Raw genomic sequence first — 57,671 nt, 5'->3', positions numbered from 1 at the left:
CAACCTGGCCCCGGAAGGCTCCATCATCAAAGTTGGTGCCGTAGATGCTTCCGTTGGCGGCTACCACAAAGGACCTGCCATCTGCTTCGACTCCCAGGAGCAGGCGCTGGAAGGGATCGCGAACGGCAAGGTCAAAGAAGGCCATGTCGTTGTTATCCGGTATGAAGGTCCGAAGGGCGGACCGGGTATGCCGGAAATGCTGGCACCGACTTCGCAGATCGTCGGTATGGGTCTTGGCGCCAAGGTCGGCCTGATCACCGACGGCCGGTTCTCCGGAGCGTCCCGCGGCATCAGTATCGGCCACATCTCGCCGGAAGCGGCTGAGGGCGGACCGATTGCTTTTGTCGAGGATGGAGACATCATCGAGCTGGACCTGATCAACCGCAAGATCGAGCTGCTGGTTGAAGAAGAAGTGCTGGCTGTCCGCCGCAGCGGCTGGAAAGGCTTCGAACCGAAGGTGAAGACCGGTTACCTGGCCCGTTACTCCAAGCTGGTTACCAATGCAAGCAAAGGCGGCGTGCTGAAGATCTAATCGGCTGCAGCCTGAGATAGAGAGAATGAACTGAAAGAGCAGTCCCGTCCGTTAATGCGGCGGGGCTGCTCTTTTTTGGCGTGCTGAAGATCTAATCGGCTGCAGCCTGAGATAGAGAGAATGAACTGAAAGAGCAGTCCCGTCCGTTAATGCGGCGGGACTGCTCTTTTTTGACATGTAAGGACCGGTTTGCGACTAGAATTGTACAGTTCCAGCAGATGTAGGGACCACCCAAATTGTCTCTATCGCTGTTCGCTAGGGAAATGTTGTACGCTCTGCAACTTTGATTCATCGATAACGGGTTGTTCAGGAGGATTGTTGTATGAAATACAATAATCTTCCCGCTGAGCCGCCCGGAGGAGGCGAAATGCTGCCTTTTGTACAACAATTCTGGATTACGGCGGCTTTGAGGAGCAAAATGTTGTATTTAGTGCAGGATTTCGACTTAGGATGGAGGTCTCAGGATCTCCGTCCGACGCAGGCAGCAAACATATCGGCAATAGCTCCAGATATATAAAAAACCCCGCCAGCCCATTCAGGCCAGCGGAGCATAAGAAGCAGCTTCAGTTGCGATATAGATAAATATCAAAATATATAAGTGCTGTCTGCCTGCTGCAATTCAATGAACAACCGTTGCTCCGGGCAGTTCAAGCTCAGCTTCAAGGGAGTGCTCCTCTTCCCGTACCCGCTCCCGCTGCTTCACCGGCTTCTGCGGCCGCTGCTGGTTCATCTGGTCGAGGAGCTGCGACACGGGCATCAGCATCATTTTGGGTACCAGCAGCTCACTGCGGACTTTAAGTCTCGCTCCGCCTGACGGGTGAATGACGCTGAGCAGAATACTGAGATAGAATTTGGTGGAACTTGCGAACAAGCCGCTTGGCAGATCCAGAACCATGAATCCGAATTTCTCCGGCCCGCGGTTCAGCATGCTCACACCGTAGAGCGCCTTGGCATCCGCCAGATCCACATCACCGGCAATCCGCTCCGCAAGCACCGGGAGATCCTTCTCCATGCGGCGGATCATGCGGATGGCAAGCTGTGCCGAGGAACGCGAATGAACCCCCAGCTCGAACAGCTGCCTGTTGTCGATATGCAGCTCTATCACCTTGTCGCCTTTGCTTAAGGTCTCGCCGTTATCCATCTGCACGGGATTCCCCTGATACTTACGCAGCCGGTAATGCAGGAACGGATCTGCCGGAGAGATCGTCTTAATCTGGAACAACAGCTGGAATACCTGTTCCCAGGCCAGCCATAAGCCGACAACCAGCCGTTTGCCGAAAGACAGCCTTGTGATAGGTGAGTCCTGCACCGCCTTGATCATCTTGTCAATCCGGATACTTCGCAGCCCCCGTCTATCCGCTTCTTGAAGCATCCGCTCCAGGGCAATAAGCATATGCTCCGGTGCATGCGGATCGGCACCGAGCGTAGTACCGCAGTCATGAAGCAGCATGACCTCACCGGGACCCAGCTTGGAGATCAGCTTGTCGGTCAGCCGTTCCGCCCCCAGCTTCTCCTTCCAGTCGCCGAACATGGCCGACCAGAGCACAATCTGCACCTGCCGCCGCTTCGAGAAGTCAAACAGGTTCACAATTCCCCACGGCGGACGGTAATATGTGCTGCGCTCGCCGGTTATTTTGAAGATAATATCATCGGTCCGCTGAATTTGCTTCCTCACCGTTGCCGGACGCATCAGCCAGTTCGTCTTGTGCACATAATTGTGAATCCCGATGAGATGCCCTTCGTCATGCATACGCTTAATAATCTCCGGATGCGCTTCAGCATGAGCACCTACCACGAAGAAAGTCGCCTTAGCTCCATAGCGCTTAAGCAAATCCAGCAATAACGGTGTATAATGCGGGTCAGGTCCGTCATCAAAGGTCAGGCCATAATCCGTGCGCCCGATTCCCTTGCGAAAGACACGATAACCAAATATACGGCTGATCATTCCAGGAATGAAAGCATAAAAGGTAGAAATGTAAAATAGCCAGAGCAGCAAAGTCTGCATGTAAATTCCCCGCTTTTCCAGAGTTGACTTTGGCTCGTCTTACGTGTGATACGGCCAAGTAGAGTAAGTAGAAGCGTCTGCTGTCCTGCAAGAGGACAATACCGTTGTGGCGACAAGTAGTACACTCAAAAAAACGTTACCCCCTATTTTAACACAGCTGCCAAAGAAATAGACGCTTTTTTATTAAAATCGTGTACAATGAATTGAAGTGATTATTGTAAATTTATCTAGAAAAGGAGTCGTTTATCTCTATGCTGCCGCTGTACAAAAAATATTGGCGCACTTTTTTCGACATCGGATTGGTTATTCTGACGCTATATCTCGTGATGCTGGGATTCAGTAAGCTGTATCAGCTGGCCGCTCCTGTGTTCCTGTCCTTTTTTGTCTTCCTGCTGATTGAGCCGCTGGCCCGGTTCCTGAACCGCAAGGGAATGGCTAAGCCTTTCGCCTCCGCTATCTCCGTGGTGCTCTTCTTAGTGATCCTGCTTGGCGCATTATTTGCTGCCGGACTGCTGATTACGACTCAGGTCATTCAATTCCAGGACAATCTGCCCAGATATACATACATAGTCCAGCAGCATTTTACTGAGGCTACCACCTATCTCCAGCAAAAAATTGATGCGCTCCCGCCCGATCTCACAGATAAGCTGAACGGTTATTTCACCGATGCGACCAATGTCCTCTCGACGTGGATGGTCACCTTCTTTAAATATATGATCGGTGTGCTTGGCTCCTTCTCTTCTTTTATGGCTAATTTCGGCATTGCGATTATTCTGGCCTTTTTCCTCAGTATGGAGATTAAGGACTGGCGCCGGATCGCCCATGACAAGCTGCCCAAGACCTTTAAGACGGCTTACGCTTTCCTGCAGGGGAATGTGTTCAAGGCTATCGGCTCTTATCTAAAAGCCCAGCTGATTCTGATCAGCATTACCTTCGTGATCGTTCTCGCCGGACTGCTGATCCTGCAGACTGGAAATGTTCTTACTCTGGCTCTGATCTGCGCCTTGTTCGACCTGCTGCCACTACTTGGAGTACCGGCGATTCTGATCCCCTGGATTATTTATTTGTTCATTGTCGGCAATACCTCACTTGCCATCGGTCTGATCATTCTGCTGGCAGTGGTGATGGTTATCAGACAGCTGCTGGAGCCCAAAATCACCGGAAATTCGATCGGCGTCTCCTCGGCGTTCCTGATGTTATCCTTCGTAATTCTGTCTTCCTCTGTATTTGGCATCGCTGGCCTTATTCTGTCGCCGATCCTGCTGATCCTGCTCAAGGAGCTGATTCAGCAGGGGTATCTGCAGCGCTGGATCTATCTGCCGCAGGAGGAGTTCATCGTGTCTCCGTTCGCCGCTTCTGAACCCTCCACAGCCGGCGGCCCCGTATCGGGTAATACGGCAGGTACAGCTTCGGCAGGTACAGCAGGTACCGGCGGTACTCAGGCACCCGTTGATCCGGACAGCAGCTCAAATACTTGACCGAATAATTTGGCAGCTGCCTGCGGACTGCTGGGAGCCACGTTCTCGACAGCAACGGATACAGCATATCTCGGATGGTCTACCGGCCCATAGCCGATGAACCATTGATTATTGCGTGCCACGCCTTTGACCAGAGTCTGCGCTGTGCCTGATTTGCCGGCGACCGGCCATTCAAGGCCCTGCAGCGTCCTGCCTGTTCCTTCTGTCACCACTTTACGCATCATGGACAGCAGCACGCGGGCGGTTGCCTTGGATATTCTGTCCTGCGGCGCAGGGGCCAGATGTCCCGGAAGCTCCTTCAGCGTCTGCCCGTTGGCAAACGCAACCCGCTGCAGAATACGCGGCGCTCTAACCTCCCCGCCATGCAGCAGCGTGACTACGAGGTTCGCCGCCTGCAGCGGTGTAATCCGCACATCGCGCTGGCCAATTGCGGTCTGCACCCTGGCCCCGCCGTCATCCGGCAGCAGCGTAGTGAAGATCGTCCCCGTCTGCTCCCCGGAGAGCGGCCGGAGCAGCGGCAGGCCCAGCGTATTCTCAGCCTGCCAGCCGATGTCCCGGCCAAGGCCCAGTGCCAGAGCAGCAGCATTAAGCTGTGCTCCACTAAGCCGCTCGGCAAGCGTGGCGAACACGGTATTACAGGACACGGCGAACCCTTGCGCCATCGTAAGGGCGCCGTGTCCTTTGCCGTTCAGGCAGGTTAATCCGTATTTCCCGTATTCCCCTTTACAATAGAACGGTTCCTCCGGTGAAGTTAATCCGGCCTCCAGGGCAGCAGCGGCAGTGACTATCTTGAAGATGGACCCGGGTACCGCTGCCTGCAGCGCCCGGTTGTTCCATTCGCCCCCTTGCGGCGAGATCTGCTCCGGGTTGTAGAACGGCAAGGAGACCATCGCGGCAATGTCGCCGCTTTGGCTATCCAGGACTACAACGGCTCCCTCCTTCACGCCCGCTTCTGCGGCCAGCTGCTCAATGCTCTCCTGTAGTTTCTTATCAATCGTGGTATATAAAGACAGCGGGTAATAAGGATTCCCCGGTGCTTTGACTACAATCGGACTGCCTGGAACACGGTTGCCCCGGGCATCCACCTGGGCAACCGCCTCTGTATGCCCCACTCCCTGCAGCAGCGGCTCCAGTGTTTTTTCCAGCCCGTCCGTACCTGTACGCGGAATCCGCAGACCAGTCGGTGATTGCCGGAGGGCTTCACCCGAAGCTTCAGACAAATAACCAAGCCATTGCCGCCCTGAAGCGGCTCCATCATATCTGCGGGCAAAGGGCAGCGCCTTAACCCCCTCAATTCCCAGCTCTTCCACTTCGCGGGCCTCTGACAACGACAATGCCAGCGGAGTGTCCCCCTTGCCGGAGGGCCAGAGCAGCGGCTCCTTAAGTCCTGTGCGTCTGGATTGCAGCTGGCTGTAGCTGACCCCAAGAATTTCTGCCAGGCGGTGCAATTGGTTATCCCCGGCAGGCTCCCCGGTAACCGTATGCAGCGGAAGTGACTCTTCCTGCGGAAACAGTGCCGCTGTCCACACAGTCTCTCCGGCCAGCGGTTCTCCGTTCCTGTCATAGAGCCGGCCCCGCCCGCTGTCCAATACTGTCTCCCGCTCGCTCTGAATTTCAGCCATCTGTGCCATCGTGTACCCGCTGCTGCTTACCTGCTGATTCTTCAGAAGCAGCTGGACCCAGGCCAGTCTGATGATCAAGCCTGCAACGAGCACAGACAGGATCAGCAGACTCCAAAATATACGTTTGTGAACCAGCTTCTGCAAGTGTTATTCCTCCATCAAGTGGGCTGCGGAACTATGGGTTCTATTATGCCCACCCCAAACCGCAAAAAAACCGCTTCCCCAGAAGGAAAAGCGGTTAATACTCGCAGATTACACGCTAAATTTAGACAATCGTTCTTTAAGCTTGGACGAGGCATTCTCCAGTTTGGCGGAGAGATTGACCAGATATTCGCTTACGCTCTCCTGCTCGCCGGTGAGGGATGCAACCTCCTCGGAGGCGGCCGACGATTCTTCCGCAAACGAGCTGACATTGCCAATCGTCTCGGACAGCACTCTCTGCGAGTGGTTCAGTCCGTCAATGGATGTTGACACGGAATCCAGCCGGGTGATCAGATGATTCATTTGCCCCTGTACGCTGATGAAGATCTCGCTGGTGCTCTGAACATAGGTCATCTGTTCTCCAAACAACGGTGCCACCTCGGATAATGCGGCTACAGTCTCATGCATGTCATTCATGATTCTGTCGGTAATCTCAGCCACTACTGCAATGGAACGCTTGGACTGTTCAGCCAGCTGACGGATTTCATCAGCGACCACGGTGAAGCCTTTGCCTGCTTCGCCCGCCCGGGCTGCTTCAATAGTAGCATTAAGCGATAAAATATTGGTCTGCTGGGTAATGTTCTGCATGACCTCAAGCACCCGGATGACTGACGAGGTGGTATCCTTGAGTTCATTGACCTTAATGACGAGCTTCCCCGTCCTATCGCCGGTCTCATGCGTTCTGCCCAGCAGCTCCTGCAGCTTGACGACACCTTCCCTGCTGGACGCCTGTACGTTATGTGCGGTCCCGCCAATCTCCTGGGCCGCAGCAATCACCGCATCCATCCGCTCGGAGATCTGGGCGGTCATCTCATTTCCGCGGTCTGCTTCCAGCGCCAGATTTCCTGCACCGCCGGCAATCTGTTCAGTTGCTGCGGCAATATCCTGTGCGGCCACAGCGGTCTCACGGGATGCATTGCCCAAGGCATCTGCTGTCTCCAGTACTTCACGTGCAGTCTCATTGGTGTGCACGACCAGCTCTGTGATCCGTTCCATCATCATATTGAAGGAACCTGACAGCTGGCCGATTTCATCATGCGAGACTACCTTTGTACGCACGCGCAGGTCACCTTCTGCCCCTTTGAACATGAGGTCCCGCAGGCGCGACAGCGGCCGTGAGACCATCCTTACCATCCAGAGGCCAATGAGAATGGCGATGACGGCAGCGGCAGCCACTGCTATGTAAGTGGTGTTAAGGATACGTCCCGCATCTTTAATCAGATTCTCGGAAGGGACAACGCCGAGCAGTCTCCAGCCCGAGCTCTGCAGCGTACCATACACGGCAAGAATGGATTTGCCCTTCTCATCCTTGGTCGGCAGAGAGCCTGAGCTCTCGCTGAGTCCCTTGAACAGGGTGCCTCCCAGACGCAAGTAAGTGTCTGTCTCCTGATGCTGGGAAGAGGCAATCATCTCATCTTTGGTAGTCAGCAGCTGGATATAAGAGTCCATCCCCAGATCGACTTTGCTGAGCTGGCTGGCCAGCTCCGTAGTCTTGATGTCACAGACCGCTATGTATCCTAAGCTTCCGGCTTCCCCCGCTACGGACTTGGCGAAATGGACCACGCCTTCTGCTTCCCCTTGCTTCAGTACCTCGGTAATCCACAAGCCCTGCGGCTTATCCTGCAGCTGCTTGTACCACGAAGCTTCGCGGACACCCGCCAGGAATTCATTGTCCACAGCCCCCGCTGACGCGGCAGGCAGTGCTTCATTAAGAGGAATCAGATAAACCGCTTGCACATTAGTAACTGCAGAGAGCCAATGGTTCAACTCGCCGCTGATCACAGCGGCCTGTTCCGTCCCCCCGCCTGTAGCAGCAGTACTTTCTTCTGAGACTGCCTGCCGGATATCCTTATTGTAGAACAGCTGGCCCAGATTATCTTCAAAGCGCAGCAGAGTTACATCAAGCTTCTCTGCCGTTTGCTCGACTGTCTGCTGATTAGCGGACAGTGCATTGTTCTCGATAGTTTGTTTGGCAACAGAGTAGGATGTATAGCCCAAAGACAGGACGATTCCCATCGTCGCAACGAAAAACACGAGAAAGAGCCGCACCCCCAGCGACTTGGAGGGATGCAGCCGAGTAAGAATACTTTTACCGCGAACTGTTGACTTGCTCAAAAAATCACCGCCGGATCTGCTGTATTCTTGTAGGGAATGATTCCGCACAAGGCCAGTATTAATAATATACCATCAGATCTTTTATCGCTGTGATTTTGTTGTATGAGATGAGTAGCATAGAATGCGGACTAACGGTGTCAGGTGAAAAGGCCTCTGCTGCCTTATTCGACCTAGATTTTGCCTAAATCCGCATCATCGCCAACCTCTTCATGAGTGTCGATCACGTAGTTGACGATTTCCTGCACCGTCGTATACGCAACACCTACATAAGTGTCAGCCGCCCCGTAGTAGATGGCAATGCGGCCCGTTTCGGCATCATTCAAGGTCGCGCACGGGAAGAGCACATTGTTCACGAAACCTCTCTCCTCATACCATTCTTCCGGTGTAAGCACGAAATTCCTGGAGCGGTATTTGACTCTCGACGGCTCGTCTTTATCCAGAATAACCGCACCCATGCTATACACCAGCCCGTTGCAGGTTCCAGTTACACCATGGTAGAACATGAGCCAGCCTTCGGAGGTTTCAATCGGGGCGGGACCGCCGCCAATCTTGGTGCTCTGCCACCAGCCCTGTCCGCCTCTGCTCATCACATGACGGTGTTTGCCCCAGTAGACGAAGTCAGGACTCTCACTCAGGAAGACATCGCCAAACGGGGTATGACCGCTGTCGCTTGGACGGGAGAGCATCACGAAGTTGCCGTTAATTTTCTTAGGGAACAGCACACCGTTGCGGTTGAACGGCAGGAATGGATTTTCCAGGCTGATGAAGGTCTTGAAGTCCTGCGTTCTGGCTACACCGATGGCGGCGCCGTAGAAATCCGTACACCAGATGATATAGTATGTATCTTCAACCTTAACCAGACGCGGATCGTAGGCATATCTCGGCATGTAGGGGTTGCCTTGTTCATCAATGAACGGAATGGGAGCGTCTTCAATTTTCCAGTCCAGTCCGTCATGGCTATGGCCCATACGCAGATGAGGGCGGGTTGTATGATCCTCTACCCGGAATACGCCGAGGAAGCTTCCTTCATAGGCAATTACCGCACTATTGAAAATACGTGCAACCCCTTTGGCCGGATTGCGTTTGATGACCGGGTTGTCACTGTGTCTCCATACCGGATTCTCATTTCCCTCCGGTCTGTCCTGCCAAGGCATATTCGGAATGTTACTTCCAATCAGTTGAACTTCTCTCATAGCAATAGTCTCCCTTCAGATTGGCGCAGCCAAGGCTGCAGTTGACTGATGATTCCATCCATTCCGCAGAATGGACATACATAGAGGCCGGTTTCAGGCTTCCTGCACAATTCCCCCTTGAAAACATTCATAAAAAGCGTTATAACTTAATTGTATTCTTGTTATCTTTAAATAACAATAACATAATAACAAAACACAAATAAATTATTTTTTTTGTTTCATACACTATATTTTTTGTTCATTCTACAGCAAAGCGAGGTTACCACATGTCACTGCTTAGCGAGTATATCGGAGGCGTAACCTGGGGGTTCATGGGCAGACGGGGAACCTGGGCCAATGATGCAGCGGAGTCTTCCATGGAGCTGATGAAAAGCTCTACCGGTGCGAATTGGACCGCCATCGCATTCAGCGCACTTCAAGCTACCCCGCAATCTACAGAAATCCCCTATTGGTCGGAACCCACGGTGAGTGATGAAGAGGTACGCTGGGCCATCCGCCAGGCAAAGTCACTTGAACTGAAGGTCTGCCTGAAGCCCATTGTGAATTGTGCAGACGGCACATGGCGGGCTCATATCAACTTCTTCGACAAGGATGTTCCCTGCGAGCCGAAATGGTCAGAGTGGTTCCGTTCCTATACAGCCTTTATCCTTCATTATGCTGTGCTTGCCGAAGAGAGCGGCTGCGAGATGTTCTGTGTCGGCTGTGAGCTGGTCCAGGCGGACCGGCGGGCCGCAGAATGGCGCGCCCTGATTGCCGAAGTCCGCAAAGTGTACAGCGGTGTAATCACCTACAACTGCGATAAGTATCAGGAGGATAACGTGAGCTGGTGGGATGCGCTTGATGTAATCTCTTCCAGCGGCTATTATCCCGAGCAGGACTGGGAAGTACAGCTTGACCGGATTGAGGCGGTGGTCATGAAATACGGCAAGCCCTTCTTCTTCATGGAAGCGGGATGCCCCAGCCGGACCGGCAGTGCCGCCATCCCGAATGACTGGAGTCTCAAGGGCGGACCGGATCTTGAAGAGCAGAGCCGTTTCTACCTGGCCATGTTCGGCGCCTGCGGGAAGCGGGACTGGGTACAGGGCTTCATGCTGTGGGATTGGCCGGCACAGCTCTATCCGCTGGATGAAGCAGCAGGCAACGATGATTACTGCATGTACGGCAAGCCGGCGGCAGGCATTATTGAAGAGTATTACAGTTCCAAGACGAAATCCCCGCCTACCTTATAGCCGGATTTCAATATCTTCTACCATTACTGTTTAGGAGTGAACAACCAAATGACGAAATCGCCCCTGATTTGGCGGAACGAAATGGAAGCAGAGCTGAAAGACAATATCCTCAGCTTCTGGATGAAGCATACACTGGATGACAAGCATGGCGGATTCGTAGGTGAAATTGATAACCAGATGAATATCGATCCGGAGGCCGGAAAAAGTCTCGTGCTGAACGCACGGATTCTGTGGACCTTTGCGAGCGCTTACCGCATGTATGGCAACGCTGAATACCTGACTATGGCTGAACGGGCCCACGCCTATTTGCTTCAATATTTCACCGACACCGAATACGGCGGCTATTACTGGATGGTAGATGCGCTGGGCGCTCCTTCCGAACGCAAAAAACAGATCTACGGCCAGGCTTTCGCCATTTACGCCCTGGCAGAGTTCCACCATGCTACCGGACGCCAGGATGCACTCGATCAGGCTGTGGCACTGTTCCGTCTCGTCGAGCAATACGGTTATGATCCGATTAATAAAGGTTATATTGAAGCCCTCTCTGAGCAGTGGCAGATGACAGAGAATTTAAGTCTCAGCAGCAAGGACATGAATGAGAAGAAATCGATGAACACCCATCTGCATGTGCTGGAAGGCTACACCGGCCTGTACCGCGTGTGGAAATCCGAAGAGCTGCGGACCCGGCTGGCTGAGCTGATTGAGGTCATGCTCCTCCACATCATTGATAAGGAAGGCAAGCATTTCCATCTGTTCCTGGATGAAGAGTGGAATATCAAGTCCGACCATATCTCCTACGGTCATGATATCGAAGGCAGCTGGCTCCTGGTCGAAGCGGCTGAAGTGCTTGGGGATGAGGAGCTGCTGCACCGGGTGCGCAGTGTGGCTTTGTCCATGGCCGAAGCAACATTGGCTGAAGGCATTGACGCTGACGGCGGAATCTGGAATGAGGCGGATTCGAACGGGCTGCTGGATAAGAATAAAGACTGGTGGCCGCAGGCCGAAGCGATCGTCGGCTTCTATAATGCCTACCAGCTATCCGGAGATCCGAGGTTCCGCGATGCTGCTGAGGCAGCCTGGACGTTCACTAACAGCTACATGGTCGATCATACATTAGGCGAGTGGTTCTGGGCCGTTGATGAATCCCTGCAGCCACTGGCGCATGCATCCAAAGTCAGTGCCTGGAAATGCCCTTATCATAACAGCAGAGCCTGCTTTGAAATGATCGGAAGACTGACAACAACCTCAAAGGAGACTAAATAATGAGCACATTATTCACAGAACGCAAGGCGCAGTTAACAGAACGATATGAATCACTGATTGGCCGCAAAAATGAGAAGGTTCCCTTTGGCAACGGTACCTATGACCGTTATCAATACCCGCTGCTGACAGCGGAACATGCGCCGCTGATCTGGCGTTATGACTTTAACCCGGCAACCAATCCTTATTTCGCTGAACGGATCGGCGTGAACGGCATCTTCAACCCGGGGGCCATTGAGCTGGACGGCAAGTTCTACATTGTGGCCCGTGTCGAGGGGAATGACCGCAAATCCTTCTTCGCTGTAGCCGAGAGCGACAGCGGTGTAGACGGCTTCCGCTTCTGGGATCATCCGGTTGTCCTGCCGGAAACTGAAGAACCGGATATCAACGTCTACGATATGCGTCTGGTGAAACATGCCGACGGCTGGATCTACGGCCTGTTCTGCACTGAGCGCAAAGATCCCGCTGCCCCGCATGGCGATCTGTCCAGCGCAGTTGCCCAGTGCGGAATCACCCGCACTAAGGACCTGAAGACCTGGGAACGTCTGGCTGACCTCAAGACCGGCTCAGCCCAGCAGCGTAATGTGGTGCTGCATCCTGAATTCGTAGACGGCAAATATGCCTTCTACACCCGCCCGCAGGATGGGTTCATTGATGCAGGCTCCGGCGGCGGCATCGGCTGGGGACTGTCCGATACTATTGAGAATGCTGTAATTACCAGCGAATCCATTATGGATCAGCGTTATTATCATACCATCAAGGAAGTGAAAAACGGCCAGGGCCCGGCGCCGGTCAAAACCCCTCAAGGCTGGCTGCACATCGCCCACGGTGTCCGCAACACTGCTGCCGGACTGCGTTATGTACTGTACGCATTCCTGTCCGATCTGGATGAGCCGAACAAGGTTACCCATGCTCCTGGCGGACATTTCATCGCTCCGGACGGTGAAGAACGCGTCGGCGATGTATCCAACGTTGTATTCTGCAACGGCGTAATCGCCCGGGACAACGGGGATATCTACATCTACTACGCATCCTCCGACACCCGGATTCATGTGGCTACCACTACGGTAGATCAAATGCTTGATTATGTGCTGAATACTCCTGAAGATCCGCTCCGCTCTTATGCCTGTGTCCAGCAGCGCATTGCCCTGATTGACCGGAATCTCCAGCTGTAATTGCAGCTGTAATATCCGTCTGAGGGCAGATTGCACGAAGCATCTCTACCAGTAAAAAGGCAGTACCTGCAGAATGATCTGCCGGTACTGCCTTTTATTCGTTTGATCCGCTGTGCTATAAGATATTCAATAATTCGGTGACGTATTTAACGACAGTCTCCGGTCTGTGTATGGGGATGGAATGCCGGGGATCTTCTTCGGTAATATGCTGTACATTTGGGGTCAGCCTGGCTAAGCGCTGCTGGCCTTGCTTCCATTCTTCATCCGGACTGCCTGCGCTAAGCACCGTAATGGGAAGCTTGCTGCTTAGCGGCTCTGCCGACTTCAGCTGCAGGGCACTCTCTTCCGCACAGAGCAGTTCTGCATATGCGGCCCGGTAAGCACTCTTGCGGTATCCCAGACTTGAGGCGTTTTTTTGGATAGCTGCCGGGAGTCTCCGCCCTCCTACAGGCCTTCTAAGCAAGCGGGGAATCCCCGCAGGCGCCAACAGATAACCCAGCTTATATTGCCGTCTGTTCGCCTCCCGCTGCTGTTTCCGGCGGTTGCTCATTTCATCCGTAAGATAACGGCTCTCATGTACAGCATCAACCAGCAGCAGCCCCTCCACTTCATCCGGATATTCCCCCGCAAAACATCTCACAATCATGCCTCCATAGGAATGGCCCACCAGAATATAGGGAGGCTTGCAGTCCATTGCCTTCAGCAGTTCCCTGAGCTCCCGGACGTATTTCCTGCAGGTTGCACTTTCCGGCTGGCTGCCGCTCCCGCTCCAGCCCAGGCCTGCCCGGTCATACGAGACCACCTTGGCATACAGCGACAGCTCCGGCTGCACCATTGACCAGTCCAGGGATGATCCGCCCATACCCGCTTCCAGAATTACGGTGTGGTCTCCCTTCCCCATAACATGGGCATGAAGGCAGGCATCCTGCACAGGAATCATTTCTCCAGGAGGCTTGTAGGTTAGAGCATCACGCTTCGTAAGGACATATTGAACGATGGACAGCGGTGAACAGATTATTGAAATGAACCGGTGCAGAGCCTGCTCGTTCTGCGGAATCGCGGCCATGTGTAACGTCACACCCTTCTCTTAACTGATGTCCAAATTATATAGGCGTGTGCTCAGTCCAAAAAGAGAAACTATAACCGGGACATTTCCTATTTTAGTACAACTATTATACCTTCGCTGCTTACTTATGAGTCTTCATTCTGCCGGTAGCGAATCGAGTGTAAGGAATCGGCGTGTTCATAGCAGCAGTTAGCGCGCGGATAGCGGACACCGGCTCAGACGCATTGATAATTCCAACTATGCTCTTGGTCCAGCCACCGAATCCCGGTGGACAATGTCGGCAGCAATCAGGATCTTCTCCAGCGGTGCGGCAGGATTATGGATACGGTTTAGCAGCTTCTCTACAGCCGCCCGGCCCATTGCCTCTTTCGGAACATGTACAGTAGTGAGCGGGGGAACCCCCCGTGTGGCGTCCTCAATATTGTCAAAGCCGGTTACCGAAACTTCACCCGGGATCGCAAAGCCTTCCGCTTTGAGTACATCACTAATCGTGAGCGCAATGAAATCATTGGCACAGACTAGTGCAGTTGGCAGACTTTTGGTTTTCTTGCGTCTCTGCATCCATTGCTTAAAGCTCTCATCAAAAGTTCCATCATCCATTCCCTCCAGCTGCAGCATTTCATCATCCCCGGCAGGCGTCTTCATTCCATTCTCTTCCAGGGCGCTGCGGAAGCCGATCCAGCGGTCACGGAAGCTGCGGGAATAGCGGATATTTCCGATAAAATGCAGCTCTGTATGTCCCGTGCCCATTAGGTGATTGCTGAGCCGGGTCATGGAATCCGTATTATTGGCGAATACCGTATCACTTGGAATAAGCGTATCTTCATGGTCAATCAGTACCATCGGCAGGCCGATACGGTGCACCTCCAGCAGCAGTGAGGTCGAGATCTGGCCCACACCAATCAGCCCGAGCAGTCCGTTAGGGTTGAGAATATTAACGAAGTTATCCGTCCGGTGCTCAGAGACTATGACCATGCCCAGACCTTCCTGGTCCAGCGCCAGTGCAATGCCGTCAACAATCTTCCCCCAGTATAGGGAATCCTGGGTTTGCGAACGGATATTAGGCATAAGCACCAGGACCGACTGTTTGTTCCGGTCACTGTCCACAGGCTGCGGAGGGCGTTTAATACTTTGAACATAGGCATTCTTCTGAGTGAAGTAGCCTAATTGCGAAGCCGCCTGAATGACCCGCTCCCGGGTAGTTTCGTTGACACCGCCTTTGCCGGACAGGGATTTGGACACGACAAACTTGGAAACGCCGAGATGGTCGGCGATTTTTTGCATAGTGACTTTCTTAGCCATATATAAGACCTCCAGATACTATTCACTGTTTAACATAACGAGTCTTTATTCAGTGTTGCTAACTTTTTCGGAAATCATAACATTTAGCTAACAAAATTATTATACGGGGTCGCGAACCGATGTACAAGCATAAAGAAACCGCTCCTTCCCGGATGGAAAGAAGCGGCGGAATGCAACATTTATATGCCCGGAACGATTCAATTTGTTATTGTACGTTGCCGCCTGCTTATATCTTAAACAGTGACAGCTTGCTCTCCAGCTGTGTCGATGCACTCTGCAGCTTACCGGACAGCGATACGAGCTGATCACTAACATTCTGCTGCTCATTGCTGAGGGAAGCAACTTCTTCAGAAGTGGCCGAAGACTGCTGCGCAACCGCACTTACATTGCTCATGGCATCGGACAACACGCCTTGGGAATGATTCAGGCTGTCGATGGCACCGGTGACCGATTCGAGGCTGGTAATGAAGTCTTCCATTTGTCCCTTCACCGATACGAAGATATCACTGGTACTCTTGACTGAACTCATCTGTTCCTTAAACAGCGGGGCCACTTCTGACAGCACTGCTACTGTCTCATCCATTTCAGCCATAATCTTGTCTGTAATGCCGGCAACCAAGGCGATAGACTGCTTGGATTGGTCAGCGAGCTGCCGGACTTCACCAGCTACGACCATGAAGCCTCTGCCTGCTTCACCCGCTCTTGCCGCTTCAATCGTTGCATTTAGAGACAGGATATTCGTCTGCTGGGTAATATTCTTCATTACATCCAGCACCTTAATCACGGAATATACCGTGTCCTTCAGGTTGTTGACCCGGTCCACCAGTGCGCTTGTCATCTCACCGGTGCGGCCCGTCTGTTCCAGCAGCTCTTCGAGCTGGCTGGCACCGTGTCCGCTGGCTTCCCCTACTCCGCGGGCGGCCTGGTCCATCTCGGCATTAGCAGCAATCACACTTTGCATCTGCGTAGCAATCAGATCCGTCAGCTCATTGCCGCGTTCCGCCTCCTGCGCCAGACTTCCGGCACCGCCGGCAATCTCTTCCGTAGCAGCAGCAATCTCCTTGGCAGAAATCGCCGTCTTGCGGGAAGCGTCGCCCAGATCATTGGCTGTTTCAAGCACCTCACGCGCAGTTTCCGTTGTCTGGGCAACCAGCTCGGTGATCCGCCCCATCATCAGATTGAAGGAGGCGGACAGATCTCCAATCTCATCCTTCGAGACATACTCTGTACGGACGCTAAGGTCACCCTTGGCCCCCTGAACCATAAGATCCTTCAGACGTGCCAGCGGCTTGGCAATCATCTGTACCATCCAGAAGCCGACCAGTATGGCAAGCAGCGCTGCAGCTCCAGCCGCTATAAATGTTGTGAACAGAATCGGAGTGGCAGCTTCAACCAGCTGGCCGGTAGGAACAACTCCGGCGAGCTTCCAGTCCGCCTTCTCCATCGGGTTGTACACCGCCAGGACATCTTTGCCATTCGCATCCTTTGCTTCCTGACTCTCGCTGTTCTTCTTGCTCTCCATAATAAAGTTAAGCTCTGAGACCTTGCCGTCCTCTGCCGGTACTGAAGAAGCAACTACCATTCCTTCCGGTGATACCAGCTGAATCCGCGAACCGTCCCCAAGCTTCACGCTCTCGAAGGCTTCTTCAAGCAGAGTGCTCTTAAGCTCAAGCAAAACAACATAACCTGCATTCGAGCCCAGGTTCTTGAGCGATCTGACCATAGCGATATTCTTGCCGCCATCGCCTTCAACGGAAGTCGGGAACCAGTAGTTCTGTGCGGACTTCGCTTCCGAGGTATAGTATGGCTCATACGAGGTTGAATTTTTGACAGCAGTCTTGTACCATTCCTGATCTCTTAAGCCGTCCACGGTAAGACCGGAGCTCCCGCTCGATATTATCGTCATCGCAGGATCCTCTGGAATCAGTGAGATCGCTACGATATTGGAATCTGTTGTAGTCTGGCTGGAGAGCTTCTTGCTGACGGCATCAGTAGCCACAAATTTATCATAACTGCTCGCAGCAGCGGCAAGCTCAGTCAGATTCGATTGCATTTGCGTATCGAAATACAGCTGAAGTGCCAAATTTTCATACTGCTTCAAGGTAATATCAAGCTTCTCAGAAGTCTGGATAATCGTCTGCCGGTTGGCTTCGGAAACATTATCCTTAATGGTATTCTTGGCTTTGTTGTAAGACAGAATCCCCAGGAACAGCACAACAATCACAATTGAAGATAAGAATATCAGGAAAAGCTTAACACCAACGGACTTCAGCGGGTTAACTCTCTTTACCTGGCGTACTGAACCATTCAGGACGTTCTTTAAAGTTAGTTTTTGAACTGCCGCTTTACTTGTTGTCTGGGTATCACCTGTTTGGCCTGTCTCAGCCTTTTGTACAACCTTAGGCTTTTTACTGTTCTTTCCCACTTTAATCCTTCTCTCTTTCGGTTTGTCTCTGTCGCTCTCCGGATTTGGAGCCCCCATTACAATCACCTGCCAATTAGATTAGAAGACGTATGTAAGCGTTACCTGTGATATATATCGGCACAAAGGCTCATTTTTCTTAGTATTTTATAGAAATTGCTTCAGAATTTTTATGTTTTTGTCGAACTGCATAAGTATTTTGGTCTAGAACTAAAATCCCCCTACGGGGGAATCAAACCGGAGCGTATGAAGCTCCCCGGCTGCATTATTTTCCAGCCGGAGCTTGGCAGACGCTCCATGGCCACGTCCGCTTGTTAGGAGGAATGAGATTCCGCTATTCGGCCAAATCAGGCGAAATCTCGCGACAACCGGACTGAGATTCCGTTAATTGTTCTGAATCAGCTCATTTGAAGCTTAGAAGAACAAGATAAAGGATTCTCAGTCCGCTTCATCCAGATTAGGCAGGCTTTTGGCAAAAAAGCGGCTTCTCAGTCCGATTCAGTAAGAGGTCCCCTGCTCCGGGGAGAGCAGCCGGAAAGTTCATTCCACATTCATCTTTCTTCAGATCCAGCCCGCCTTCCGGCGGATTCCAAGGAATATACGCAAAAAGGACGCCCTTCTAGAAGAAGGACATCCCTTTAAATCTTTCTTATGACTTTATTTTCTTTTACGCATCATGTCAAAGTAAGCTACAGGCTGATCAACCTTCATGCGCACCCGCTGCAGCGGATGACGGGCAACATCCAGCGGTTTCCCCGCCTCGTCCCACAGCTCGCCTACGGTCTGCTTGAAGAAGGTGTCATCCGGTCCGAAGAATTCCACTTCCTGGCCCGGCTTGAAGTTATTGCGCTGCTGGACAAGTGCCATGCCGCTCTCCGCATCATATTCCAGCACCAGGCCGGCGAAATCATAAGGTGCCGCTTTTTCCTCCGGCTCATAAATATGATCCTCATGATCCGGCGTATCGTAGAAGAAACCTGTATTGAGCGGACGGTTTGCCGCCTTTTGCAGCTCCTCCAGCCATTCCGGCTTCAGCACATAACCTTCCGGGTCAGCCATATAGGCATCGATCGCTTTGCGGTACGCATTGACCACCGTTGCCACGTAATGGATCGACTTCATCCGGCCTTCGATCTTAAAGCTGTCAATCCCGGCTTCGATCAGCTCAGGAATACTCTCCAGCATGCACAAATCCTTCGAACCCATCGAGAACGGATTATCCTCCGGCTGATGCAGCGGCAGCTGGGTTACGCCAGGCTGCAATGCCTGAGGCGCCACTGCCTGATCCTCTTCCGATACCCAGGTTCCTTCCGGACGGCCATCTTCGAACAGGTCGTATTTCCAGCGGCAGGACTGGCAGCAGCCCCCGCGGTTGGAATCGCGGTCTGTAAAGTGATTGGACAATACACAACGTCCGGAGTACGAGGAGCACATCGCACCGTGGATGAAGCTCTCAATCTCAATGTCCACATGCTGCTTGATCTCGGCAATCTCCTCCAGGCTGGTCTCCCGGCCAAGCACGACCCGCGGCAGTCCTTCCTGCTTCCAGAAAGATACCGCCTGCCAGTTGAGCGTGGACTGCTGGGTGCTGAGATGCACCTCAAGACCTGGTACCAGGCGAAGCGCGGTATCCACAATCACCGGATCGGCTACAATAATGGCAGCAATGCCGGCTTCATATAAGTTACGCAGGTATTCTTCAATCCCGGCGATGTCTTCATTGTGAGCGTAGATATTCGTCGCTACGAATACTTTGGCGCCATATTTCTTGGCAAATTCAACGCCCTCGCGCATTTCCTCAAAAGTGAAATTATCCGCTCCCGAGCGCAGGCCGTATTTCTGTCCTCCAATATATACTGCATCCGCGCCATAATGCACGGCGAATTTCAATTTCTCTAAGTTTCCTGCCGGAGCCAGGAGCTCCGGTTTGTCCAGACGGTAACGTTTGCCCTTGAATTGGGGCTTGGTCATGGTTCCCATTCCTGTTCTCCCTCCTATCTTTGCTGTCAAAACCGACCTTATAACTTCCCCTTTAGATGGAGCGTAACTGCGGGAATTGTTTGAACTTCCGGCCGCTGTTGTCTCCAGATGTTTTTGATTATACCGCTTTGCGGATAACATCCGGAGACAAAGGCGGACGCTGCCGCTCCTCCAGTTTCAAAAATCCCCTCCGTTACTTCATCTTTAAGGTTAAGCTTTAAGTCCAATTTTAAAACAGTAAATTAAATATTTTTATATATTTTAATATACCTGTTCTTTGTAGAAGAAGCCGAACGACAGTTCACGTTCAGGGTCCTGCAGCGCCCGGATATCATCCATCCAGGCCTCATCGTAAGCATATTCAGCCGGATCAGCGGAATACGAGTCAATAGCATGGCGGTAAGCCTTTACCACAGCTACATTATATGCCACCGGCTTCAGCAGCCCTTCAATCTTCAGGCTGTGCACGCCAGCCTTCAGCAGGAAATGCAGATCCTCAAGGATACAAATATCGTCCGAGCTCATAATATGTGTTCCGTTCTCATCCTCATATATCGGGAACTTCTCATTCGGCCGTTCCGCTTCGATCAGGAAAAGCCCGCGCTCCTTGCCAAGGCTGCCGCCATCACCCGGACGCCCTTGATGAGACATATAGCTGGCTACCAGCTTACGCTTGGAATGATAAATATTCGTCATGCCATGTACCTGCACCTGGGCTTCGACTTCCAGATGAGGTACCATTTCGGTCATTTCATCCATATTCAGCTCACGTGCCAAGACGACCCGCGAAGCTCCCTTGCTGCCCCAATAGTTGGCTGTGGCGTAATTGGTGGAGGTCATTTCTGCATTCCAGTGCAGCTTCAGCCCTGGCGCTTCCGCCTTTACGGCTGCCAGGACAGCAGGGTCTCCGAATTCGACCCCGTCTACACCCAATTCGCTGATTGCTTTGACGTAAGCCGGCAGCTCTTCCAGCATTTTATTGGAGATCAGCCCGTTTATGCTTACGTACACCTTACCGCCTGTATCATGTGCAAGCTTTACAGCTGCTGCAGTATCTTCCAGCGAGAAATGCCCGGCGAGCCGCATGCCGAAACGGTCATCTCCGATCAGCAGCGCAGTTGCGCCTGCCGCAAGCAAAGCCGCCGCTTCTTCCAGCGAGGCTGCTGTCGCCAGCAGCTCCGGTTTGTTATTCATTGTGTTACCTCCTGTGCCTATCGCATCAATACTATTGTAGCTTTTTTCCTACTGATTTTGTTTGCTTTTTTCGATATTGGCTAAATGTTCCTTGTAGGTCTTGGCGAATAAATGCCCCTGGGAACCATCCTTCTTGGTGACATAGAAGAAATATTCCGATACCTCCGGAGTCATTGAGGCTTCTATAGAAGCAAGCCCCGGGCTGCTGATCGGTCCAGGCGGCAGTCCTTCCTGCTTGTACGTATTATAAGGGCTGTCCACCTTCAGGTCCTTCTCGTAGAGCCGTTCCTTCTGCTTGTCCAGTAAATACTGGACCGTAGCATCAATCTCCAGCTTCTGACCCTTGTCCAGTCTGTTATAAATGATACCGGCGACCAGCGGACGTTCCTCGTTCACTACCACCTCACGCTCTACGAGCGAAGCAACCGTCATCAGCTCATGCAAGGTAAGTCCACGGTTCGCCAGCTTTGCCTTCCACTCAGGGATCGTGTCCAGCTTCTTCACCAGCTGCTCCAGCATGGCTCCAATGACCTCCTGCGGAGTACTGTCCTTGGCCAGCTCATAGGTTTCCGGGAACAGATACCCTTCAAGACGGTGCCGCAGCTCCTTATTCTCCGGGATTCCTAAAGTTCCTACTGCCTCAAGGCCCGCACCTGAATCAATCAACTGCAGAAAAACCTCTGCCTTCTGGTTCCACGCTTCAGCCAGCTTATCTGCAACCTGAGTCGCCGTATACCCTTCGGGTATCGTGAATACAACGGTATCTTCCTTCACGACATCCCCTGCATTCATCCGGCTGATCAAGGTATCATAAGAGTCGCCCGGACTCACGTTATAGGTTCCTGCCTTGAAGCTGGAGCCTTCCTGGACCCATTTTAAATACCCTTTAAAAAACAATCCGTTCTTGATGATTCCCTTCTCTTCGAGCAGGTCGGCAATTTGCGAGCTTCCCATACCCTTCTCTATCGTAACCGTCACGGCCGGCCCTGCGGGCTCTACCGGCTGCATTCCATTCCAGATATACCATGCTCCTCCCCCTGCAGCAGCTGCCAGGACAAGAATTATAATAAGCACAGTGCGGATCACGGCTTTCAAATGTTACGCCTCACTTTCCGACTATAAAGTATAAAATTGTATTGTCTTAAATTCAACACTTTTTTATTTTTCTGCATTCCAAGCAAAAAGAGCGCGGAAAAAAATCCGCCCTCTTCCGTGCTACTGCTATGACTTTATTCGGTGTCTTCAGCCGGGAAGGTAAGCTCATCGTACAGCTCGGAAACATCCTCCCACTCTTCATCGTCCATAATACTCTCCAGCTCAGGAAGCCCGTCAGGAGAAACCACGATCCGCAGAATTTCCTGCTCCGCAGCTCTTCCTGAACCGGCCAAAACAGCATAAGCACGGTCACCGACAGCAAATTCAGCAATAATATCGTAAACGGAAGACTTGCCCTGCTCATCTTCCAGTTCTACTGTTTCTCCGTATACTTCTTTAAGCTTCGAAGTCCATACCGCTTGATCAGCGGAAAAATCAGTCATTCTCCGCTCCTCCATCCAGCTCGTCTACCAAAGTATTGAAGGTTTCTTCTACAATAGCCCATTCCTCGTCATTCTCAATCATGAACAGCTGCAAGTCGTCGCCGTCTTCTTCGTAACGGAACGCATAGACTTCATCAGTCTCTTCATCCTCAGAATCCAGTGGAACCACCATCATATACTTCGCGTCCGATCCGTCGACTTCAAACTTCATGATGACCTCAAATTCCTCTTCATTACCTTCCTCATCAGGAATATAGATAATTTCCGGTTCTTCTTCTTGGCCGATCTGCTCGTTTGTCATATCCGCACACCCCTCACCTTTTACTGTTAGCATCCAAAAAATTTTGCAATATCAGGGCTGCGGCCATTTTGTCCACAATCCCCTTGCGTTTCTTCCGACTGACGTCCCCTTCAATCAGCACCCGCTCAGCAGATACCGTCGTCAGACGCTCATCCCAAAGGTGTACGGGTAAATCAAGTTGCTCCCGCAGCTTGCCTGCGAATTCGATGCAAATTTCACCACGGGGTCCTACTGAGCCGTTCATATTCTTTGGCAGCCCAACGACAATCTCACCGATTTCGTACTCCTTGACCAGTTCACGGATACGGTCATATTCGTTGCCGTTTCCGCGCCGTTCAATAGTCTCCAAAGCCTGCGCTGTCCACCCGAAAATATCGCTTGTGGCGACACCAATTCTGCGGTCGCCGTAATCCAGTCCCAGCTTCTTCATCATTTCGGCTGGTCCACCCGATGATTGGCCAGATAGAACCGGACCAGTTCCTCAATCAGCTCATCACGTTCTTTTCTCCGGACCAAACTTCTCGCATTGTTGTGGCGCGGAATGTAAGCCGGATCTCCGGAAAGTAGATACCCTACGATCTGGTTGATCGGATGATATTCCTTCTCCACCAGCGCGTCGTACACGGCGAGTAAAATTTCCTGGGGAGAAGCTTCCTTTTCGTCGCCCTTCACATTGAATTTGACCGTTTTGTCCATGGAGTCCATTTGTGACACCTTCCTTCTGCAAAATCACCCCTATTCGGGCGGCTTCGCAAAGTTGCTGCTGTACAGCTTACTTGCTGCCTTCATCATAACATATTCATGGCCCAACGAGGAAATCCTGCCACTGTAAAAGCGCTTTTTTTGGTATTTTATCTACAAAAATAGATGTTTTTTTGGGTTTTAAGCTATTGCAAGCCCCGGGTCAATAATGAATAACCCCAAAAATTATACATTTTGTGAATAAAGCAGCGGTACTGATATGTTGCCCTCAGTACCGCTGTATCTTTATCCGGGGAATTTCTCAGCTATTTCAGGCAATCCGTTAAGCCAATGCAGCTACAAGCTCTTCGGCCTTCTTCAGGGCTTCGCCCAGCTTGGAGGCATCCTTGCCGCCAGCCTGTGCCATGTCCGGACGTCCGCCACCGCCGCCGCCGCAGACCGCAGCGATTTCTTTGACCAGCTTGCCGGCATGGAAGCCTTTCTTCACCAGGCCCTGCGGCACAGCAACCACAAAGTTCACCTTGTCATCCATTACTGCGCCGAGCACCAGTACGGCATCCGGAAGCTTGGATTTCAGTTCATCGGCAGTCGAGCGCAGAGCATCAATATTGCCGGCTTGCACGGATACTGCCAACAGCTGTGTGCCGCCGCCAACTGTAATTACACTGCTGGTCAGCTCAGCTGCAAAGGTTGCGCTCAGCTTGGACTGCAGCGATTCGTTCTCGCGGCCCAGCTCACGAACCTGGGCATGCAGAGCTTCGATCCGCTTAGGCACATCCGTCAGCGAGGACTTCAGCAGTGCTGCCGATTGCTTCAGCAGATCCAGCTGGCTCTCCGTGAACTGGTAGGCGTAGCGGCCGGTCACCGCTTCGATCCGGCGCACACCGGAACCAATGCCGCTCTCACTGAGCAGCTTGAAGATTCCGATCTGCGATGTATTGGCTACGTGGCATCCGCCGCACAGCTCCAGGCTGTAGTCGCCGACCTGCACGACACGGACGATATTGCCGTATTTCTCTCCGAAGAGGGCCATCGCTCCCATAGCTTTGGCTTCATCAATCGGCTTATTCTCAATGACAACATCGAGGCCGCGCCAGATCTGGGCGTTCACGCGTTGTTCGATATCGCTGAGCTCCTCCGGAGTGATGGCTCCGAAATGCGAGAAGTCAAAGCGCAGGCGTGAGCCTTCTACTAAAGAACCTGCCTGATTAACATGGCCGCCAAGCACTTCCTTCAGCGCTTTGTGCAGCAGGTGGGTTGCCGTATGGTTCTTCACGATATCCTCACGCTCGGCACGGTTCACTTCCGCACGGACCGTATCTCCAACCTTCAGGTCTCCGGCTTCCACAGTAACCAGATGCACATGCTGGCCGTGCGGAGCTTTGAAGAGTCCGGTAACCTTGGCAGTCACAGAGCCGCCGGTCAAAAGTCCGGTGTCGCTGACCTGGCCGCCGCTTTCCGCATAGAACGGAGTCGTTTCAAGGATAACCTGGCACTGGGCGCCTTCACTGACGACATCAACAAGTGCACCGTCAACTACAATCGCCAGCACTTTTGACTCCGTTACCGTGTCATTATATCCAACAAATTCACTTTTAACCGTCAGCTCGGCAAGTGCTCCGCCCTGAATCTTCATACTGGCGCTGTCCTGGCGGGCTGCTCTTGCGCGGTCACGCTGCTCCTGCATCGCAGCATCGAAGCCTTCACGGTCTACCGTAAGCCCCTGCTCGGAAGCGAAGTCCTCTGTCAGGTCAAACGGGAATCCGTAAGTGTCATAGAGCTTGAACGCATCAGCGCCGGCAATGGTACTCAGGCCGTCAGCTTTGGCTTTGGCGCTGATCTCGCCCAGGATAGCCAGACCGTCGGACAGTGTTTCGTGGAAGCGTTCCTCTTCCAGACGGATGATTTTGGCAATATATTCACGGTTCTCCACTACGGAAGGATAATACACTCCCATGATGTCGCCCACTGTCTCTGTCAGCTCATGCAGGAACGGGCGATCCAGTCCCAGGGTCTTGCCGTAACGCACGGCACGGCGGAGCAGACGGCGGATAATGTAGCCGCGTCCTTCATTAGAAGGAAGTACTCCGTCACCTACTGCAAAAGTAACGGTACGTACATGGTCAGCAATGACTTTTAGCGCGATATCCTGTTCAACATTATCCTTGTAGGTTACACCGGCAAGTCCGGCAGTCTTCTGGATAATCGGCTGGAACAGGTCGGTGTCGAAGTTGGAGTCCACATCCTGCAGAATGGAAGCGAAGCGTTCCAGACCCGCTCCGGTGTCTATATTCTTGTTAGGAAGCGGTGTGTAGCTACCGTCCTTGTTATGGTTGAACTGCGAGAACACGAGGTTCCACACTTCCAGCCAGCGTTCATTCTCGCCGCCCGGATACATCTCAGGATCACTCATGTCACTGCCGTAAGCTTCGCCGCGGTCATAGAAAATCTCTGAGCAAGGGCCGCAAGGACCTTCGCCGATATCCCAGAAGTTCTCGTCACCCAGCTTGATGATGCGTTCTGCAGGCAGACCGACTTTTTCATTCCACAGCTTGAACGCTTCTTCGTCCTCGGCATATACCGTAACGGAAATCCGGTCGCCGTCGAAGCCGATCCATTCCTTGCCGGTCAGGAATTCCCAAGCCCAGGTAATCGCTTCTTCCTTGAAGTAATCGCCGATGGAGAAGTTCCCCAGCATCTCAAAGAACGTGTGGTGACGGCGCGTCTTGCCCACGTTCTCAATATCATTGGTACGGATACATTTCTGCGAGTTGGTCAGGCGGGGATTCTCAGGAATCTCCCGGCCGTCGAAGTAGGCCTTCAGCGGTGCCATGCCTGCGTTAATCCACAGCAGCGATGGATCGTTGTGGGGCACGAGCGAGGCGCTCGGCTCAATTCGGTGACCTTTACTCTCAAAAAACTGCAGCCATTTGGATCGGATTTCACTTGCTTTCATCATGTACAGCTCCCGTCTCATCATTTAATGCGGCACTTTGGCCGGAAAACTCATTGTTGCCCCAAAAAGTTACCCGAAAAATCAAAAACAAAAAACGCCCCTGAATTAAATTCAGGGACGATGATTATCGCGGTACCACCCTGGTTATCGCCTTGTTCCGCAGAATCACGGACAGCTGCAGACGATCGCCTTGTGCGGCTGTTAACGGGTGCCCCCCGGCGGGATTGTCCCCGCACTCCGAAACTAGCTTTCTGCCGGCCTGTCTTCAAGGTTCTCACAGCCAATTGCGGGGAATCCGCAAAGGAACCTGTTCTCTGATGGAGCCATTCTCCGGCGTACTTGTTTTCATCAACGTTTTGTCCGATTTGCATTTTAACATTTCAAGTATAGCCAGCGGCCTGATATCTGTCAATCTCGGGCAGGAAAATTGCCTGATCGGGGCCGGTAAGCTGTGCTAAAAAGAATATTTACAGCGCTTACATACAGGCGTATAATTCAATTTGTTCAGAACGTCGAGACGTAGCTCAGCTTGGTAGAGCGCTTGCTTCGGGAGTAAGAGGCCGCAGGTTCGAATCCTGTCGTCTCGACCATACTGTTAGTGCCGGAACCCTTGATTTATAAGGGTTTTTTTGTTTGAGTTTTTTAGACTAAGCTTCCACCATTCCAAGCAAGGGCTGTTTCCAAAAATGGAAGTTTGCGTTTGACGCTGAGCGAGATGTGTACGTCTGCCCGGCCGGCCAAGAACTGAACTACCGGACAACGGGCCGCACAGGCTTCCAGCAGTATGCCTCAGATCCAGAGCAGTGTAAAAGTTGTCCGTTTTTTAACGAGTGTAAGCAATCCAAGAACCACAGAAAAGTGGTGACAAGGCATGTCTGGGAGGACAGCAAGGATGGGGTCCGGAACAACCGGCTCAGCAAGTCGGGCAAGCAGTTGTACCGCAAACGAACAGGGATAACCCCTCATTTTCCCTGTTTGCAGCTCGTCATTAAAATACAAAAGAAGCCCAAGGTCTTTGGATGACCTGGGTTTCTCGGCAATCTGAGCCGCCACCCTTGGCTGCAATTAGCTGGCCGTCCACAGCACACCTGCCGCATTCTGGTAGAACAGGGCGTGATCCCTTGTCGCATAGTTAAGGCTAAGACCGCCTGCTTCGAGTTCCTGAACAGACGCATCCTTGGTCAGCTTGTTAGATCATGGTGGCGATCCTCTCTAAATGAACAAATTCCGTACCGGATACTGCAGCTTCTTTTCGTATATCCACATGCCGGACTTCTCCATTCCCACGGACATTAGGAATAAGCACGCCCAAAGTTCTGCAGCGGACCATACAGCTCCTGGAACTGGTTAGCCAGCCGGGTAATTCCGGCAGAACCGTGCACCCCCTTTATTCAGTATAATCTTATCCGGCTCAAGCCGGTTCATCCGGATCCGATACGTGAAATTGTTCGATATACCGGTGCGCCTGTTCAACTGCCTCCAGCAAATCTGCCGCATAAACTTTACCTGGGTAATGTAATTTTATTTCTTTGTTATATGAATTATAATAAAACGAAAGGAGTGGAAAGAAAATGAGCAACCGGGGTGCAACCAAAGAAGCTATTTTATCGACAAGCATGCATCTATTCAACCAACATGGCTTTGATCAGGTCACTATCAATCAGATCTGCAATGAAATCAATGTGACCAAGACCGCGTTTTACTACCATTTCAAATCCAAGGATGCGTTAGTTTCCGAATTCTTCTCGTTTGACAATATGGTATCCAGTGATGATTTACTGGACATTCTTTCCGTTACTGATTTTGCCGCCCAGGCGTTGAAAGCTATGGAGATTTTTGTGAAGCACATTGTTCGGCTTGGCGTCGAGATGACCAAGGAGAATTATAGAATCCACCTTCAAAACCAGCTGCTTCCGCTTGATAAGAGCAAATCCGCCTTGCTCAGCAATATTATTCCAGCCTTGCTTCAGAGAGCCAAGGATGCAGGCCAATTCAAGAACCCGGCGAGCGCTGAAGACCTGCTTGATTCAATGTGCTATACAGCCAACGGAGTCATATTGAATTGGGCTGTCACGGGCGGCAGCTTCGATGTTCTGAACGAAACCAGGAAAAGGTTTGAAATTTTGCTGATTCTTAATGAAGCATAGTTGTTATCAGAGGTAACGCCCCGCTTTTGAGGGGCGTTTTTGTTTTGTCCGGTGTTCCGGTTTCTAGCTGGAATACGATTTATGTTTACCTGGGTATTGACTTAACTTTACCCAAGTAATATAATTCGATTATTCCTTAATTGAGATTGGAGTGATTCACTATGGAAGCTCATCATACAACAACGATATTGGTTGTAGGCGGTACAGGTACGCAAGGCGGTAACGTGGCCCGCGAGTTGTTGAACCACGGTCACAGTGTGCGGATTCTGACCCGAAACCCGGAATCTGCGGCAGCCCGGGCGATGGCCGCCAAAGGCGCGGAACTGATTCAAGGAGACTTGGCCGATCCGGTCTCGCTTGAGCCTGCCATGGCGAACGTATCGGCGATTTTTTCGGTACAGTATGCCGATCCCTATGATCAAACGATTGAGCCGCGAAATGCCGCAAATATGGTCCAGGCTGCAAAGAATGCGGGAGTCGGACAAATCGTACACACCTCGGTCGCCGGCAGCAATTTGTTCCCACGGTGGGATAAATACAAGTATTTGGTTCAGACCTGGGAGAATAAATACGATATTGAAGAGCTTATCCGCAATGGCGGATTCCAATATTGGACGATTCTCCACCCTTGCTGGTTTATGGAGAACTTTGTAGAACCGAATTCAGTAATGATGGCGCCGGAGCTGACAAATGGAGTTTTGTTTGGCACGATGCAAGCCGATACCCCCTTAAAATTGAATTCCGGGGAGGATACAGCCAAATTTGCGCGTGCTGCCTTTGAGCATCCGCAAAAGTTTCACGAAAAGGATATTAATGTCGCAAGCGATGAGTTGTCCATGACAGAGATCGCCCAGACTCTGAGCCGCGTTCTTGACACGAATGTGATCTTCGAAACAGTCGGCAGCGTAGCAGCCCGGAAGCGCGGCATGTTGGAGGGGACGGTTAATTTCATGGAGTGGATGGAGGAAATACCCGGCTACGGATTCGATATTCAAGAAACAAGGCAGTATGGTGTAGAGCTTAAGCCTTTTGCGGAGTGGGTCGAAGAGAACAAGCATCGATTTAATATTGTACATTGAAAACCCTTGTATAAATCTCCAATTATCGGCAGAGCAAACTTTTCAGTCCCTTCGCTTTCCCTCAGGAAGTGGAAAGGGCTTACCTCAGGGCTTACAAATAGGCAAGTGTCAATACACTTGCCCTGCTGACATTTAGTGTTTTGTTGCTTCCTGCTTTCTGACAACTGTTGCAGCCGGAAAGTGCTTAACGAAGAATTCGTCGTTTGCCTGCTTGCAGCCATCCTGGGGTCCATCCCTTTTCCATCGCGTCCAGAGTTACTCCAGCCGGGACAATAGAATCAATCGCATCCAGAACATCTTTACTTAACCGGATGCCGCTCCCCTTTAAGGTATCACGAAGCTGCCCGATGGTCCTAGCCCCAACAATTGCTGATGGAAGAATGAGCCTGGGTAAACGCCATGGCCAGATGCGGCAGAGTCAGTCCCGCCCTCATCTGCCAGTGTTTGGAGCTTAGCTATGGCTTCAAATTTGCTGCGGTTCTCCTCCCGGTTAGGGTCTACAATGGATTGCAGGCTCCCCGCAAAGGTGGCTGCTCTGGAATCGGCGGAAACCGCCTCTCCAAAACGGTTTTTCCTCGTTAATAGCCCTCCCGAAAGCGGACTCCATACCAGAACACCCATACCGTATTTAGCTGTGGCAGCAAGCAAATCAAATTCAATGCTGCGGTTTAAAATGGAATAAGGGGACTGTTCCGAGACAAAGCGTGCTGTATTCTTACGCTCACTGGTCCACTGGGCCTCTGTAACTTGCCAGGCCTGAAAATTGGATGTGCCAATATAACGTATCTTCCCTTCACTCACCAGATCCGTAAGTATGCCCAGCGTTTCTTCTATATCGGTATTTAGGTCAGGCTGATGTAATTGATACAGATCGATATAGTCGGTTTGCAGTCTTTTCAAGCTATCCTCTACTGCCCGTTTAATCCAATATTTCGAATTTCCTGATTGATTCTGTCCACTACCCATAGGCATACCGCCTTTGGTGGCCAGAATGACATTTTGTCTGCGTCCTTTTAATAATTCACCTAGTATCTCTTCGGCTTGACCGCTTGAATACACATCCGCAGTGACGGCGCAACGGGCTGACGATGATGGGGTGTATTGTCAGGATGCGACATGCGGCCGGCTGTACACCTTCTGTAATCAAAAGTCCCATCGATGCTCTTTGGGCATAATACAGGGAGCTTAATTCTCCCGGTGTGCCATCCTCTTCTGCCCTGTTGCGTGTCATGGGTGCCATGGCTAAACGATGCGGCAATTTATAAAGATTACTTTAATGGAAAAGCAATTCGAGAACGATCATACTAGAAAATACAAAGGGAATGATACAATAATACTTGCCAGTTGGATCTCCATGATTGTTCAGATAAGAGCTTACTCTGTCCATCGGCTATATATTGCAATCTTTCTTTGCGTATGGATATTATTTCCATTACCCTTATTCCTGCATCCCAATGCTCAATATAACATATTGAGAACGATCGGTAAAACTTTACCGTTTAACATCAAAACCACCCGTCACACGGGTGGTTTGAAGTCGTGACATGCTATGAAAGCAAGGAATTCCCCGCCAGTTCAGCATCCCGTTCCCGGGGGAGCCAGCTGGCTTGAACAGCTATATCAAAATATATCCGAACTCAAATAGCGCTCTCCATTATCAGGAGCGATGCATAAGACCCGTTTCCCTTTACCGAGCCGTTTCGCCTCTTGGAGCGCCGTCCAGACAGAAGCCCCAGAGGAGGGACCTACCAGTATACCTTGCCGCTGGGCCAGTAGTCTAACCGTTTGCAAGGCATCCTCGTCACTTACCTGAACAATCTTGTCATAGATGGATTGATTCAGAATCGGTGGAATAAAACCAGGGCTCGTGCCTACAAGCTTATGCGGGCCGGGAGCACCACCCGATAGGACCGGTGATCCCTTCGGCTCCACCACCAGTATGCGAAGATCGGGCAGTGACTTGCGCAGTTCCTCGCCTGTACCGGTAATGGTTCCTCCCGTCCCGGACGTGGCAATGAATGTGTCCAGACGCCCTTCTAGCTGCTCCAGAATTTCCCGGGCCGTTGTTGTTCGGTGAATGTCCGGATTGGCCGGATTTTCGAATTGCTGGGGGAGGTAGCTGCCCGGCATCCCGGCATGCAATTCAAGCGCCTTGCGGATCGCACCGGGTATGCGCTCCTCGGCGGGAGTCAGAACGACCTCGGCGCCATACGCCTTCAAAATTTGGATGCGTTCCTTATTCATGTTCGAAGGCATCGTTATAATTAAACGATATCCTTTGGCTGCAGCATTCATCGCCAGGCCAATGCCGGTGTTCCCGCTTGTCGGCTCAATAATGGTCGCGCCTGGCTTCAGCCGCCCGTCGAGCTCCGCCTGTAGAATCAGATTGTATGCCGCCCGATCCTTAACGCTGCCGCTCGGATTGAAGTATTCCAGCTTGACGAACACGTCGGCGTCCTCAGGAGCTGTCATTTTCGTAATCCGGACGGCGGGAGTACAGCCTATGAGATCGGTAATACTGTCTACAACAATAGATGCCATTGATATACACTCCTTTTTTGTTCATGCTTGACATCGAAGAGAATCAAAATTTAAAAAAGTCTGAACTTAAATAACGTTCCCCGCTATCAGGTGCGACGCAAACAATTCGTTTGCCGGCTCCCAGCTCTTTGGCTACCCGCAGCGCGGTCCATACTGCGGCTCCTGAGGAAGGACCTACAAGAATACCTTCCTGGGCAGCCATTTTACCTGCGGTAGCAATGGCTGCTTTATCCGATACTCTTACGATTTCGTCGTATACGCTTTGATTCAATACGGACGGCACAAAGCCGGGGCCTGCTCCTATCAGCTTGTGCATACCCGGCTTGCCGCCTGATAACATTGGCGAGCCTTCCGGCTCGATCACCACAATCCGGATGCCGGGCAACGCCTGTCGCAGAAACTCGCCTGCACCGGTTATGGTGCCTCCCGTTCCCGCCGTCGATATAAATGCGTCGAGCCTACCCTCCATTTGCTGCAATATTTCCGGACCCGTTGTCGCCCTGTGAATGTCGGGATTGGCTTGATTCTCAAACTGCTGTGGGACAAAGCTGTTGGGGATTTGCCGTTGCAGCTCTAGTGCCTTGCGAATGGCCCCGGACATCCGTTCGGAGGCTGGCGTCAGCACCACCTCTACACCATAGGCCTTCAGTACATTGATGCGCTCCTTGGACATATTAGATGGCATCGTAATAATCAGCTTGTAGCCTCTTGAGGCGGCAGTCATCGCAAGACCTATACCCGTATTTCCGCTGGTCGGCTCAATGATCGTCGATCCCGGCTTAAGCCGGCCGCTCAGCTCGGCCTGAACGATCATATTATACGCCGCCCGATCCTTGAGGCTCCCCCCGGGGTTGAAGTATTCCAGCTTGACGTAAACCTCGGCGTCGCCTTCACCGGTGAGCCGGTTCAAGCGTACAACGGGAGTTTCTCCTATCAGATCGGTTATGTGGTTTACTTTTCTGGCTGTCATCGCAATTCCTCCCTTCACTACCAGACGGCCAGACTGCCGTCAGCACGCGAATCCGTCCCGCCCAGCAGAACTCCGCTCCCGTTGTCCCGCCAAATGATTTGGCCTCTGCCGAAGGATCCCGACTCCAGTGCGATCCGGATGTCGTGGCCGCGGCGGCTAAGCGCCTGCGCACAGGCAGCCGGGAACTGCGGCTCGACCAGCACGGTTTTGCCTCCTGTCCACTGCCAGCGCGGCGCATCGAGTGCTGCCTGCGGATGAAAGCCGAAGTCGATGGCGTTCATCAGAGTCTGCACATGTCCCTGAGGCTGCATGACACCGCCCATAACGCCGAACGGGCCCACCGGCTGGCCGCCCTTCGTCAGAAAGCCTGGAATAATCGTATGATACGTTTTCTTTCCGGGCTCCAGCGCATTGGGATGCGTCTCATCCAGCGAAAAATCCTTGCCACGGTTTTGCAGCGCAATACCCGTGCCGGGAACGACCATTCCCGAACCAAACTGCATGTAATTGCTCTGGATGAAGGACACCATATTGCCTTCGCCGTCGGCTGCGGCCAGATAAACTGTGCCACCACTGCGGGGGTCTCCCGGTGCTGGCTGAAGCGCCTGATTTCCGATCAGTTTCCTGCGCACCGCCGCATAAGCCGGATCGAGCAGATCAGCCGGGGTCGCTGTCAGCCTTGACGCATCCGAAATATAACGATAGCCATCGGCGAAAGCGAGCTTAATCGCTTCGATCTGCCTGTGATAGGTCTCTACATCTCCTGCCGCATGACGTTCGTAGCCATCCAGAATACTTAATGCAATAAGCGCTACTAGTCCCTGTCCGTTCGGCGGCAGCTCCCACACTTCATAATCCCGGTAGGCGGTACTGATCGGCTGAACCCATTCGGGCTTGTATCTTCGTAAGTCGTCTTCCGTCAAGTAGCCGCCGGCATCCCCGACAAAGCGGCTAATCCGCTTGGCCAATTCTCCTTCATAAAAGTCACGGGCACCACTGTTGCCGATGCTGCGAAGCGTCAGCGCATGATCCGGCGATCGCCATAGCTCTCCAGCCTGCGGAGCTCGTCCGGCTGGTGCGAAGGTATCGAACCAGTGAGAGAAATACGGATTTCTTAGCTCTTGCTTGTATACATGAAAGGCTTTGTTCCAGTGATGGGCAGTCACGGGAGATACCGGGTATCCGTACTCTGCATATTGAATAGCGGGCTCCAATGTTTCCTCCAACGACAGTTTACCGAATTTCTCCGATAATTCCGCCCAGGCCGCCGGAATGCCTGGTACCGTAACCGGAATCGGTCCGTATTGCGGCATCACAGTATAACCAGCCTCACACAATGCCCCGATCGAGATGGCGGCGGGCGCCGGACCGCTACTGTTCAAGCCGTGCAACTGGCCGCCATGCCATATAATTGCAAACGCATCGCCTCCAATCCCGTTCGAGCAAGGCTCTACGACGGTCAGAGCCGCTGCTGCGGCAATGGCGGCATCGACTGCATTGCCGCCCCGCTTCAGCATATCCAGTCCCGCTTGGGCGGCAAGCGGCTGGGATGTCGCCACCATCCCCCGGCCGGCGTATACCGGCGGCCGATAAGCCGGGTACGGATGGTACAACGGATCGTTTGCTATCATAATTGACTCCCCCTTCTTTGCTGTCCGCCTCAGATGCCAGCTCCTGCTTCTCCAAACGAAAGCTCCTCAATTTTTTCAAATTCGCTTAGCACCTGGTAACGAAGCTCCTGAAACGAAGTGCTCGCTTTCTTCCGCGGGAACGGCAGGTCGATCTTGACGATCCGACGAACCTCGCCGGGGCGCGGTCTCAGAATCACAATCCTGTTAGCCAGTACGACCGCTTCGTCTAGATCATGAGTTACAAAAATCATCGTTGTTTTGTTTGTCTCCCATATATCAAGCAGTGCCTCCTGCATATGAGACCTGGTAAAGGCGTCCAACGCGCCAAACGGCTCGTCAAGCAACAGGATCTTGGGGTTGCGCAGCAGCGCTCTTGCGATCGATACCCGCTGCGCCATCCCTCCGGACAATTGCTTCGGATACGATTTTTCGAAGCCTTGCAGCTTCACCAGTTCAATTAATTCGTCAACCTTCTCGCGGATTTCCGGCTTGCGCAGCGATAAATCGGCTGCGATATTCTGCTCAACCGTAAGCCAGGGGAACAGCCTCGGCTCCTGAAAAACAAATCCTTTCTCAATTCCCGGACCTGCAATGTTCTCCCCGGAAAGTTTTACGGTTCCTTCAAAATCTGTATCCAGCCCCGCAACGATGCGAAGCAGCGTGCTTTTACCGCAGCCGCTTGGGCCGATAACCGTAACTAACTCACCAGCATTGACTTTCAAGTTGATATTATGAAGTGCTTGAACCACTTTGTTGCCGGAGATGAATTTCTTGTCCAGCTGTTGTATATCTAGAAGCGGTACACTCATTGTTGAACACAGCTCCCTTCATCTCAAATATGACTTATTCCGGTTGCCTTCCGATACGGTGAGCGATCCTCCATGCGACCAGTAAGGTCATAGCCGCGACACCAGCACATAGTAGCGCCATGACATGAAGTCCTTGCGTGGACACATTGCTGCCGAACACCAAACCCAGCACGCAGGAGGACGTAATCGTTCCGATAAATCTGAAGGCCTGCAGCAACCCGGAGTATACGCCGATCCCGCGGCTGTCAACCATCCGGTACAAGGCGTTCTGTACGCTGAAACTCTGAGCCGAATTCGACAGGCCGAACAGCGTCAGCAGCAAACAGATGATGACGATTCCCGTATCGGCTTTCACACCGGTAAACAGGATTAGGGTAATCACCGAGCCGATCGCTCCGGCTAACATCGCATAAGCGGGCCCGCTCCGTTCCACCCACCTCGCCATAACGGGCAGCGATACCAGATTGGGAGCCGACATAGCCAGCATGACAAGCCCGGCTTCTCCTGTTCCAAGACCCGCGCTCGTTATCAGAAAGGCTGGCAACCCGAACAAAATGCAATACAGTATGATGTTGACCAGCATATATTGAACGTAAATCAAGCCTAATGCACGGTTGGACCGGAGAATCCGGATATCGATAAACGGCATTGTCGAAGTGCTCTCATGCCGGTAAAACCAAACGCTTGACAGCACGTTAAGCGGCAGCAGCCAGTAAAGCGGATCCGCCAGGTTTTGAAAAAAAGCAAACCACCCCACCATGCTTGCCGCAAACAGCAGAATGCCGGTGTAGTCCAGTTCCGCCGCCATCTTTCTTTCAAATAGAACGGAGTCCTTCGGGATGGCCCAAAAAACGAGAGCTATGGTAAGCGCGACGATCGGAAAATTGACCAGAAAAATGGCTTTCCAGTCACTGTAATGAATAAGGATACCGCCGACGGATGGTCCAACGGCCGCAGAGAATGTCGAGAACACGCCAACGATTCCAAGTGCTTTCGCCTGCTTGTCCGATACGTAATATTTCAGCAGGCTCATGCCTGCCGGATGTAAGGCCGATGTCCCGAAGGCCTGAATGGTCCGGTAAGCCATTAACTCACCCATACTGGCAGACAGCGGAGCGAGCATAGATGAGAGGCATACCAGGAGCAGCCCCCAAATATATATGCGCTTGGCCCCGACCATGTCGCTCACCTTGCCCATTAGCGGCTGCGCGATGGCGCTCACTATATAATAGGAAGCAATCAGCCAGGATACATCTCTGAAATTCGCTCCGAAGCTTTCCTGTATGCGGGAAAAGGCTACGGTTATCATCGTTGTGTTGATCGGGTTCATCATAACGCCCAGCGCGACCGTGATCGTTATCCAGTATTGTCGTCTGGCACTCATGCGGGCCCTACCGCTATCCTGCTGCCAGTCGCCGTGCGCCCATAGTCAGATAGCATCGCGCCGCCGCTTACCGAAACAACTCGGGGTGCTCGCGGACAATACTTTCATAATAGGGCTGAAAGTTAAGCCAGCCCATATCCGGCGTAAAACGCTGGGAGACCTGCGCGGCCCGTTCCGGAGGAATCAGCTCTGGCTTGCTTACCGCTTCGGCCATCAGCTGGGCCTGGCAGGACCGTTCCATTGAAATGAACCAATAAGCGGCTTCATCAACCGTCTTGCCAAAGGTGACCAGGCCGTGATTTTTGAGCAGCAGCCCTTTGTTGCTGCCCACTGCATTCGCAAGCGCCTCTCCTTCTCCATGCCTGAAGCTGTCGAATACATCATGCGCCTGATAGAAGACTGCGGATTCTGTGGTAATGGGGTCCAGCTTCCGCCCGAGTGCGCACCATGTTTTTCCATAGATAGAATGCGTATGGGCAATCGCATTAATGTCCGGTCTCAATTTCTGAACCGGCAGATGGAGCTGGAGCGCTCCTCCATGCACATGACCATGTCCATGCACGATTTCACCGTTATGATTTTGCAAGACCAGATCATCTGCCGTAATCAGATTGAAGCTGAGGGCGAGCGGATTTGTCCAATACTGATCCGTCTTGATCGGATCGCGAACAGAGATATGCCCCATGACCCCCTCATCGTATCCGAATTTTGCAAAAATCCGAAAAGCCGCTACCAGCCGTTGCTTGCGGTGCTCCCGCTCGTCCTCTAAATTATCGAATTGAGGCGGTTGCAATCTTGTCGCTTTAGGATTGGTTGTCATCTTTTGTTCCTCCATTTATAATTTATGCTGTTAACCCTGATAGCTGTCTCTCCAACTGAGCCATCGCTTGTCCAGATACTTGACCAATGAATCGATAAGCTTGCCTGCAAGCGCAAATATAATAATGCCAACGAACACCAGATCCGTTCTGCCGTTCTGAGCCGATGTCAGGATCAAACTTCCAACGCCCTCACTCGCTCCGATCAGTTCCGCAACCACAAGACTCAGCCACGATATCGCTAGAGACAGCCGGATGCCCAGCAGCAAATGTGGCAACGAGGAGGGCACAACCAGACGGACGATTTGCTGGAACCGGTTGAATTGCAATACGCGAGACACCTCGTACAGCTTGCCTTCCACGCTTCTGATGCCTATAAACGTATTAATATATATAGGGAAGAAAGAGCCCTCCGCAATAATAACGATTTTGGACATTTCACTAAAACCAAACCAGAGCGTAATTAGCGGCGCTAACGCCAACCCGGGAATCATCCGCACCAGCTGGATCGAAGGATCGATAAAGTCCTCCGACCGTCTGGAGAATCCTGTCCATATGCCAAGTAAAAAGCCGACAGTCCCACCTGCCAGAAAGCCCAGCAATGCCCTCCGGGCGCTTACGCCGAGATGATGGAACAACTCTCCGCTACCAATCATGGCTTCAAACCCCTTCAATATCTCCAAAGGTGTCGGGAGGAAGAAGGTATCGATAATGTTCAGGGTACCTAGCGTTTGCCAGCCCGCCACAAGCAATAACGGAAAGGCTGCCGCTATGGCGATATTCTTCCAGACCACTTTTCGGCGATTCACTTTTTTGTTGTGAACGCGCGGCGAAGTCGACAATTGCGTGCTCATTCCATCCCTCCTTAATTTCCTTGAAAATGATCCCGCCATTTCAGACATCTTCGTTCTATACCCACAACGAACATATCGGATATTTTTCCGCACACTGCAAACAGCAATATGCCTACAAATACAACGGACGTCATACCCATCGATCTTGCGTCCATCATCAGGTAGCCAATTCCGGAGGTGGAGCCCATTATTTCCGCCACGACCAGTCCGAGCCAGGTAACGGCAACCGACAAACGGATACCCAGGAATATGTTGGGCAAGCTTGCCGGGATGACCAGCCGGACAATCTGCTTCAATCTGCTAAAGCTAAGCACTTTCGCCACCTCAAAATATTTACGGTCCACATTTCGAATACCTAAATACGTATTAATATACAACGGAAAAAAAGCCCCTTTTGCAATCAGCAGTATTTTTGACGTCTCTCCGATTCCAAACCATAATACAAACAAAGTCGTAACTGCAAGATGGGGAATCATGCGAATCATTTGAATGGTCGGGTCCAGAGACCGCTCGGCGAAACGAAAGAATCCAACCAGCAATCCGAACATAAAGCCGAGCCCTCCCCCGAGTGCGAAACCATACAACGCGCGCTGCAGGCTGATAGACAGATTGTCCCCAAGCTCCCCGGTCTGGTACAGCCTCGTCAAAGCATTGAAGATCGTTGAAGGGGTCGGGAACAGGAGCGTAGAGATGCGCCCCTGATCGCCAAGCACTTGCCACAACACCAGCAAAAGAACGGGTAATGTGCTTCCTGCCACTGCCTTATACAAATACCGATTGTACGGTCGCAAGCTACCCATACGTATTCCTCCCTCAGCCTTGATCGACTTGTGCCGCCTCTCTCTCTTTCGTATACCGATTGACCGGGTACGGCAAATTCAGATGCCCGCGCAATGTGTTGCCGGTATATTCTTTCCTGAACAGGCCGCGCTCCTGCAGAATAGGCACGACCTGCTCAGCAAAATCGTTCAGTCCCTCCGGTTGTACATACCCGTAAATAATGAAGCCATCCACCGCTTCCGCTTCAAACAGCCGTTGCATCCGGTCTGCGACTTGCTCAGCCGTTCCCACGAAATCCCCTTTGGGCGTAGCCGCCCGCAGCGCCAGCTGCCGCAACGTCAGCCCTTCTTCCTTGGCCATTCTTTTCAGGCTCTCAGCCGTAGATCTGAAGCTGTTACTGCCGATATCGCCGAGATCCGGGAGTGGTTCATCCAGCGGAAACTGCGAAAAGTCGAAAAAGCTGAAAAACCGGCTTAAATATTTGACGGCGAGTTGAATATCCACATACGCGCTCGTCTGTTCATATTTGCGAAGCGCCTCTTCCTCCGTCGCCCCGATAATTGGCGTAATCGCCGGGAAGATGAGAATTTCCTCCGGCTTGCGTCCGAACGCAGCCGCGCGCTGCTTCACATCCTTGTAAAATTCACGCGCCTCTTCCAATTGGCTCGACGGAGCAAAAATGCCGTCTGCTTGGCGCGCGGCGAGTTCTCTGCCCACCTCGGATGCCCCCGCCTGAAATACGAGAGGACGGCCCTGCGGAGAGGGTTCCATGTTCAAGGGACCCTTCACCGAAAAATATTTGCCCTTGTGATCGAGCGTGTGCAGCTTGTCCAGATCCACATATTGGCCGGTCTCCTTATCCCTCACAAATGCATCGTCTTCCCATGAATCCCATAGCCCCTTGGCAATCGTAATGTATTCGTCCGCGATAGCGTAACGTTCCGCGTGATCGTATAGCTTGTCCTTGCTATGGTTTTTCGCGACGTCTTCAAGTGCGGAAGTAACGGCGTTCCATCCCGCTCTGCCGCCGCTCAGCTTGTCCAGCGAGGCAAGCTGGCGGGCCGTAGTAAACGGTTCGCTGAACGAGGTCGTGAACGTGCCGATCAGTCCAAGTTTGCTCGTTACCGCCGCTAATGCCGACAAGATCGTCAGCGGCTCGAAGCGGCTCAAAAAGTACGGCGTTGAATCCTTCGTAATATAGGCCGAATCTGCAATAAACGCGAAATCGAATTTCGCCTTTTCAGCAATTTGCGCCAGTCTGATATTGTGCTGCAAATTAACCGGACCATCGGATGGGCTATTTCCATGTCTCCATGCAGCTACATTGTTTCCCGATCCGGTGAAAAACGCTCCCAGATGCATTTGTTTTTTACTCATTTTCTATTCCTCCTATCAGATTATTAGTTGTAGATCCATTGCTCCAGATCGAAGTCACCAGCAGCTAATTTCTCCTCCTGCAGAAAATCCTTGGCCAACCGCAGCCGCTCGATGCCTTGCTCGCTATTCTCCGTGTCGGCAATCAGCTCGATAGGATATAAGATAGGCGCTACATCAATCGGTGTTCCGGTAATTTCTGAAATATAGGCGTAGTATTCGTCCGGCTTGGACTTCAAGTCCTCCAGGGCGGCTGTTCTAGCTGCGTTCCACGCTTCCACAAAATCGGGATACTGGTTCAGGAACTCTTCACGGGCAACCGTAACCGACGTCCCCAGCAACGGAGGATGGTCGATGCCGCGATCCAGCACCGGGTATCCTTCTTCTTCCGCCATACGGTACGAGGTATAGTCGTAGGCGGCCGGAGCAAAGGCGTCGATATCGCCGCGGGCCAGTGCGGCATAGGAATCCGGCCAGCCCATATTGATGATGTTTGCTTTAATGTTGTTCTCTTTCAACAATCCCACTACATAGCGGTGCATAATCGAGCCTTTAACAACGGCGATCGTTTTGCCCTCCAGCTCCTTGACTGTGGAAACGCCGTTCTTTTTGCCGAGCAGGTAGCTTTCGTTCTGCGTAACCGTAAACCCGATTAATTTGGTTTTGTTGCCGGCAGCACGGGTTAGCAATTGCGGTGTATCGCCTGTCGTGGCCACGTCGGCGCGGCCTGCCAGCAGAGCCTCGTTAATGTCCGGGCCAGTGCCTCCACCCAAAGCAACAGACTCCTTGATGTCATATTGGGCAAGCACTTCAGGTATGATTCCGGTATGGAAGCCCCAGCCTTCCGCTCCGCTTTGCTTGCCTGTTGCGCCGACAAACAAATACGTAAATTTCTCCGGCACCTTTTTTGCTGCCGGAACCGGTTCATTATCCGCTCCGCTCGGCTGTTCCGGTGCGGCTGGCGGCGGCGCAGAGGCATTCGCCCCATTGTTCCCGCCTGTTCCTCCGCATGCTTGTATCACCATGATGGCCATAAGCAGCACCATAGTCAGGGTCAGCCTTAATCCCCTATTCTGTTTTGTCGTTTGTTTGCTGTGTCTCATATTTTTTCTCCACTCCTTATGCATTATCAAATGTCGTAACGCTCTCATGCTTCCTTTCCAGCCTCGGATCTTCACGAAATTAACAGCGAATGCGTCACCCCCTCATGCTCTGCGCAGAAAATGGTATAAAAACCGTTTGTACGGTATCTTATCGATAGAACCAGACTCAAAAATCAAAATTCGATATTATTCGACATAATACCAAGTATATCGGTATGAATTATGAACTTTGATTTAGAGTAATCTATCACCGATTTTCTAGCATGTCAAGATGAAAATGAAGTCCATTGTAGCCCGCGCCCGAAACTAATTTTATTGATATAGCCAGAACGAGAAACGGTAAAGGAACAGCTTATGAGCGGCCGGCAAAAATAATTCAATCTAAAATAGCAATGTTCTCCGGCGGTAATCAAAAAAGCCAACATCCTCTTTGAAAGCAGGAGTTGGCATATTCAAAATGTGACAACATGATTGACTTTAACGACTTTGATACTCTTTCATGTAAGGACGGGCGGACGCAAGTGTCACTCTTTATCCAGCGGATGGCGGATATCATCCTTGTAGAAATCGAAAATGAGCTGCTGCTGCGTTCCTCTCACTGCATAGAACACGTCGGAGATATGTTTTCCTTTGCGTCTTAGCTCGTTCTCCAGCCATTGTGCCGTAAGTCCGTAATTCTTCAGGTTATCCTCCATTACGATGCCATCCATAATTAATTCCACCGGGAAGGCTTGCGGATGGGACGGCAGCTTCATATCCTTCTTCTGTACTCCCTGAAAGGCCTCCTTTTTCAGTACGGACAACCTTCCGTTATCTTCAAGAATGCCATACTCCACCTCTTCTATATCGAAAATATCTTTCTCCCGCAGCGACTGATCCAGTGAATCCATCGTATATTTAAGCTTGCGCATGTTGCCCTCCAAGATCTTTCCTCCTTCAATCAGTACCGTGGGCGAACCGGAGATCCAAGCTCTCCACTTATGGCTTTTCAGCGCGATCAGCGACAGCAGAAAAGAAAGGGCGGCAACAGCGACAAGGGCCAGGATCAAATAGACCGATTTCAGGCTCTCATTGAACGCCAGGTTGGCGGCTATCGACCCCAGCATGATGCTGGTGACGAAGTTATGAGAAGTCATGTTCGATATCATCTGCTTGCCCAGCAGCTTAGGGATAAACAAAAGCAGAATGACGGAAATTATCGTGCGGACCAGAATATCCATATAAGCATGCATAGCGCAATCCCTCCTCCCTCCATTATTTCCAATACGAACCGAAACAAACGATTTGTACGGGAGGAGACAATGAATTGACCGTAATCGTATTGTGACTTAGCCCGGATTTATCTTTTTATTCTCGGCAGAAATGCCGCCGGAATCAGCGCCAGTGTAGCGAAGGCAATCGACCAGATAAACGTATGATCGAACGCAACAGCCATAGCTGCCGGGTCATGGGACAGGACTGAATTAAGCTCGTTCTGCAAAATAATAGCGATAACCGATACGCCAAAGGCGCCGCCGATCTGCTGCATAATACGAGTGGTGCTGCTGGCATGCGGAATTTGCTTCGAAGACAGGCCAATATAGGCCGAAGCCATGACCGGCAGAAAAACAGCCCCTAATCCTGCCCCCCGCAAGATCAATGCTGCGCTCAAATAGTAATAGCTCGTATCTCCGCTAAGCTGCGTAAGCGGCCATGTTCCAAGTATGGTAAGGAGGGTTCCGGCAAGAACGACGGGTCTCGAACCGATCTGATCCGTTAGTTTGCCGGCAAGTGATCTTGTCAGCAGCATCCCGATCCCTTGCGGAACGAGCAGCAGACCGGATATTAGCACTGATTCGCCGCGGACTTGCTGGAAGTACAGCGGCAGCAGCAGCATCGCCCCGTAAGTAGTCAGACCGGACAGGAATAGCAGTGTCGAGGATACCGTAAAGGGACGCACCCGAAACAGCTTAACATCAAGCAAGGCTTCGTCTCCTTTGCGGTATGCATAAATGACAAACACTGCTAAAAGCACTAACCCGGCTATAACGGGAACGAGAACAGCGGCATGACCGTAACCGTGGCTCGAGCTTACCTCTCCTAGACCATAAATAATGAGAATGATAGCTGGGGACAACAGCATCAGTCCCGGCAGATCCAGCCGCAGTGTCCGGGTTCCGCGCTCTTCATCGGGCAATCCCTTCCACGCCATGAGGATGGCAACGATGCAGAGCGGAATATTTACAAAGAAAATCCATCTCCAGCTCAGATGATTGATGATAAGGCCTCCCAGCACTGGCCCGAGTATCGGCCCAAGCAGCGCCGGTAGAGCCACCGTGGCCATTCTTTTGCCCATATTCTGTCCTCCGGAGGCGCGTACGGCCAAGGTCTGCATAATGGGCATCAGCAATCCCCCGCCGATCCCTTGAATGGTACGGAAAAAAATGAGGCTCTCCACATTCCACGCCATGCTGCACAGCACAGAACCGAGCAAGAACATGCCTAGCGAAAATAGCCACATCGGCTTGCCCCCGAACCGCTCCACCGCCCAGCCGCTAATAGGAATGACCATTGCAAGCGCAAGCAGATAACCGGTCATCACCCATTGAATGGTTGACACCGAGGTGTTAAATTCCCGCACCAGTGTATCAATAGCCACATTCGTTATCGTCGTGTCGAATAACGGGGCCAGAATACCAAGCATGAGAATCCACATCAATTTCTTCGCGGCTGCCTGCTGTTCAGCCGATTCAAGCACTGCGGTATCTTGTTTTTGCAAAATAGATTCCCTCCCTTAGATCGAGAAATAAGAAACAAAAAGTTTCTTATTTGCGCTTATGATATACTATCCCCATATGAAACGCAACGAAAATTTCTAAAGGAGTATGAGACCCATATGTCTACTTCTCAACACCAGGATAAATTGAAAAACAGACGCAGAGGCAAAGAGCTGGAAGCGGCTATACTGAAGGCGGTACGGGAAGAATTGCAGGAACAAGGCTATTCTAATCTAACGATGGATGGAGTAGCGGAGCGGTCAGGAACAAGCAAAGCCGTGCTGTACCGCCGATGGGCCAACCGTGCTGAGATTGTACTGGCGGCGATCCGGGAACGCGTGCCTCTGCCGCTGGAGGAGGTACCCGATTACGGGAATTTGAGGGACGATGTGTGCGGTGTGCTCCGGTCCATGAATCAGAACAATATCGAAGTGATGATGAAGGCTTTCTACGGGCTTGTAACGGAAATCGGCGCCATGCCGCTTGCCTCCTTGATATTCCCAGAGGGGCGTCAAAACAGGACAATGACGATTGTACTGCAGCGGGCCGTTGAACGGGGAGAGGTATCGGCTGAGTCCGTTACGCCCCGGATGCTTATTTTGCCGGCAGATCTGGCCCGCCATGAGCTAATGCTCTATAACAAACCAATGTCCGAGGAGACCATTGCCAATATTGTGGACGAAGTGTTCCTGCCGCTCGTATTAAAGCGTTGATTACCCTATCTAAATAGAAAAACGAGAGGAGATAGGCCGCCATTAATTCGCCGTAAATCTCACTCTCGCTTGATTTTCAACATACAATTTGATGTCTCCACCGCTCAATCAGATGAGCCCGCCTGCCAGCTCTTCATCATCTCCTGCGCCTGCTGCGGATCTGTCATGAGCAGAGTGCGGTACTCCAGCATCCAGTTCAGGGTATTCAGCATTTGGTCGTATTCTTCCTTCTTGCGTTCGATCTCCTTCTTCTTGCTGCGAATCCAATCTATGATCTGCTGGTTCGTATTCGCATTGGAATCGTGGTCCTGCAGAGCTTCCTTCAGTTCCGCCAGTGAACAGCCGATGGACTGGAACTTCTTGACGAGCTTGAGCCGCTGGACAGCCTCTTCCGAATAGTTGCGGTAATTGTTGCTTTCCCGCCGGACATGCCGTTCATCCAGCAGGCCTTCCTTTTCATAAAAGCGGATCGTATGGATCGTGAGTCCCATCCTGTCCGCCAGTTCCTGAATTTTCATCATTATTTCTCCTTTGGACCGCTTGCCCTAGAGTTCACTTCATAGTTTATGCTTAACATGATCAGGCAGTCAACTTATGAAGGAGGATATCATTATGCATGTTTTTGTTACAGGAGCAACGGGGTATATCGGTTCTGCGGTCGTCAAGGAACTGATCAGTGCGGGACATACTGTGACGGGTCTTTGCCGTTCTGAAGAGAAAGCAGCGGGACTAACGGCGGCGGGAGCCACAGCGCTGTACGGTACTCTGGATGATCTAGAGACTCTGAGCAGCGGCGCTGCTGCTGCGGACGGCGTGATTCATCTGGCGTTCACCAATGATTTCTCCGACTTTGAAGGTGCGCTGGCCCTGGATTTGGGGGCCGTTGAAGCTATGGGAGCGGCGCTGGAAGGCTCCGGGAAGCCGTTTATTACCACGGCTCACGCAAATGGACATGCCGTAGATGCTGCAGTGCTCGCAATGGCAGAGCGGGGCATCCGGGCATCCATCGTCTCGCTTGCACCGTCTGTGCACGGCGAAGGCGACCGGGGTTTTGTGCCGATGATGATCGACATCGCCCGGGAGAAGGGCTTCGCCGCCTACATCGGCGACGGAAGTAACCGCTGGCCGGCAGTCCACCGCCTGGATGCGGCGGTGCTGTACCGCCTGGCGCTGGAAGCCGCCCCGGCGGGCTCGCGGCTGCTGGGCGCCGGCGATGAAGGCATTCCGCTCTGCGAGATCGCCGCAGTCATCGGGCGGCAATTGAGTGTGCCGGCGGCCAGCATAACCCCTGAAGAAGCCGCCGCCCACTTCGGCTTCCTTGGTGCTATCGCGGCAATCGACATCACAAGCTTATACAACACTGCGCAGGCAAGCCTGGCAACCCGGGAGCTTCTGGGCTGGCAGCCGGTACAGCCCGGACTGATCGCCGATCTGGAAGAAGGGCATTATTTCGTATAGAAAATAGGGGTGTCCGAAGCCTGTAAATCGCAGTCTGGGACACCCCTTATATTTTCAGACACAAGGTTCATTTGTCCCCGTTCTTTGGATAAATGTTGTAAATTCTGCAACTCTGATTCATAGATACCAGGGTGTCCGGGAGAATTGATGCAGAAACTGCAAGATTTCTCCTGCCAAGCCGCTCGGAGGCGCAAAAATGCTGTCTTTCGTACAACATTTCAGGAATATGGTTGATATAATGAAGAGAATGTTGTATTTAATGCAGGATTTCAAAGCGAAACCCAAAAGCAGGACTAGATCCGGAGGAGGATACTGAGTTGAGCAAAATCATTCACTGGGGCATTATCGGCTGCGGGGATGTAACCGAGGTTAAGAGCGGTCCGGCCTTGCAAAAGGCCGGGGGATCACAGCTCGCGGCCGTTATGAGGCGCAGCGGAGAACTTGCAGCGGACTATGCGCGGCGGCATGGGGTACCCCGCTGGTACGACGGGGCAGCCAGTCTGATAGCCGATCCCGGCGTGGATGCCGTGTATATCGCTACACCGCCGTCCACCCATATGGAGTACACCTTAGCGGCAGCGCAGGCCGGAAAGCCTGTCTATGTGGAGAAGCCGATGGGTCTTAATACGGCGGAATGCGAAGCCATGATTGCTGCCTGCGGGCAGGCGGGGGTTCCGCTGTACGTCGCTTATTACCGGAGAGGGCTTCCGCGTTTCCGCAAGGTTAAGGAGTGGCTGGACACGGGAGCGATCGGCGAACCCAGGTTTGTGCGCACTCTGCATATGACTAAGCCGCTCACGGCGGTAAGTGAGGAGAACTGGCGGGTGGACCCGGCAATTTCCGGCGGCGGGTTATTGCTGGATGTGGGCAGCCATACGCTGGATCTGCTCGATTTCCTGCTCGGCCCGATTAAGGATGTCAACGGACATGCGTCCAACTTTGGAAGCCCCTACAAACCTGAGGATACCGTATCCGGCAGATACCGCTTTGAGACAGGCGTTCATGGGACGGGCATCTGGTGCTTTAATGCCTTTTCTAACGAAGACGTTACTGAAATCATCGGCAGCCGTGGCAGTATCACCTTCTCCACCTTTGCGGAGCAGCCGGTTATTCTCCGGACCGAAGACGGGGAGTACCCTGAATTCATTGCCCACCCGCCCCATATCCAGCAGCCGCTGATCCAGTCCATTGTAGATGAGCTTCTAGGATGCGGCACCGCTCTCAGCACCGGCGATACCGCTATCCGTACCAGCCGCGTGATGGATGAACTTGTACGGAATTACAATGGACGCTGATTGCCGGCATACTTAAAAACAAAAATAAACCTGCAACATAAACAGCCAGCCTCCGGGAATCCGCCCGGCGGCTGGCTGTTGTTGCGCTCAATCAGAAAGAAAACTCTAAGTCCTAATTACAGCTTCCAGATCCGGTACAGAATGACCGCTGCTTCCGCCAGGGTAAGAGTATCATCCGGGGCAAGCCTGCCGTTCTTACCGTTCACAACTCCATATTTCAGCAGAGCTTCCAGACTGTCCTTGGCGTAAGCGGAGATTCGCTCTGCATCCGCGTAAGCATCCAGAGTTCCGCTGCCGTGTGCCGCTATCCCGGCTGACTTCAGCGCGCGGGCGGCGATCACCATCATCTCCTGACGTGAAATCGTGCTGTCCGGCTTAAAGGTGTTATCTGCATAGCCGGTGACGATGCCGAGCTGCTTCGCGGCGGCAAGCTCCTTGAAATGCTCAGCATTATTCCCGACATCGCTGAATCCAGCACCTGCTTCTGCAGTAGCTTTGAGTTCAAGCACCTTCAGAAGGGATGCGGTGAAATCTGCTCTGCTCACTGGAACCGCCGGGGAGAAATTACCGCTGGAGGTTCCCTTCACAAGATCACGCGCCGCCATGGCAGCGACAGCCTGCTTAGCCCAAGACAGATTCCCCAGATCCGTGAATGTCAATGGAGCATACGCCGCTGCAAAAGTGCCAAACTCTGATGTCTGGAACACAAGTGATCCGTTCGCCGCATCATAACGGCTGTTCACGACAGCAGTCATATGGCCATCCTCACGGAGATGGCGCACCAGCAGTGAATCGGGGTAACCCAGCTCTTCCATTGCCGGCTTGTAAGGAATTGAAACAGTTATAGGCATATCCGGGCTGCTCCAGGCCATCTCCCGGCCTCCGGCCGACAACTTCAGCTCCACTACCGGACGACTGCCGGTCAGACTGCGGGCTGCCGCATCCGGACTGGCCGCCGGGGACTCTTTTACATGAATGGAGATGTATTCACTGTTTGCTGTAATGCCAGCCAGCTGCCCGCCTGGGATTGCGAGCGTTGCAGGGCCTGTCTTGATCACAAGCACGAAGTTCGCCTGCCCCTTCAGGCTTTGCAGCGGCAGTTCAACTTCGTATGAGGCTGCACCCGTCTGCTTCGGCAGGTCGATCACGATTTGTTTCATGCCGTCTGCTGCCGGGACTGCCTGCTCCAGCGCTTTGCGCAGAATATCGCCCGTAACCGTGGCCTTTGCCTCTCCTCCCTGATTCTTGATTTCAGGTCTGATCGTAACCACGCCGTCCTTACTCTCAAGATTCACAGGCTTCGGTGTAGGTGTGCTATTGACATAGTTTGTTCCGCCAGATACCGGTGCCGGGGTTGGTGTAGCTGTTGGTGTTGGTTCTGCTGTTGGTTCCGCAGTTGGTTGTGTCGTTGCTGCCGGTGTCGGCGTTGGTGCCGTTGTCGGTTCCGGCTCTTCATCCCTGCTCTTGAGAGTCAATATGCCGTACACAGACGTGTCCTGATAACCGTTCCCGGTGGTATCATTCCAGGCGGCAACACTTTGCCGGACGCCGCTCTTGGCATCGTTAATCTGAGTGTCGAAGCCGACCTTGGTGCCGCCGGACGGGGTGATTTTTTTGAACGGAATCTTCATTTCAAGGGTATAGCTTGTTCCGGCAACCTTGGCTGCCGACTCGAAGCCTGCACCGATGGCTGCCGGACTGAAGGAGGCTTCATTGTCATAATTGACCCGGAACTGTCCGTCATCGTCCTGATAGAAGGTGGTACGGCCCAGATTCTCATCCAGGAAGACCTCGACAGAGTCTTGCTCCCACACATTCGTGTTACTCTTGTCCAGCTGGGCGTCGCTGACCTGGACCAGGACATATAGATTCTGTTCATCCCACAAAGTACGCGCGGTTCCGCTTGCGCCCTGCCAGGCCAGCTGATACCGGTTCACTGCCATCTCAGGCGCTGAGGACCAGATTGCATCCGCTGTTCCGTCAATGACCGGTGTGCCGTAAACGGCCTCAGACACATTAGCCTCTGTCGTGTTCGGTTGATGCTCTGCCATATATTTTGCCGGATCGATGACGCCGTAATATGCCGGTTTGGCCTGCAAATCCCTGTCAAACAGCAGCGGACTTGAGACAGCTCTCCAGCTGGTACGGTCATCCATTCCCCAGAAGGTAACACGTGCGATATTGGCAGCATATGTCTTGTAGAGATCCATCAATTTCGCATACAGATAGCCCTGGTCGACCAATTCCTTCTCCGTTTGCTTATTGTCGCTTCCGGCTTGAATATCGAGCTCGGTAATGCTCACCTCTACTCCAAGCGAGATGAATTTCTCCAGTGACAGCTTGACGTTATCGGGATTGGTGTTGATATTGTAATGTGCCTGCATCCCCACACCGTCAATCAGCAGCTTCCCGGGGTTAGTAAGCGCGTACCTGTCGTTGATTTCCTTGACCATACTGTAGATGGCCTGGGCTTTGTTCTGATTATCATCGTTGTAATCATTGTAATACAGCTTGATATCCCACTCTGGATGATCGTCCAGCACCTCTCTGGCCGCCAGGAAAGCCTGCTCTACATAGTCCGCTCCGATAGCATCATACCAGTGGGATTGACGCAGAGCCCCTTGCCAGTTGGATGGGTTAGACGGGTTATCATTCATTGCTTCGTTGACTACATCCCAGGAGATCACCCTGCCCTCAAAATGCTCCATAACCTCCCGGATATGAGTTCTAAGATTGGTGAGTGCTTCGGCACGCCCCAAAGGAACGGTATTGCCTGCTGCATCCGTGGTCAGGTTCATCCAGTCAGGCGACTGCTGGTACCATACCAGCACATGCCCGTGCATCTTCATCCCTTCAGCCAGCACCTTGTTCACCATCGCATCTGCCGCTGTAAAAGTGAAATTCCCCTTAGTCGGCTGCAGTGCATCCGGCTTCATGGCATTGCCTGCGGTAGCAACGTTGTGATGCATCTTCAGCAGATCCAGCCGGACACCTTCCAGATCCTCGGCTGAAATCGCGTTACCGATCAAGAAGTCATTCTGATAGGCTGCTTTTAGAGGAACCAGATCCCTTTGAATATCCACCGGGCCGGTGCCTGTATGCTCAAAAGTGATATCGTCGATATAAAAGGAGGCTGCTGTGTTATTGGAGCTTTCAATATAAAGGGTCAGATATTCGCCGCCCACACTGTTATAGCGGTAGCTGCCCTCAAATTTCACCCAGCCGTCAGCAGTGCTGATCGTCTTGGGGGACAGAGCCACATAACTCGCACCACTGTCATTGCCCACCTGCGTAGACAGCTGGAGCTGCGAGCTGGCAGGATCGATCAGCTTGACCCAGGCAGAGATGTTGTATTCGCTGCCCTTATCCACGTATTTCTCCACACGCAGGGAAGGCCCGTGCCAGGTAGAGGTTCTGCCTTCCACCTTCAGCGCGTAGGAACCATCAGCCGTATGATTCTCTTCACCGGTTACAGTAAGCAGCTCGGTTCCCGCTCTGCCGGTGAAGCCGCCTGCCGTCTGGTCTTCAAAGGTGATCGTATTGAATGGTAAAGCCGGGTCCCGGACAGGTTCTTCCCCGCCGCCTGGAGTGCCCTCTTCAGTGAACAGAATATCTCCAAGATAAAATGGCACTGCGGCCCCGGCCTCGTTGGAGTTGATGCGCAAGGAATGATCCTTCTTGTCGGGGTCCACGGCACTGGTATCCACAGTGAATGTTTTCTTTAGTGTGACTGATTGGCCTGCCACATAGGGTACTGCCGTATAATTCCCATAGCTGTTCACCGTCTGGAGCGCCGCCGCCGCATCGTCCGGGAGCGCTACATTAGCGTCAACGTAGACGACAGCAGTGACGGAGTATGTGTGCCCGTTCTTGAGGCCGACATCCGAGAATTTGAAATCAACCGCATCCCAGTTATTTACCCGGTTGCTAACGTATAACGCTGCCCCATCGGCATTTCCGTCAAAAGGAACTCCCGTGACTGCACTGAGGCTGGCGCCTCCGGATTGGACTGCCTTGCCTGTGCCGCCCGCAAAGGTTTCGTGATATACCGTGACCGGGGCCTCTGCTGCCTGAGCAGCGGGAATATACCCGCCTGCCGGAAGAAGCAGGACGGCCGCCAGTAATACGAGAGAGACTTGCTTGATTATTCGCTTCATGCATTGCACTCCTCTGTATGAATTTGGATTTCTTTTGAGTTAAGCGCTTACAGTTATGTGAAAGCTGCCCCCCTTCTCAACCCAAATCGTAGCACAATGCAAAAAACGCGTCTTACCCGAAACTAAAGATTGTACCGTGCTTTTTATAGTTCATTTCCTGGAGTGTCACAACTAAGAAGCACCTATCTACCACTCTACAATCCGGATGCTATAGAGACCGGAAATAGTTGGATTTTCTACACTTGCTGATGAGCGAATGTCCCCCTGCTTAATCAGCAGTTGGATAAACAGCACTTAAATCACTCCATTTCATCCAAAGTAGTGAAAACTCCCCCTATTAGATGTTGTTTTTCCACTTGCTTCCGCACATCGCTCAGAAATTGACGAATTAAGATACGTTTTTCCACTTGCTGGCCTGAAGAAGCCACTCCTACCGGAGAACACTTGGACAGCCCGACGCGGCTCGACATCATATCGCGCCAGCCTTCACTTCATTACACCACGTGCAGGGAATCTGCACGCAATGCAAAAAACGCAGAACAGCACTTCTCATAACGCGAGAAGTGCTGCTCTGTTATCTTTTTCTCTTAAATAGGACTATTTCATTATGGGAGATCCGCCAGGGGACAGCCTTATCACCAGCAGCTATCAGATCAGCTTGTGCGCAAACCATTTCTCGCCTCTGAAGCGCCATAGAAACACAAATCCCCGGACGGCCCACTCGCAGTTCATCGCCAGCCAGACCCCCAGCACACCGTAGCCGAGGACGATCCCGAGAATGTAGCCGAATACGACCCGGAACAGCCACATCGACAGCATGGAGGTGATAGAGGTGAAGCGGGAATCCCCCGCTGCCCTCAGCGCGGACGGCAGAATGAAGCTGACCGCCCACAGCGGAATCTGGGCAATAGCATTCACCAGCAGGACTACAAACAAGTCGTCAATGATCTCAGGAGGCGGAGAGAAGATCGACACCAGCGGATGGAACAGCGGCATCAGGAGCAGGGCGACCAAGGCATACGAGGCTGAACCGATCCAGAGGAAGGACTTGATGAATTTTCTGGCATCTGCCACATCCCCCCGCCCGATGCATTGGCCGACCACCGTTACGATCGTCAGCGACAACGCACTGGCCGGAATCTGAAACACCATCGCCAGCGAGCCGGCAATAGCATTGGTCGCAATCGCATAGGTGCCCATACTAACAATAAAAATCTGGGTCAGCAGCTTGCCGCCATTGAAGAACATCTGCTCAGCTGCAAATGGAACGCCGATGAACATAATTCTGCGCAGCATGGAGATCGGAACATGGAACAGGTCGCGGACCCGCACACGCAGTACCGTGTCAATCTTGAACAGGTACACCAGGGCAAAGATCATGCCCGCATACCGCGCGATATTGACCGCCAGCGTCATCCCCAGCACACCCATGTGCAGCAGGTTAATGAAGACTACGTTCAGGAGTACGTATAACAGATTCATGATCAGCGACAGCATCAGCGAAGCCCGCGTCCTGCCGACGCCGCGCAGCGCACCGCACACAGCCTGAACCACGGCGATCCCCAGATAAGAAATACTGCTGCCGATCATGTAGATCCGGGCATTATCCAACACATCGGCGGAAGCTGTTCCGAACAGCAGGTTCAGTATCGGCGTGTGGAAGCCCATGAGCAGAAGTCCGATTCCCACGGCGATCAGCGATACCGAGGTAACCGAACCCGCCGTAGCCTGGGATACCATCCGGTCGTTGCCGCTGCCTTTGTACTGCGCAACGACCACTGTCCCGCCGGTAGCAATGGCAACGAACACGTTGATCAGGAAAATATTCAGTGAATCTACCATATTCACCGCACTGACCGCCGCCATGCCGGATGAGCTGATCATCGCAGTGTTTACCAGATTAAGCCCGATGATGAAAGCCTGGTCAATCAGGATCGGAATAAATAAAGCTACAATTTGCCGATAATCCATCCCTTCCCCGGAAAGGTACTTCTCCAGCCATTTTTTGGCCGGCAGTCGAGCCTGAAGCTGCATAAACATATCACATTCTTTTCTGTAGAATAATTGCGAGCAGACTGTACATTCCTTCCAGTTTACTACAAATCTAACTTCACGTCTGTGACCAGTGAGAATCCGGAACACAAAAAAGCAATAAATCCGCAATTCTCCATTAACGAAAGAACGGCGGCTTTATTGCTGCTGTATATGAATTACTGCTCTTTATCCCGGCCAAGCAGTCCGCTGAGCGCTTCGGTCACATTCATACCGGTAAGCGTCTGGGTCAACTCAGGAACCTGGGCCATTATTTTGGCAATATCACCGGTAATTTTGTTCACGCCTGAGGTAGCTCCATCCTGGGAAATCACTGTAATCTTATCCACCTTGGCGAGCGGGGAAGCAATTTTCTCAGCCAGCTCCGGCAGGATTTTCAGGAATTCCACGGTAAGCGCAGCTTGTGTGAACTGTTTGTACGCTTCGGCTTTCTTCTCCAGGGCTCCCGCTTCCGCTGCTCCGGCCAGCTGGACAATCTCCGCATTCGCTCTCCCTTTCGCCAGCTCAGCTTCCGCCGTGGCCAGTCCGCGCTTGGTCGTTGTCGCTGCCTCTGCTTCCGCCTCAAGAATCTGCCGCTGCTTGGCGGCTTCCGCTCTCATGACCGTAGCCTGGTTCTCCGCCTGGGCAGGCTTGATCACCGTTGCCTCCAGCTCCCGCTGTCTCAGCTCGACTTCAATTTCCCGGACTGTGCGGTTGGCCTCCGCTTCCATCTGCGTGATCTTGACCTGTTCGGTAACGAGTGATTGCTTAATTTTGTTCTGCTGCAATTCATACGCAAGATCCGCCTGTGCCTTCTTCACTTCTGTCTCCAGCTTGAAATCCGCCTGCTTAATGTTCAGTTCCTTCTCGAACAGGGATTCCTTCGCACGGGCGGCGGTTCCCGCTTCAATGGTGGCCTGATGCGCATTGGCTTTGGCAATGGAGGATTCCTTCTCCGCCTCGGCCTGCTTGATCTGAATGTCGCGTTCCGCTTCCGCCTTGGCAATGCTGGCATCGCGGCGGATGCGCTCAATTTCCGGAACCCCCATATTGTCGATATACCCTTTGTCATCCGTAATTTTTTTGATGGTGAAGCTGACGACCTCAAGCCCCATCTTGTCGAGGTCCTCCGAGCAGGTCTCCCTCATTTTGCTGTTGATTTCATCAGGCGTCTTGAGGATGGATTCCACCGTCAATTGCCCGATCAAGCCGCGCAGGTGGCCCTCCACCGAATGCAGGATAATCGTCTCGCGGTCTTCTTCCGGCCGGTCGATGAACTGCTCACTGGCCGTCAGAATAGCGGTGGGATCGCTTTTGATTTTTATCTGGGCGACCGCCTCCAGGTTGAGCTTGATGCCCTGCCGGGAGAACATCGCCTGCGCCGGAATGACATCGAAGCTCATCAGCATCATAGAGATGGTCTTATTGTTCTGGAAGCCGGGGATGACGAACGTCCCGCCGCCCTGCACCACTCTTTTACCGCCGAGACCGTATACAATCATCGCCTGATTGGGCGGGACTTTTTTATAAGCGGTCACGATACTGAACAAAGCCAGCAGAATAACAACAACAATGCCTGAGATTAAATAAAGAATAACCATTTGGTCCGACACTCCCCGTCATTTATAATTCTCCGAATTCCCTCTCGAAGAGGGTTACTTCCGCCATTCCCTTATCCACCTTCAAAATAATCACCCTGTCGCCCCTCACGAGCTGCTGGCCTGTTGCTGCCCGCACTCCAATGGAGCGCATCGTTCCGTGCAGCACATATTTCATTTCCCCGGCTGCCCCATCCGCTGCAGGCACACTGATGTATCCAAGCTGCCCTGCCTGCTCATAATCCAATTCATTCATGCTGCTGTCATACCGGGTCATCACCCGGGCCAGCACTGCATACATCAGACACCCTGTCAGCAAGGCAATCATGGTACAGATCAGCACTACTGCAAGCACGCTCATTCCGCTGAAGCGGATAAGCACATAACCAGAGCCGCCCCAGACTGTGACAAACACCATCAGCGGGAGTATAGGCACAAAGCCCGGACCCCCGGCGTCACCGCCCCCCGCATGCAGATGACCCGCCAGGCCATGCCCATGAAGTCCGCCGCTGAGGAGCAGGAGCAGTCCGACCCAGAAGCACACGATAAATATAGTTAAGATAACCATCACCTCCTTAGGCAGTTCAGATCACATTATAAAGATACTTTTTTCGTTGTTATAAGAATTTCAATTCTTAATTCAGACCGTCTTCCCCTGCTGCCTGCACAGCAAAAAGACCACAGCAGCAGCAGGGCTCTCCGTGGTCGGTTAATCGATCATGGCGCTCATCCTCTCTCTTCGAGGCTTACGAGGTTAGCTGACGGATTCGGGCAGCGAGATTGCCCTACCTTGCCGGAGCACCGTTACAGCATGCAGCAAGGATTCACCCCAGGTGAGCGGCCGCTATCTGAGCAAAAGCCATAATCACCGTTGGTTCCCCCGTTCCCATTACTGGAATTCAGCCATTTGAGAACAGTTAAATTTCATTCGGTTGTTGATTTGAATCTTACGCCTGCAGCCATTTAATGTAAAACGCTGCGGTTGACAAAAGAAGCCAAAAATGCCGTCCCTGCATGAATGAAGGCGTATTCTTTGCTTTCGTTCTTAAGCGGCCGATGATTTACTCCTTTTTGCTCCGTTTCTCTGGAGCAGTGCTGTTACATAGCAAAGAGGCTGTCTAGTAAGCAGTGAATCTGCTTACTAGACAGCCTCAGCCAGCAAATATTATCAATACAGTATAATTTCTTTATCGTTTCTGTGCTTCCAGCTCCCGCGTAAGCTCAAGCGCTTCAATACCGGCCAGTAGTACTATGCCAATTCCGTGAGTATCGTTGAGCTGCCAGGTGAGCTGCTCCTTGTAATAGAGCTTATTGAACGAGTAGCCTGATCCCCGGCAGACGCCGTAGACATTCCCCTGCTTGTCTATGCAGTATTCGGCAAGGGCGTGCCAGCCGCGTATTGCCGCAGCGGCGTAGGGGTGCGGCTCGAGCAGCCAGCCTCTGCGCACCCCTCTAGCGAAGGCATACACGAACATTGAAGAGCAGGATGCCTCCGCATAGGATTCGGCATCCGTCAGAACTTGATGCCATAGCCCTGCAGCATCCTGTAGCCGCAGATACCCTTCACACAGCTCCCGGAAATAATCCAGCAGCTCCGGCCGCTGCGGGTGCTGCTCCGGCAGAATCTCCAGCAGCTCGGTCAGTGAGAACAGCACCCAGCCGTTGCCTCTGCCCCAAGGCACACCATTCGGCTTGCCGAATTTATAGTCATAGACATGGTGCATAATGCCAAGCTCCGGCTGGAACAGCCGCTCGCGGTAGTGCAGAAACTGGGCCACGGCGTCATCCAGATAGGCAGCATTTCCGGTTAGCTGATAGTACCGGACCAGAAAAGGGGTGCTCATATACAAATCATCACACCACATTGTTCCCTGCATGAAATAGGTCGTGCCCCCGGGGGGG

General features: G+C 52.4%; 47 protein-coding genes, 1 tRNA gene, 1 pseudogene and 1 riboswitch (1 of these 50 running past the window's edge). Of the genes and pseudogenes, 13 read left to right on the top strand and 36 right to left on the bottom strand.

The annotated features are described in order from the left end of the window. Together ilvD and QW71_RS07685 are read left to right on the top strand one after the other, a co-directional pair. Window positions 1–532 carry the end of a dihydroxy-acid dehydratase gene (ilvD, locus tag QW71_RS07690; protein ID WP_039295667.1) on the top strand. Its footprint begins 1,154 nt before the window's first position, so the window shows 532 of its 1,686 coding nt (coding positions 1,155–1,686); its start codon lies beyond the left edge, outside the window; it ends in the stop codon at window positions 530–532. A 322-nt stretch (window positions 533–854) separates the two neighbouring features. Further along, window positions 855–1,049: a hypothetical protein gene (locus QW71_RS07685; protein WP_039295665.1), complete on the top strand. Its 195-nt coding sequence runs from the start codon at window positions 855–857 to the stop codon at window positions 1,047–1,049. 102 nt (window positions 1,050–1,151) lie between these two features. On the opposite strand, the gene QW71_RS07680 is transcribed toward QW71_RS07685, so the two are convergent. After that, a complete protein-coding gene (locus QW71_RS07680) occupies window positions 1,152–2,537 on the bottom strand; it encodes a polysaccharide deacetylase family protein (RefSeq protein WP_039295662.1) in 1,386 nt (461 codons plus the stop codon). A gap of 251 nt (window positions 2,538–2,788) precedes the next feature. On the opposite strand from QW71_RS07680, the gene QW71_RS07675 reads away from it, so the two are divergent. After that, window positions 2,789–4,015, top strand: a complete 1,227-nt coding sequence (locus QW71_RS07675) for an AI-2E family transporter (RefSeq protein ID WP_039295659.1) — start codon at window positions 2,789–2,791, stop codon at window positions 4,013–4,015. On the opposite strand, the gene QW71_RS07670 is transcribed toward QW71_RS07675, so the two are convergent. From QW71_RS07670 to QW71_RS07660, 3 genes are all read right to left on the bottom strand, one after another. Beyond that, complete coding sequence (locus tag QW71_RS07670) at window positions 3,976–5,781, bottom strand: penicillin-binding protein 2 (protein WP_039295657.1); 1,806 nt, start codon at window positions 5,779–5,781, stop codon at window positions 3,976–3,978. The genes QW71_RS07675 and QW71_RS07670 overlap by 40 nt on opposite strands. 108 nt (window positions 5,782–5,889) lie before the next feature. Beyond that, a complete protein-coding gene (locus QW71_RS07665) occupies window positions 5,890–7,953 on the bottom strand; it encodes a methyl-accepting chemotaxis protein (protein WP_152679711.1) in 2,064 nt (687 codons plus the stop codon). Window positions 7,954–8,123: 170 nt separating this feature from the next. Continuing rightward, window positions 8,124–9,146, bottom strand: a complete 1,023-nt coding sequence (locus QW71_RS07660) for a glycoside hydrolase family 130 protein (RefSeq protein ID WP_039295654.1) — start codon at window positions 9,144–9,146, stop codon at window positions 8,124–8,126. 266 nt (window positions 9,147–9,412) lie between these two features. Here QW71_RS07660 and QW71_RS07655 point away from each other — a divergent pair, with 266 nt between their 5' ends. Genes QW71_RS07655 through QW71_RS07645 form a run of 3 tightly spaced genes read left to right on the top strand, consistent with a single transcriptional unit; the run spans window position 9,413 to window position 12,810 of the window. Continuing rightward, complete coding sequence (locus tag QW71_RS07655; RefSeq protein ID WP_039295651.1) at window positions 9,413–10,375, top strand: 1,4-beta-xylanase; 963 nt, start codon at window positions 9,413–9,415, stop codon at window positions 10,373–10,375. A 48-nt stretch (window positions 10,376–10,423) separates the two neighbouring features. After that, window positions 10,424–11,638, top strand: coding sequence for an AGE family epimerase/isomerase (locus QW71_RS07650; protein ID WP_039295649.1), 1,215 nt, complete (start codon window positions 10,424–10,426; stop codon window positions 11,636–11,638). Next, a complete protein-coding gene (locus tag QW71_RS07645; protein ID WP_039295646.1) occupies window positions 11,638–12,810 on the top strand; it encodes a glycosidase in 1,173 nt (390 codons plus the stop codon). The genes QW71_RS07650 and QW71_RS07645 overlap by 1 nt, the downstream gene beginning before the upstream one ends. 115 nt (window positions 12,811–12,925) lie before the next feature. Here QW71_RS07645 and QW71_RS07640 read toward each other — a convergent pair whose 3' ends face one another. The 11 genes from QW71_RS07640 to alaS form a co-directional block, all read right to left on the bottom strand. Then, window positions 12,926–13,888: an alpha/beta fold hydrolase gene (locus QW71_RS07640; protein ID WP_235441415.1), complete on the bottom strand. Its 963-nt coding sequence runs from the start codon at window positions 13,886–13,888 to the stop codon at window positions 12,926–12,928. A gap of 225 nt (window positions 13,889–14,113) precedes the next feature. Further along, window positions 14,114–15,178, bottom strand: a complete 1,065-nt coding sequence (locus QW71_RS07635; RefSeq protein WP_039295640.1) for a LacI family DNA-binding transcriptional regulator — start codon at window positions 15,176–15,178, stop codon at window positions 14,114–14,116. A 226-nt stretch (window positions 15,179–15,404) separates the two neighbouring features. Further along, on the bottom strand, window positions 15,405–17,603 hold the full coding sequence (locus tag QW71_RS07630) for a methyl-accepting chemotaxis protein (RefSeq protein ID WP_235441414.1): 2,199 nt from the start codon (window positions 17,601–17,603) through the stop codon (window positions 15,405–15,407). Window positions 17,604–18,257: 654 nt separating this feature from the next. After that, window positions 18,258–19,580, bottom strand: coding sequence for a U32 family peptidase (locus QW71_RS07625; RefSeq protein WP_039295637.1), 1,323 nt, complete (start codon window positions 19,578–19,580; stop codon window positions 18,258–18,260). Between the two features lie 261 nt (window positions 19,581–19,841). Beyond that, window positions 19,842–20,774, bottom strand: a complete 933-nt coding sequence (locus QW71_RS07620) for a peptidase U32 family protein (protein WP_039295634.1) — start codon at window positions 20,772–20,774, stop codon at window positions 19,842–19,844. 48 nt (window positions 20,775–20,822) lie between these two features. After that, on the bottom strand, window positions 20,823–21,869 hold the full coding sequence (gene mltG, locus QW71_RS07615) for an endolytic transglycosylase MltG (protein ID WP_083442461.1): 1,047 nt from the start codon (window positions 21,867–21,869) through the stop codon (window positions 20,823–20,825). 134 nt (window positions 21,870–22,003) lie between these two features. Then, window positions 22,004–22,312, bottom strand: a complete 309-nt coding sequence (locus QW71_RS07610) for a DUF1292 domain-containing protein (RefSeq protein ID WP_039295631.1) — start codon at window positions 22,310–22,312, stop codon at window positions 22,004–22,006. After that, window positions 22,305–22,613, bottom strand: a complete 309-nt coding sequence (locus tag QW71_RS07605; protein WP_036696606.1) for a DUF1292 domain-containing protein — start codon at window positions 22,611–22,613, stop codon at window positions 22,305–22,307. Before QW71_RS07605 ends, QW71_RS07610 begins: the two co-directional genes overlap by 8 nt. Before the next feature lie 13 nt (window positions 22,614–22,626). Further along, window positions 22,627–23,043, bottom strand: coding sequence for a Holliday junction resolvase RuvX (ruvX, locus tag QW71_RS07600; RefSeq protein WP_200905897.1), 417 nt, complete (start codon window positions 23,041–23,043; stop codon window positions 22,627–22,629). Further along, window positions 23,043–23,318, bottom strand: coding sequence for an IreB family regulatory phosphoprotein (locus QW71_RS07595; RefSeq protein ID WP_036696603.1), 276 nt, complete (start codon window positions 23,316–23,318; stop codon window positions 23,043–23,045). The genes ruvX and QW71_RS07595 overlap by 1 nt, the downstream gene beginning before the upstream one ends. A 319-nt stretch (window positions 23,319–23,637) precedes the next feature. Further along, entirely contained in the window at window positions 23,638–26,271 is a 2,634-nt protein-coding gene (gene alaS, locus QW71_RS07590) for an alanine--tRNA ligase (protein WP_039295613.1), read from the bottom strand. A gap of 513 nt (window positions 26,272–26,784) precedes the next feature. Here alaS and QW71_RS07585 point away from each other — a divergent pair. Together QW71_RS07585 and QW71_RS42180 are read left to right on the top strand one after the other, a co-directional pair. Continuing rightward, window positions 26,785–26,861: transfer RNA gene (locus QW71_RS07585), tRNA-Pro, on the top strand. Window positions 26,862–26,988: 127 nt separating this feature from the next. Next, the gene (locus QW71_RS42180; protein WP_160311784.1) at window positions 26,989–27,294 is read left to right on the top strand and encodes a transposase; all 306 of its coding nucleotides are present in this window, start codon (window positions 26,989–26,991) and stop codon (window positions 27,292–27,294) included. 45 nt (window positions 27,295–27,339) lie between these two features. On the opposite strand, the pseudogene QW71_RS41230 reads toward QW71_RS42180, so the two are convergent. Beyond that, a pseudogene (locus tag QW71_RS41230) lies at window positions 27,340–27,499 on the bottom strand (spore coat protein CotJC); the annotation flags it as partial. 343 nt (window positions 27,500–27,842) lie between these two features. Between QW71_RS41230 and QW71_RS07580 the strand changes: the two are divergent. Both QW71_RS07580 and QW71_RS07575 read left to right on the top strand, forming a co-directional pair. After that, window positions 27,843–28,418, top strand: a complete 576-nt coding sequence (locus QW71_RS07580) for a TetR/AcrR family transcriptional regulator (RefSeq protein WP_039295610.1) — start codon at window positions 27,843–27,845, stop codon at window positions 28,416–28,418. A 161-nt stretch (window positions 28,419–28,579) separates the two neighbouring features. Continuing rightward, the gene (locus QW71_RS07575) at window positions 28,580–29,497 is read left to right on the top strand and encodes an NmrA family NAD(P)-binding protein (RefSeq protein ID WP_052769925.1); all 918 of its coding nucleotides are present in this window, start codon (window positions 28,580–28,582) and stop codon (window positions 29,495–29,497) included. A 324-nt stretch (window positions 29,498–29,821) separates the two neighbouring features. Here the strand turns inward: QW71_RS07575 and QW71_RS36960 are convergent, their stop codons facing one another. From QW71_RS36960 to QW71_RS07510, 14 genes are all read right to left on the bottom strand, one after another. Next, window positions 29,822–30,556: an aldo/keto reductase gene (locus QW71_RS36960; RefSeq protein ID WP_235441413.1), complete on the bottom strand. Its 735-nt coding sequence runs from the start codon at window positions 30,554–30,556 to the stop codon at window positions 29,822–29,824. Further along, window positions 30,519–30,728 carry a hypothetical protein gene (locus tag QW71_RS39735; RefSeq protein WP_235441416.1) on the bottom strand — a complete coding sequence of 70 codons (210 nt, stop codon included), beginning with the start codon at window positions 30,726–30,728 and terminating at the stop codon, window positions 30,519–30,521. The genes QW71_RS36960 and QW71_RS39735 overlap by 38 nt, the downstream gene beginning before the upstream one ends. Window positions 30,729–31,117: 389 nt before the next feature. Further along, entirely contained in the window at window positions 31,118–32,038 is a 921-nt protein-coding gene (cysK, locus tag QW71_RS07565) for a cysteine synthase A (protein ID WP_039295607.1), read from the bottom strand. A gap of 43 nt (window positions 32,039–32,081) precedes the next feature. After that, window positions 32,082–33,008, bottom strand: a complete 927-nt coding sequence (gene cysK / locus QW71_RS07560) for a cysteine synthase A (protein ID WP_039295604.1) — start codon at window positions 33,006–33,008, stop codon at window positions 32,082–32,084. Window positions 33,009–33,025: 17 nt separating this feature from the next. Continuing rightward, entirely contained in the window at window positions 33,026–34,639 is a 1,614-nt protein-coding gene (locus tag QW71_RS07555; RefSeq protein ID WP_039295602.1) for a gamma-glutamyltransferase family protein, read from the bottom strand. 29 nt (window positions 34,640–34,668) lie between these two features. Then, window positions 34,669–35,448, bottom strand: coding sequence for an ABC transporter ATP-binding protein (locus QW71_RS07550; RefSeq protein ID WP_039295599.1), 780 nt, complete (start codon window positions 35,446–35,448; stop codon window positions 34,669–34,671). Between the two features lie 34 nt (window positions 35,449–35,482). Beyond that, a complete protein-coding gene (locus QW71_RS07545; RefSeq protein ID WP_039295597.1) occupies window positions 35,483–36,832 on the bottom strand; it encodes an MFS transporter in 1,350 nt (449 codons plus the stop codon). Window positions 36,833–36,899: 67 nt separating this feature from the next. Beyond that, a complete protein-coding gene (locus tag QW71_RS07540; RefSeq protein ID WP_039295593.1) occupies window positions 36,900–37,652 on the bottom strand; it encodes a class II aldolase/adducin family protein in 753 nt (250 codons plus the stop codon). A gap of 30 nt (window positions 37,653–37,682) precedes the next feature. Next, window positions 37,683–38,504 carry an ABC transporter permease gene (locus QW71_RS07535; RefSeq protein ID WP_039295591.1) on the bottom strand — a complete coding sequence of 274 codons (822 nt, stop codon included), beginning with the start codon at window positions 38,502–38,504 and terminating at the stop codon, window positions 37,683–37,685. Window positions 38,505–38,515: 11 nt separating this feature from the next. Next, entirely contained in the window at window positions 38,516–39,304 is a 789-nt protein-coding gene (locus tag QW71_RS07530; RefSeq protein WP_047013671.1) for an ABC transporter permease, read from the bottom strand. Window positions 39,305–39,317: 13 nt separating this feature from the next. After that, window positions 39,318–40,661 (bottom strand): LLM class flavin-dependent oxidoreductase, encoded by a 1,344-nt coding sequence (locus QW71_RS07525; protein WP_039295585.1) that lies wholly within the window; start codon window positions 40,659–40,661, stop codon window positions 39,318–39,320. Window positions 40,662–40,684: 23 nt separating this feature from the next. Then, window positions 40,685–41,761 carry an ABC transporter substrate-binding protein gene (locus tag QW71_RS07520; protein WP_039295582.1) on the bottom strand — a complete coding sequence of 359 codons (1,077 nt, stop codon included), beginning with the start codon at window positions 41,759–41,761 and terminating at the stop codon, window positions 40,685–40,687. 524 nt (window positions 41,762–42,285) lie between these two features. Continuing rightward, on the bottom strand, window positions 42,286–42,993 hold the full coding sequence (locus QW71_RS07515; protein WP_039295580.1) for a DUF421 domain-containing protein: 708 nt from the start codon (window positions 42,991–42,993) through the stop codon (window positions 42,286–42,288). A 107-nt stretch (window positions 42,994–43,100) separates the two neighbouring features. Then, window positions 43,101–44,519 carry an MDR family MFS transporter gene (locus QW71_RS07510; RefSeq protein ID WP_039295577.1) on the bottom strand — a complete coding sequence of 473 codons (1,419 nt, stop codon included), beginning with the start codon at window positions 44,517–44,519 and terminating at the stop codon, window positions 43,101–43,103. A gap of 117 nt (window positions 44,520–44,636) precedes the next feature. On the opposite strand from QW71_RS07510, the gene QW71_RS07505 reads away from it, so the two are divergent. Beyond that, window positions 44,637–45,230: a TetR/AcrR family transcriptional regulator gene (locus tag QW71_RS07505; protein WP_039295574.1), complete on the top strand. Its 594-nt coding sequence runs from the start codon at window positions 44,637–44,639 to the stop codon at window positions 45,228–45,230. Window positions 45,231–45,334: 104 nt separating this feature from the next. Here the strand turns inward: QW71_RS07505 and QW71_RS07500 are convergent, their stop codons facing one another. Next, window positions 45,335–45,751 carry a MerR family transcriptional regulator gene (locus QW71_RS07500; RefSeq protein ID WP_039295571.1) on the bottom strand — a complete coding sequence of 139 codons (417 nt, stop codon included), beginning with the start codon at window positions 45,749–45,751 and terminating at the stop codon, window positions 45,335–45,337. 91 nt (window positions 45,752–45,842) lie between these two features. Between QW71_RS07500 and QW71_RS07495 the strand changes: the two genes are divergently transcribed. Further along, entirely contained in the window at window positions 45,843–46,688 is an 846-nt protein-coding gene (locus tag QW71_RS07495; protein ID WP_039295569.1) for an SDR family oxidoreductase, read from the top strand. Window positions 46,689–47,005: 317 nt separating this feature from the next. After that, window positions 47,006–47,983, top strand: a complete 978-nt coding sequence (locus QW71_RS07490; RefSeq protein ID WP_039295566.1) for a Gfo/Idh/MocA family protein — start codon at window positions 47,006–47,008, stop codon at window positions 47,981–47,983. A 116-nt stretch (window positions 47,984–48,099) separates the two neighbouring features. Here the strand turns inward: QW71_RS07490 and QW71_RS07485 are convergent, their stop codons facing one another. From QW71_RS07485 to QW71_RS07465, 5 genes are all read right to left on the bottom strand, one after another. Then, window positions 48,100–52,140 carry an endo-1,4-beta-xylanase gene (locus tag QW71_RS07485; RefSeq protein ID WP_039295565.1) on the bottom strand — a complete coding sequence of 1,347 codons (4,041 nt, stop codon included), beginning with the start codon at window positions 52,138–52,140 and terminating at the stop codon, window positions 48,100–48,102. Window positions 52,141–52,788: 648 nt separating this feature from the next. Then, window positions 52,789–54,174 (bottom strand): MATE family efflux transporter, encoded by a 1,386-nt coding sequence (locus QW71_RS07480; protein WP_373604761.1) that lies wholly within the window; start codon window positions 54,172–54,174, stop codon window positions 52,789–52,791. 176 nt (window positions 54,175–54,350) lie between these two features. Beyond that, on the bottom strand, window positions 54,351–55,772 hold the full coding sequence (locus QW71_RS07475; RefSeq protein WP_039295561.1) for a flotillin family protein: 1,422 nt from the start codon (window positions 55,770–55,772) through the stop codon (window positions 54,351–54,353). 22 nt (window positions 55,773–55,794) lie between these two features. After that, on the bottom strand, window positions 55,795–56,337 hold the full coding sequence (locus QW71_RS07470; protein ID WP_039295558.1) for a hypothetical protein: 543 nt from the start codon (window positions 56,335–56,337) through the stop codon (window positions 55,795–55,797). Window positions 56,338–56,497: 160 nt separating this feature from the next. After that, a riboswitch (cyclic di-AMP (ydaO/yuaA leader) is annotated at window positions 56,498–56,684 on the bottom strand. A gap of 272 nt (window positions 56,685–56,956) precedes the next feature. After that, on the bottom strand, window positions 56,957–57,671 hold a 715-nt coding region (locus QW71_RS07465), incomplete at its 5' end, for a glycoside hydrolase family 105 protein (RefSeq protein ID WP_039295556.1).

It is taken from the genome of Paenibacillus sp. IHB B 3415 (assembly GCF_000802655.2).
Taxonomy (GTDB): Bacteria; Bacillota; Bacilli; order Paenibacillales; family Paenibacillaceae; genus Paenibacillus_AQ; species Paenibacillus_AQ phytohabitans.
Note: the sequence above shows the minus strand (reverse complement) of the source record. Positions and strands in the feature narration are given on the sequence as shown.

Bases quoted from the DNA above. Each gene is read 5' to 3' on its own strand.
- QW71_RS07685 (WP_039295665.1), top strand. From the start codon at position 855: ATGAAATACAATAATCTTCCCGCTGAGCCGCCCGGAGGAGGCGAAATG.
- QW71_RS07680 (WP_039295662.1), bottom strand. From the start codon at position 2,537: ATGCAGACTTTGCTGCTCTGGCTATTTTACATTTCTACCTTTTATGCT.
- QW71_RS07675 (WP_039295659.1), top strand. From the start codon at position 2,789: ATGCTGCCGCTGTACAAAAAATATTGGCGCACTTTTTTCGACATCGGA.
- QW71_RS07660 (WP_039295654.1), bottom strand. From the start codon at position 9,146: ATGAGAGAAGTTCAACTGATTGGAAGTAACATTCCGAATATGCCTTGG.
- QW71_RS07655 (WP_039295651.1), top strand. From the start codon at position 9,413: ATGTCACTGCTTAGCGAGTATATCGGAGGCGTAACCTGGGGGTTCATG.
- QW71_RS07650 (WP_039295649.1), top strand. From the start codon at position 10,424: ATGACGAAATCGCCCCTGATTTGGCGGAACGAAATGGAAGCAGAGCTG.
- QW71_RS07645 (WP_039295646.1), top strand. From the start codon at position 11,638: ATGAGCACATTATTCACAGAACGCAAGGCGCAGTTAACAGAACGATAT.
- QW71_RS07635 (WP_039295640.1), bottom strand. From the start codon at position 15,178: ATGGCTAAGAAAGTCACTATGCAAAAAATCGCCGACCATCTCGGCGTT.
- QW71_RS07625 (WP_039295637.1), bottom strand. From the start codon at position 19,580: ATGGGAACCATGACCAAGCCCCAATTCAAGGGCAAACGTTACCGTCTG.
- QW71_RS07620 (WP_039295634.1), bottom strand. From the start codon at position 20,774: ATGAATAACAAACCGGAGCTGCTGGCGACAGCAGCCTCGCTGGAAGAA.
- QW71_RS07610 (WP_039295631.1), bottom strand. From the start codon at position 22,312: ATGACTGATTTTTCCGCTGATCAAGCGGTATGGACTTCGAAGCTTAAA.
- QW71_RS07605 (WP_036696606.1), bottom strand. From the start codon at position 22,613: ATGACAAACGAGCAGATCGGCCAAGAAGAAGAACCGGAAATTATCTAT.
- ruvX (WP_200905897.1), bottom strand. From the start codon at position 23,043: ATGAAGAAGCTGGGACTGGATTACGGCGACCGCAGAATTGGTGTCGCC.
- QW71_RS07595 (WP_036696603.1), bottom strand. From the start codon at position 23,318: ATGGACTCCATGGACAAAACGGTCAAATTCAATGTGAAGGGCGACGAA.
- alaS (WP_039295613.1), bottom strand. From the start codon at position 26,271: ATGAAAGCAAGTGAAATCCGATCCAAATGGCTGCAGTTTTTTGAGAGT.
- QW71_RS07580 (WP_039295610.1), top strand. From the start codon at position 27,843: ATGAGCAACCGGGGTGCAACCAAAGAAGCTATTTTATCGACAAGCATG.
- QW71_RS07575 (WP_052769925.1), top strand. From the start codon at position 28,580: ATGGAAGCTCATCATACAACAACGATATTGGTTGTAGGCGGTACAGGT.
- QW71_RS39735 (WP_235441416.1), bottom strand. From the start codon at position 30,728: ATGACACGCAACAGGGCAGAAGAGGATGGCACACCGGGAGAATTAAGC.
- cysK (WP_039295607.1), bottom strand. From the start codon at position 32,038: ATGGCATCTATTGTTGTAGACAGTATTACCGATCTCATAGGCTGTACT.
- cysK (WP_039295604.1), bottom strand. From the start codon at position 33,008: ATGACAGCCAGAAAAGTAAACCACATAACCGATCTGATAGGAGAAACT.
- QW71_RS07555 (WP_039295602.1), bottom strand. From the start codon at position 34,639: ATGATAGCAAACGATCCGTTGTACCATCCGTACCCGGCTTATCGGCCG.
- QW71_RS07550 (WP_039295599.1), bottom strand. From the start codon at position 35,448: ATGAGTGTACCGCTTCTAGATATACAACAGCTGGACAAGAAATTCATC.
- QW71_RS07545 (WP_039295597.1), bottom strand. From the start codon at position 36,832: ATGAGTGCCAGACGACAATACTGGATAACGATCACGGTCGCGCTGGGC.
- QW71_RS07540 (WP_039295593.1), bottom strand. From the start codon at position 37,652: ATGACAACCAATCCTAAAGCGACAAGATTGCAACCGCCTCAATTCGAT.
- QW71_RS07535 (WP_039295591.1), bottom strand. From the start codon at position 38,504: ATGAGCACGCAATTGTCGACTTCGCCGCGCGTTCACAACAAAAAAGTG.
- QW71_RS07530 (WP_047013671.1), bottom strand. From the start codon at position 39,304: ATGGGTAGCTTGCGACCGTACAATCGGTATTTGTATAAGGCAGTGGCA.
- QW71_RS07525 (WP_039295585.1), bottom strand. From the start codon at position 40,661: ATGAGTAAAAAACAAATGCATCTGGGAGCGTTTTTCACCGGATCGGGA.
- QW71_RS07520 (WP_039295582.1), bottom strand. From the start codon at position 41,761: ATGAGACACAGCAAACAAACGACAAAACAGAATAGGGGATTAAGGCTG.
- QW71_RS07515 (WP_039295580.1), bottom strand. From the start codon at position 42,993: ATGCATGCTTATATGGATATTCTGGTCCGCACGATAATTTCCGTCATT.
- QW71_RS07505 (WP_039295574.1), top strand. From the start codon at position 44,637: ATGTCTACTTCTCAACACCAGGATAAATTGAAAAACAGACGCAGAGGC.
- QW71_RS07500 (WP_039295571.1), bottom strand. From the start codon at position 45,751: ATGATGAAAATTCAGGAACTGGCGGACAGGATGGGACTCACGATCCAT.
- QW71_RS07495 (WP_039295569.1), top strand. From the start codon at position 45,843: ATGCATGTTTTTGTTACAGGAGCAACGGGGTATATCGGTTCTGCGGTC.
- QW71_RS07485 (WP_039295565.1), bottom strand. From the start codon at position 52,140: ATGAAGCGAATAATCAAGCAAGTCTCTCTCGTATTACTGGCGGCCGTC.
- QW71_RS07480 (WP_373604761.1), bottom strand. From the start codon at position 54,174: ATGCAGCTTCAGGCTCGACTGCCGGCCAAAAAATGGCTGGAGAAGTAC.
- QW71_RS07475 (WP_039295561.1), bottom strand. From the start codon at position 55,772: ATGGTTATTCTTTATTTAATCTCAGGCATTGTTGTTGTTATTCTGCTG.
- QW71_RS07470 (WP_039295558.1), bottom strand. From the start codon at position 56,337: ATGGTTATCTTAACTATATTTATCGTGTGCTTCTGGGTCGGACTGCTC.